Here is a 53,622-nt window from a genome sequence, read left to right as displayed (position 1 = left end):
ATCCACTCAGGCTTACGTTCAACCGGTACCGCAGAATTACGCTGCTCAACGCGCAGCAACTTACGGCCTTCAGGTGCCAAGGTCACTGTAGTGCTCCTTCGGGGGTGGAAACGAGTGCTTCTTCGTGCTTGCGGAATTCTTCCACGAAGCGGTCAACGATGTCGGCCGGGTTGATGGTTCGGCCGGTTTCCAGCGACATGGTGGTGACGCTGGCGTCGGTGATTCCACAGGCGATGATCTGCGCGTAGGGAGCGAGGTCATTGCTGCAGTTGATGGCAACACCATGCATGGTGACGCCGTCCAGGACTCGAATGCCTATGGCGGCAATCTTGCGGTCCGGACCTTTGTCATCAGCCAGGATCCAGACTCCAGCGCGTCCCTTGACCGTCACTGCGTTGATGCCGTAGTCCTTGATGACGGCGATCATGGTTGCTTCAAGACGCTCCACGTAGTCGCGGATGCCCGCGCGGTTCTTGAGCTTGAGAATGGGATAAGCAATCAGCTGTCCAGGGCCGTGCCACGTTAACTTGCCACCGCGGTCCACGGGAACAACGGGCGTGCCGTCAAAGGGGCGCTCGTGGTCTTCAGTGAGCTTACCGGCCGTGTAGACGGCGGCGTGCTCAAGAAGGAGGACGGTGCTGTTGTTCTCGCCCGCAACAACTTTGTTGTGGATCTCGCGCTGCAGATCCCAGCCCTGCACATAGTCAACGAAATCAGGGGCGAGACCCAGTTGTGAAAACTCAAGAGTCATGGGTTCAAGCTTAGACCCAGCAGGAGACTGGCCATCGTTTTGTGGTGAAGCTCTCAGTCGCATCCGGAACTGTCGGGCCTCAGCCCCCGCCGACGGACTGCCTGTGGATAACTTCTGCGGGAAATCCCGGCTTCCGGTAAACCTTGTCTATGGAAACTCTGGATACTACCGCTGCCGTGCTGCCCCTCATTCCGGGCTATGCCACGTCCCGCCAACTGGGTCGGGGCAGCAGTTCTACAGTGTGGCTCGTGACCCGGGACAAGGATGGGGCACGGTTCGCAGTCAAGTGCTTCGGGGCCCGGGAACCGGATGGTCCGGCGTTGCAACGGACGGTGCTTGATGAGGTAACGCGCGAACTTCGACTCCTCTCCGGGCTCAGGCATGAGCATCTTGTCCGTGTTCACGAACTGCTCCAGGTGGGTGGAACGCCTGGGGCATCCTATGGCCTGGTCATGGACTACGCGGCGGGCGGCAGTCTGGCCAACCTCATGTCCGGGCGGGGGAGACTCCCTGTTGGTGAAACCATCACCATATTGACGCCTATTGCCCAAGTGTTGGACTACCTGCATGGCAGCGGAACGGTGCACGGGGACGTATCACCGGCAAACATCTTGTTCACCGCCGAAGGAAAGCCCCTCTTGGCGGACCTCGGCTTTGCCGCCCGGGTGGGCGACCCGCACGGGAATGCGGACGTTGGGACGCAAGGTTTTCTGGACCCTGCAAGCATTGCCTTGGGCGAGGGGAGCGCAGCAGGGCGCGAACTCCTGCCGCAGCGCGACGTGTATTCCCTCGCGGCGGTGGGATGGTATTGCCTGACTGGGGCCGTCCCTGGGGTGGAGCGGCACCGCCCACCGCTGTCCCTGGTAGCGCCCGACGTGCCCAAAGCCCTCACCGCAGCCCTGGAAGCGGCACTGGACCCCGATCCCCAGCGGCGGCCGTCCGCCCGTGAATTCAGTACGGCGGTCTTCAGAAGTGCCGGCCCTGAGGCGTTGGACTTGTCAGGGTCTGTGCACCACTCCGTCATTCCTGAACTCTTGACACGGCGTCAAGCCTTGCGTCGAGCACGGCGCCGGACGCCGCGTTGGGTGGTGGCGTGGCGGATCGCCCTGACTCGCGGGTTTCAGCCCAAGCCCAAGCACATGCCCAGGTCCGCACCCTCACGTGAAGGCCGTGGCCGACCTTTAAAGGGCCGGCCTAAAGCTGTTGGTCTCAGTCTCCGTCTGGGTCTCTCGGTCGCGGCGGCCGTGCTGGTCGGTGCTGGGTCGTGGGCCGTTTGGCAGCAGAACCAACCTCCGGCGCCGGCGTTGAACCTGGCACCACTGGAGGATCCCTTGGCCACGACCCGGAAGGCGCCGGGTGGACCGCCCTCCGTCGAACTTCCGGCGAGGCTCGCCCAAGGGCTTCATTCCGAGGACCCTGAAGTTGCGGTCTCGGCGTTGGCGGCAGTGCGTGACCTTGCATTGGGTGAGGGACGCCTTGAGGTGTTGGCGTTGGTTAACGCGCCAGGGTCGCCGGCCGAGGCTGCTGATAAGGAGGTGGGGGACTACCTCCGCGAGTCCGGCACCGTGTTCGCAGGACTAGTCACCACGCTGTCCGGCGTGACGGTGGACGACTCCCCGCAAACAGACCATGTGCTGGTCAGTCTCAGTGCTGCCACATCCGGATATGAGGAACGCCTTACAACGGGGGCCAAGGTTCGGGCGCAGGAGCCGGTAGCTCCACAGCAACTCCGTTTGCACCTGGTCCGCTCGGCGGGGCGTTGGTGGGTCCTGGAGATTCTCGGGCCCGTCACCGCAGACTGAACGATCGTGCCGCAGGGTTGTTCAGCGGGCCTTGTCCTCAGTCAGCCAAGCCATGGCATCAGACAGCAAGGGGTGCCGCCACTGGAACCCTGCTTCCGACAATCGGGCGGGTTCCATCCTTTGATTCGCCAAAACGAGTTCGTCTGCGAGCTGGCCCAGGACCAAGCGCAGGGCTGGTCGTGGCACGCGGCAAAAAGCGGGCCGGTGGAAGGCCTTCGCGATACCCGCCACAATTGCGTTCACGTCTGCGCTTTCTGGAGCACACACATTCACCGGCCCCTCGAGGTCCGATGTCAGGAGGTAGGCAAGGGCTGCCGCTTCGTCGGCAAGGGTGATCCACGGCCAGTACTGTCGGCCGTTCCCGAACGGGCCACCCAAACCAAGCTTCAGCAGGGGGAGCAGTGGCCCGAGCGCACCACCGGAGGTGCTGAGTACGACGCCCGTCCTGGGATTGACAACCCGCACACTCGCCGGCGCCGTCCGAGCGGCGCGTTCCCAATCTACGCACAGGGGGCCAAGGACACCCCCGCCGTGGCCGGAGTCCTCACGCAGGACACCTTCGCGTGAGGCGCCATAGTAGCCGGAAGCGGATTGGCTGATGAATGATGCGGGCGGTGTGCCGAGCCGTCGCATGGCAGCGGTGAGAGTTTGCGTTGCCTGCAAGCGGGATTCCCGAAGGACCCTGATCCTCCGTCGTGTCCATGGGCGCTCTCCTATTCCGGCGCCTGAGAGGTTGACCACAGCGTCACTGCCGTCCAGCACGCCGGCATCGAGTTCGCCCCTGGCTGGGTCCCAGCTTCGTTCCCCCGTGTTCCTCGGAGGGCGGCGCACCAGTCGGATGACGTCATGGCCTTGGGTGGCCAGTTGATTCGACAAGGCCATCCCGATCATTCCCGACGCACCGGACATCACGATTCGCATGACCCATCTCACCATGCCAAGGGCATGTGGCGGAAACGCCTGTCGGTGCGGCAAACGCTGGGCGCCTCTTGACTATGATCGAACAATGACCTCCTCCAGCTACCTCCGTTTCCCGCATGTGCACGGCGATCTGGTCACTTTCGTGGCCGAAGACGACGTCTGGATCGCGCCCCTCTCCGGCGGCCGCGCCTGGCGGGTCTCCTCGCAGCAACTGCCGGCAAGGAATCCTCGGTTCACTCCGGACGGAAAGGGGCTGGTGTGGACCGCCGTAGTCGGTACGTCTCCTGAAGTGGTGACCGCAGATGTCGACGGCGGTGGGTACAGGCAGTTGACGTACTTTGGCCACAGCACCACGAAAGTAAAGGGATTCACGGCCGCTGGAAACGTGGTGGTCACCAGCGCCTTCCAACAGGCCGAAGGTCGCCACACGTACGCGTACAGCCTGCCGCTCGACGGCGGTGCCGCCGTCGAGCTTCCGTTCGGGCCTGTGGAGTCAGTTGCTTTTGGGCCGGAAATCGGCGACGAAAAGCCCGTGGTGTTGGCGAGCGTCCTTTCCCGCGAGCCCGCTTGGTGGAAGCGCTACCGTGGAGGCACGGCCGGCAAGCTCTGGATTGATGCCGACGGCAACGGAGAGTTCGAGCGCCTCCTCCCGAAGATCGAGGGCAACCTGACCGATCCCCTCTGGGTCCAGGGACGAATCGCTTTCCTTTCGGATCACGAAGGCTATGGAAACCTCTACTCTGTGCTCCCGGATGGTTCGGGTCTGCGCCGCCACACCGACCATGAGGACTTCTATGTCCGGCATGCCAGCACGGACGGCAAACGGGTCATCTTCGAGTCTGCCGGGGAATTGTGGATGCTTCCCTCCCTCGACGCTGACGCCGAGGCAACAAAGCTCGAGATCACGCTGGGATCGGCATCACCAGCCCGCCGCCCGGCGCCGCTGAAGGTGTCCGCGCATCTGGGGGACGTGTATCCGAATGTCGCCGGAACGGCCAGCGCCGTGGAATCCCACGGCACCCTCCACTGGCTACGGCACAAGGACGGTCCGTCCCGTGTGGTGGAGGCGACGCCGGGCGTTCGCGCCCGCCTGCCCCGCCCGCTCACGGACGGCCGACTCGCCTACGTCGCAGACCATGGGGGAGTGGAAGCGCTGTACATCAAGCGCATTGCCTCGCGGGTTTCGGCATCGGTTGAGGTGGCCAAGGTTGTGGTCGATGTGCCGGTTCCCGAAGCCGAATCACTTCCGCTCCCCAAGCCGGTCTCAGTGTCGAACGTGGTGGGACAGGGGACGGCCCCTGCTGCGGCTGGCCAGTCCCCGGGAAACGACGAGGCAGCCTATGCCGAACCGTCCGCTGACACCGTGGGCGGGACGGAAGCAACCGAAGCCCCCGCGCCGGCCGATGATGCCGACCTTCGCGTGGAGTTCCCTGCACCCACCCGCGCATGTGCCTTGGAAGCCAGCCCGGATGGTCGCTGGCTGGCAGTGGGCACGTCCTTCGGTGATGTCTTTGTGGCAGATACGTCAACGGGAACACTGACCCGGCTGGTCAACGTCGGTGACGGCAGCATTGACCAACTGGCCTGGTCCAGCGACTCCCAGTGGCTGGCTTGGTCCGAACCCGTCACGGCCTTCGGCTCGCGCAGCAAACTGCGGATCAGCCGCCCGGCTGAGCGAGAAATCGCCATCATCGATGTCACCGACGGGCGTTTCTGCGATGAATCTCCACGGTTCACCCCCGACGGCAAGTTCCTCGCCTTCCTGTCCAACAGGAGCTTCGATCCCGTCTACGACGGTCATTCGTTCGACCTGTCCTTCCCGAGCCCCATCAAGCCATACATGGTGGCCCTGGCGGCGGACACCCCGTCGCCTTTTGGTCCTTCCGTTGACACCCTCGAGGATGCGCCGCTCACCCCGGCGAAGTCCGACGACGGCGACGCCCCCGCCGTGCGCGTGGATCCGGAAGGACTTGCCCACCGCGTCATCGCGGTACCGGTGCCCCAAGGAAACTACTCGGATCTTGCTGTCGGGGATGGCGCCCTGCTGTGGCTCGATACCGAACTGGCAGGCGTTACCGGTGAAGGAAAAGGCACGCTGCAGGATAAGAAGACCGCCCCGTCACTGGTGCGTTATGACCTGGCGAAGCGCAAGCAAACCACACTGGTGGCCGCAGCGGACAGTTACCGTTTGTCCGGCGACCTCAGCCGCATTGTCTATGTCCTCGACAAACAGATCACGTCCGTGCCGGCTGACAGCAAGGTGGACGAGGACTCCGGCGATCTGGTGAAGGTGGACCTCAACCGTGTCCGCGTGATCCTGAGCCCGGTCTCTGCGTGGGGCCAGGCCTTTGACGAGGCCTGGCGGCTGCAGCGCGACTTCTTCTGGACCGCCGACATGGCTGGTCAGGATTGGGAGTCGGTGCATAAGCGCTACCGTCCGATCGTGGAGCGCCTTGGTTCCCACGATGACCTCGTTGACCTGCTATGGGAAATCCACGGCGAGCTGGGAACATCGCATGCCTATGTGAAGCCTGCCGCCGTCACCGAGCCTGGCCGCAACGGCCAGGGCCGGCTTGGCGCTGAACTGCAGCTCGGCGGCAAGGGCTGGGAAATCACCCGGATCCTGGCCGGGGAGTCCTCAGACCCGCTCGCTACCTCTCCGCTGACGCGTCCTGGTGCGGACGCAAAGGTGGGCGACGTCCTTTTGGCGATTGACGGCGTCGAGCTTTCCGCAGCCCTGACGCCAGCGATGCAACTGGTGGGTGCGGCGGGCCGAACAGTGGAGCTTACGCTGCTCAACGGCGAAGGCCATGGCGACGCGGCCGGTGCCCAGCGGCGTGTAGCTGTGGTTCCCGTCCGTGACGAGGAAAGGCTGCGGTACCAGGATTGGGTCCGCGGTAACCGGCGTACTGTTCGCGAGGCTTCCAACGGCAAGTTCGGTTATTTGCACGTTCCGGACATGATGGCCAACGGCTGGGCGCAGCTCCACCGCGATCTGGACACCGAGACAGCGCTGGACGGTTTGATTGTGGACGTGCGCCGCAACCGCGGAGGACACACCTCCCAACTTGTTGCCGAGCTGATCGGGCGCAAAGTCACCGGCTGGAGCATGCCACGTGGTGAAAAGCCGCGGACGTACCCTGACCACGCGCCCCGTGGACCCGTGATTATCCTGACCGACGAGTTTGCCGGTTCCGATGGAGACATCATCACCCAGGTGTCGAAGCTGAGGGGCATTGGGCCTGTGATCGGAACCCGGACCTGGGGTGGCGTCGTGGGAATCGACAACCGCTTCGCCCTGGCCGACGGTACGGGCGTCACGCAGCCCCGATACGCCACCTGGTTCAGCGGCGGGATCGGGTGGGACGTGGAGAACCGGGGTGTCGAGCCCGACATCGAAGTCCTCTTCCCGCCACATGCCTACGCTGCCGGAACGGATCCCCAGCTTGAGTACGGCATCGGCGCACTCAAGGAAATGATCCAGGAACTGCCTACTGACCGGCCTCCCCTCCGCGAGGGCTACCGGAAAGTGCGGCCGGCGCCGTTGCCCTCGCGGCCACAGAAGACCCAGTAAAGGGCCAGGACGCCGAAGAGCCCCGTTGCTTCCCGTGGAGGGGAGGCAACGGGGCTCTCTTGCGTACAGCAGCTGAACCTGAGGGTTACGACGCCGCCAGCGTTGCGTCCAGGGTGATCTCGATGCTGGCCAGCGCGCCCGAAACGGGGCAGCCAGTCTTTGCGTCCTCCGAGATGCGGCGGAAGTCTTCTTCGGACAGGCCGGGAACCTTGGCGGTCATGGTGAGGTGGCTGCCGGTGATGCCGGTGCCCGGGACGAACGTGACGTCAGCCTTGGTATTGACTTCCTCGGCAGTGAAGCCTTCGCCGGCCAGGGCGTGGCTGAAGGCCATGGAGAAGCAGGCAGAGTGTGCAGCAGCGATCAGCTCTTCGGGGCTGGTCTTACCACCGGACTGCTCGGTACGGGCCTTCCACGTAACGTCGAACGTGCCCAGGCCGGAGCTGTCCAGCGTGGTGTTGCCGGCGCCTTCAATGAGGTTGCCGTTCCAAACCGTGTGTGCGGTGCGTGTTGCTGCCATGTCCACTCCTTAGGGTCGTTGTGAGTCGGCACCCAGCCGTAGGCAGGTGCCACCGGAACCCATCCTAGGGACTTGGCTTACGGACTGCACGGCCATTCCGCTGTCAGTGGATTGTGACCCCTAAACTGGCCACATGGATACCGAAGAACACGCTGACGGTGTGCAACGCCGAGGCCCACGAATCGCGTCGATCATGGTAAATGCCGTGGATGCAGCCCGTCTCTCCGCCTTCTGGTCGGAACTGCTGGACATGCCCGTTGCAGCGGAGCACGAAGGCTTTATCTGGCTGCGTTCGGCCGAACCGGGTCTTCCTCAACTGGCGTTTCAGCAGGTCAACCTACCTACGGAAGGGCGGCGCCGTCTCCACTTGGACCTTCACGACGCCGATGCCGCGGCGCTGAGGCGTAAGGCCGAGTCGCTCGGGGCTACCTTTGTTGAGGGGCACGACATCGAGGATTTCCACTGGGACGTCATGCATGATCCTGAGGGAAACGAGTTCTGCATAGCCCAGGAGTAGCAGCGTATTTAACGGCGGAGGCCGTCCCACCGAGCTGTGCGCACGATGGGACGGCCTCTTGCATCATGTTGCCGCCGGGATGCAGGCGTGGGAGCTAGTTCCAGAGAGTGGCGATTGCGATGTTCACCAAGGCAAGCCCGCCCACACCGTGAGCCAATCCGGTGGACACGGCTTCACCGTTCTTGACCTTGCGCGAGCCGATGACCGCCAGCACGGCCACGGCCACGGCAATGGCGAACTTCACGCCGAGCTTGAAGTAGTTGGGATCGGCGTCCGGCAGGAAGGGGATCACACCCATCATGGCGATGCCGGTCAGGAGCTGAAGGAACGCACCATCGCGCTGGCGCGGGTGGACCGTTGGCTCCTTGAGGGTGGCGATCCAGTAGCCCACAATCATGGCTGCGCCGACGATGTGCAAGAACACCAAAATGTTGAAGAGAATACTCATGGCCCAAGCTTATCCAGTTGCTTCTACGTCACGTAGCAAAGCCACGCGGAGTGGGCAAAACGAAGGGGCAGGTTCCCGGGTTTCCCCGGCAACCTGCCCCTTCTGATCCTGCAGGCAATGCCTACAGGTGCAATGACTTAGAGACCGAGGTCTGCTTCGAAAGCACCTTCTTCAAGGCGGGCCTTGAGCGTCTGCAGGAACCGGCCGGCGTCCGCGCCGTCCACCAAGCGGTGGTCGTACGTCAGCGACAAGTACATCATGGAGCGGATGGCGATGGAGTCATCGCCGTTTTCGTCCGCAACCACTACGGCGCGCTTGACGATCGCACCGGTGCCGAGGATGCCTACCTGCGGCTGGTTGATGATCGGAGTGTCGAACAGAGCGCCGACAGAGCCGATGTTCGTGATGCTGAAGGTGCCACCGGACAATTCGTCCGGGCCGATCTTGCCATCACGGGTACGGCCTGCGACGTCTGCGATCTTGCCGGCCAGGCCAGCAAGGTTCAGGTTCCCGGCATCAGAGATGACGGGTACCAGGAGGCCCTTGTCGGTGTCGACAGCGATCGCGAGGTGCTCGGCGTTGTGGTAGGTGATTTCCTGCTTGGACTCGTCATAGGCAGCGTTCAGCTTGGGGTGCTGCTTCAGGGCCTCGGCCACAGCCTTGGCGATGAACGGCAGGAAGGTGAGCTTGACGCCGTTCTGGGCCTGGAACGAGTTCTTGGCCTTCAGGCGGAGCTTGGCGATCTTGGTCATGTCGACCTCGTGCACCTGGGTCAGCTGGGTTGAGACCTCGAGGGACTCGCGCATGCGGCGGGCGATGACCTGGCGGATGCGCGGGGCCTTCTCAGTGGTGCCACGCAGTGAAGAGGCGACTACCGGAGCGGCAGCCTTGGCGGCGGGAGCTGCCGCCGGAGCCGATGCTGCGGGAGCTGCTGCGGCCTGCTTGGCTTCGGCGGCTGCGAGGACATCCTGCTTGCGGATGCGTCCACCAACGCCCGTGCCGGAAACAGCGGCGATGTCCACGCCGTGCTGGTTTGCAAGCTTGCGGACCAGGGGAGTGACATAGCCGGATTCCGAAGCAGGTGCCTCGGCGGCAGGAGCGGCGGAAGGCGCGGGAGCCGCCGGTGCCGGTGCCGGTGCCGGTGCCGGTGCAGCCGGGGCAGGAGCAGCAGCCGGGGCAGGCGCAGCGGCGGGGGCTGCGGGAGCCTCGGCGGCAGGTGCGGGAGCGGCCGGTGCCGGTGCGGCGGCCGGTGCAGCTGCTCCGGAACCGATGACGGCCAGGACGGAACCTACCTCAGCCGTTTCGTCTTCGTTGACACGGATTTCCTGGAGGGTACCGGCAACGGGGGACGGGATCTCGGTGTCCACCTTGTCAGTGGAAACTTCGAGGAGCGGCTCGTCGATCTCGACGGTGTCGCCAACAGCCTTGAGCCAGCGGGTGACGGTTCCTTCGGTGACACTCTCGCCCAAGGCGGGGAGGGTTACTTCGTGGCCTTCGCCACCGGATGCAGCCGGAGCCTCGGCAGCCGGTGCTTCTTCAGCTGCCGGGGCCGCGGGAGCCTCTTCGGCGGGAGCAACCTGCTCTGCGGGCGCCGCGGGTGCCTCTTCTGCCGGTGCAGCCTCAGCAGCCGGAGCGGCGGAGCCGGAGCCATCGCCGATGCGGACCAAGGGGGCGCCGACTTCAGCCGTCTCGTCTTCAGCGACGAGGATTTCTTCGATGACGCCTGAGATCGGAGAAGGGATTTCGGTGTCTACTTTGTCGGTTGAAACCTCGAGCAACGGCTCGTCGATCTCCACCCGGTCACCAACCTGCTTGAGCCAGCGGGTGACGGTTCCTTCGGTGACACTCTCACCGAGGGCGGGCAAGTTAACGGATTCAGACATGTCGTCCCCGTTCTCCTTATTGATCTTTGTGCGGATGAATTCTGCTGGTCCGGGCCGGGTGCATCCGGCAGATTCCGCCGCATGCACCCGACCCGTTTGTCTTGGGTAAAGACTTAGCCGTGGAGCGGCTTGCCCGCGAGGGCGAGGTGGGCTTCGCCCAAAGCTTCGTTCTGGGTGGGGTGGGCGTGGACCAGCTGGGCCACGTCCTCCGGGTAGGCTTCCCAGTTCACGATCAGCTGGGCTTCGCCCACCTGCTCGCCGATACGGGAGCCGATCATGTGGATGCCCACCACGGGGCCATCCTTCTGGCGGACGAGCTTGACGATGCCACCGGTACCAAGGATGGAACTCTTGCCGTTGCCGGCAAGGTTGTATTCCTGGGTCTGGACCTGATCGTCGCCGAACTTCTCCTTGGCGGCCTTTTCGGTGTAGCCAACCGTGGCGATTTCGGGCTCGCAGTAAGTGACCTTGGGGATGTTGATGTCTTCGACGATGGCCGGGTTCAGGCCGGCGATTTCCTCGGCGACAAAAATGCCCTGCTGGTAGCCACGGTGTGCCAACTGGACGCCGGGGACGATGTCGCCCACTGCGTAGATGTTGCCGACACCGGTGTGGAGGCGCTCGTTGGTGATGACGAAGCCACGGTCGATGGTGATGCCGGCTTCTTCGTAGCCCAGGTTGGCGGTCACGGGACCGCGACCGACGGCTACGAGCAGGAGGTCGGCTTCGAACGTCTGGCCGTCAACCAAGGTGACCTTGACGCCGTCGTCGTTCTGTTCCACGCCCTGGAAGAAGATGCCGGTGGTGAACTTGATGCCGCGCTTCTTGAAGGCGCGCTCAAGGTTCTTGACGATCGAGGCGTCCTCGTTGGGGACCAGGGAGGGGAGGCCTTCGATGATGGTGACGTCCACGCCGAAGGACTTCCACACGGAAGCGAATTCAACGCCGATGACGCCGCCGCCCAGGACGATCGCGCTCTTGGGGATGTAGTCCATGGTGAGGGCCTGGTCCGAGGTGATGACCTTGCCGCCGATTTCCAGCCCGGGGAGTGAACGGGAGTAGGAACCCGTAGCCAGGACGATGTTCTTGCCCGTGTAGGCGGTACCGTTCACGACGACGGTGTTGTTGCCCTGGAGCTTGCCTTCACCTTCGATGACGGTGATGCCCTTGGACTTGATGAGTCCTTGGAGGCCCTTGAACTTGCCGGCGATGATGCCGTCCTTGTAGGCGTTCACGGCCGACATGTCGATGCTGTCGAGCGTGACGTTTACGCCATACTTGGCGGAATCGCGTGCATGGTCGGCCAGTTCAGCCGAGTGCAGGAGTGCCTTGGTGGGGATACAGCCGTTGTGCAGGCAGGTTCCGCCGAGCTTTGCCTTTTCCACAAGGCCAACGGTGAACCCAAGCTGTACGGCCCGCAGGGCAGTGGCGTAGCCGCCGCTGCCGCCACCGAGTACCAGGATGTCGAATTCTTGCGCAGTTGCCTGATCGGCCACTAAAACGCTCCCTCGCGTGAATGATGACACGGGACTGCGTGCCATCTGGTCTTTGGAACTTGTTCTGCCGTGATTATGCCAGCACCTAAGTTCTCTTGCATTTGTGACTATCGAGTTCACCTTAGCGAACCACCTACCCATGCTCCACCCTCTGCGGGCGTTTGTGGAGCGCTTGTGTCGAGACTCACGTTCACTTGTGACACAGCGCTACACGCCGCATAATTCCGGGGCTGCGCGGGCCCCTGAAGAGTGATCTGCAGGGGCCCGCGCACACCGCGGGGGCGGGGGGGTGGCGCCTAGGCGGATGCGGCGAGGAGGTCCTCGGCGTAGGCGACCAGGGTTCGGACGGTGCAGCCGGTTCCCTGCTTGGGGGTGTAGCCGTACGGGCTGCCGTTGTTGAAGGACGGTCCGGCGATGTCCACGTGGGCCCACGGGATCTGCTGGCCGTCGCCGTTCTTGCCGACGAATTCGCGGAGGAAGACGGCGGCGGTCATCATTCCACCATTGCGCTCACCGATGTTGGCGAGGTCTGCGACCTGCGAGTCAAGGCTGGGGCGCAGTTCCTCCGGCAACGGCATGGGCCACACCAGCTCGCCTGCCCTGTCGGCTGCCGACTTCAGTGCCGCCGTGACGGAATCCGAGCCCATGACGCCGGCTGTTCGCAATCCCAGTGCGATCAGTTGCGCGCCGGTCAGTGTGGCCACGTCAATGATGGCGTCCGGGTTCTCCAGGCTGGCTGCGACCAACCCGTCGGCCATCACCAGGCGCCCCTCGGCGTCGGTGTTGAGGACCTCCACGGTCTTGCCGCCGTAGATGGTGAAGACGTCGGCGGGACGCGCCGCGGCGCCCGACGGCATGTTCTCTGCGATGCAGAGCCACGCGGTCGCCTTGATGGGCAGGCCCAGCGAAGCGAGGGCCAAGACGGTGTTAAGTACGACGGCGGCGCCCGCCATGTCGCTCTTCATGTCACCCATGCCGAGGGCCGGCTTGATGGAAATGCCGCCGGTGTCAAAGGTGATGCCCTTGCCGACGAGCGCGATCTTCTTGGTGGCCTTTGCGGGCGAATATTCGACCTTGACCAGGCGAGGCTGGCGGGTGGAGCCCTTGCCAACGCCGAGGATGCCGCCAAAGCCTTCCTTGTCCAGGCGCTTTTCATCCCAGACCGTCACCTTGACCGGGAGGCCCTTGGAAAGTTCCTTGGCGGATTCGGCAAAGGACTCGGGGTACAGGTGGCTGGGCGGCTGGTTGACGAGGGTTCGGGTAGCGTTCACTGCCCGCGCAAGCACGATGGCCCGGTCCAGTGCGGGCTGCGCGGACTTGGGGTCGACATCCGTGAACACCAAGGCCTTCGCCACCGGGGCCTTCAAGCCATCGGTGCTGGAGCGGTGTTCCGTGTAGGAATAGGCGCCAAGTGCCGCGCCTTCGGCGACCGCCGCGACGTCAGCCAAGGTAGGCGTCGGGAAGGCGAGAGTCACCGAAGGGACACCGGCGAGCTGCCGCACGGCGGATCCGGATGCCCGGCGAAGCGCCTCTGCGGTGAGGCTGCCGTCGTCGGACAACTTGCCGACGCCCGCCAGGGCCAGGATTCCCGAGCCCGTTTCCGGCAGGCCCGGGAGGCGGTGCGCCTGATCGGCGGCGCCGGTGATCCCCAGGAGCTTGAGGGAAGCCGCGATGGACTCGGCGGCCTTGGCGCTCAATGGGTTAGGGAGCAGCACCGGCCCGTCAGTTCCTTGCGCAACTCCAATCACAAGTGCGTCGCTGGGGGACTTTTTCAGGTCCTTGGCGATGATGCCCAGGATGATGTCAGTAGTCTTGACCACGAGGATGTTTCCTCACTTCTCTCTGCATTGCATGGCGGGGCCGCATGTTTGGCGGCCTGCCCCGGTACGCGCCCGACGTCCTCTTGCGACGGCGGCCTTGGTCTTAGGGGCCGCCGGGGCGGCCCGTTTCGATCGTAGTCTCTAGAGCACTGCGGACAGCAATTAAATGAGAGCTGCGGCACACCATGGGCAGGAATGCCCGTCGGACGTGCAGCGTTGTACAGATACATAGGATCCGCCGCCACCCCTTGGTGTGCTTTTGACGCCATGATGACGGCGTGCGGAAACCACCCCGAACTTTGCCACTGTGAAAGGAACACGCCGTGTTTGAACGGATATCCGGCTACCTCCTGGACCCCGAGTCGCTCTACGCAAGCAACATCGAGACCTTCCATAGCCCCGAACTCCGTGGGCTGAACATGGTCATGGGGTTCACGGGCTTTGCTGATGCCGGTCATGTGGTCCGGCAGATCAACGCGGAAATGTTGGAGGAACTCGACGCCGAAGTGATCGCCATGTTCGACGCCGACCAGCTCATCGACTACCGTTCGCGACGTCCCCACATCAGCTTCGTGGAGGACCACTTGCAGGATTACCACGCTCCCAAACTCGGCCTGTACAAGTTGCACGATGGCCTCGGGCAGCCATTTCTGCTGCTTGCCGGTTTTGAGCCGGATCTGCAGTGGGAGCGGTTCTCCCGCGCGGTTGTCGGAATCGTCGAAAAGCTCGACGTCAACCTGGTGACGTGGATCCACTCCATCCCCATGCCGGTGCCCCACACCCGGCCAGTAGGTGTGACCGTCCACGGCAACCGCCCGGATCTGATCGAAGGCATCTCCAGCTGGAAGCCCACGGTGGATGTACCGGCGGCCATTGGTCATGTCCTCGAACTCAGGCTGACGGAAGCCGAACGCAATGTTGCCGGCTATGTTATCCATGTCCCGCACTACCTGTCCGAGGCCGAGTACCCTCCGGCCGCCGTAGCGGGTTTGGAGTATCTGGGGGCAGCAACGTCACTGATGTTGCCCACCGACCGGCTCCGCGAAGCGGGCCGTGAGGTGGGGCGTCAGATCGCAGAGCAGATCGAGTCTTCCGAAGAAGTACAAGCGGTGGTTTCCAATCTTGAGACGCGGTACGACGAGAAATCCGAAGGCGTCGTCCGCCGCTCGCTACTGGCGGACGAGAATGATGAACTGCCCAATGCCGAGGACATTGGTGCGGCGGTCGAGGCTTACCTGGCACGTAAAGACTCGCCCCAATAAATCATCTTTGAGGCGCCGACAGGCATAATTGAGGAGTGAATGCTCCCCGCGCCTGGCTTATCTGGACGATCGGCGTGTTCGCCTACTTGGTGGCCGTGGCGCAAAGGACCTCATTCGGTGTCGCAGGACTGGAAGCTACCGAACGTTTCCATGCCAGCGCTGCAGCCATATCCTTCTTCACCGTCCTTCAACTCCTGGTCTACGCCGGGCTGCAGATACCCGTCGGTGTCCTGGTGGACAGGTTCGGTTCGCGGGCCATGGTGGCCGGGGGCGCCGTATTGATGGGGCTGGGGCAGTTGCAGCTGGCGTTTGCGGACAGCATCCCCGCGGGTGTCCTGGGCCGTGTCCTGGTGGGTGCCGGCGATGCGATGACCTTTATCTCCGTGATTCGGCTGGTTCCGCTTTGGTTCGCTCCGGCCAGAGTTCCGCTGATTACCCAGCTCACAGGGATGTGCGGTCAGCTCGGCCAGCTTTTCAGCGTGGTTCCGTTTGCGCTTCTTCTTCACACGGCTGGCTGGACACCAGCGTTCCTGACACTCGCGGCCATGTCCGTGCTTGCCGTCATCCTGGTCCTTGCGGTGCTTCGGGACGCTCCTCCAGGGCACCCACCCAGGGAATCGGGCCAGGGGCTGCGTGCCACCGGCGTCTCACTGTCCCGGGCATGGAAACAGCCTGGAACCCGCCTTGGGCTATGGAGCCACTTCACCGTGCAGTTCAGCGGAAACCTGTTCGCCATGACCTGGGGTTACCCGTTTCTCTTATCAGCACAGGGCCTCGACGCCGGGACCGTGTCGGCCTTGATGGCATTGTTCGTGGGAACGGCCATTGTGGCTGGTCCTGGCTTTGGCCGCTTTGTGTCGAAGCATCCCATGCGCAGATCTGCGATGGTCCTCCTGATCACCATGGCCACTGCCATGGCTTGGGCCGCAGTGCTCGTTCTTCCGGAACGTGCCCCGTTGTGGCTTCTGGTGATCCTGGTGGTAGTGCTGGCCGTCGGTGGGCCGGGCTCCATGATTGGCTTCGATTTCGCCCGGACCTTCAACCCCTCGCACCGGATCGGCACGGCAACGGGCATCGTCAACGTGGGAGGCTTCATTGCCGCGCTCGTTGCGATCTACCTCATTGGACTGGTACTTGACCTCCTGTACGCCAGCGGTTTCTCGGGCGGCGATCTATACGGCCTTGCCCCGTTCCGGATTGCCCTCAGCGTCCAGTTTGTGCTGCTGGGGATTGGCACAGTGCTCATCCTGGTGACCAGGCGCAAGGTTCGCCGGCAAATGGCGACCCAAGGGATCCACGTTCCTCCTCTGGTGACCACTCTCGCCAAGCAGCGCCGCGAACGGATCGAGCGGCGACGCGCAGGCCGTTCCAATCCTGCGGGCGGTCAGCAGGACAGCCGGTAGCTCGAAACGCGGCGGCTGCTTCCAACCTCCGTAGCTTTTCCACATAGGCGGAATGCGCCCTGTCACTACTGGTGCGAGTTGCGCAGGCTTGAGCCATGACCACGAAGAGAACGCTCAGCATCCACCAGCCCGAAGACATCCTTGGCTACATACCCCATATGTTGGGCTACTGGCCGGAAGACAGCCTTGTGGCCATCACGATGCAGGGGAAGGTCCTTGGTGCCACGCTGCGGGTAGACCTGCCGTCCGGCACATCACGGCGGGCCGTCGCCGCCTTCGCCGAACAGGTCCGGAGTTATCTCGTCGCCGACGAAGACGCCAACGGCGTCGTTCTTGCGCTTTATACCGATGATGGCTGGACTGAAGGCGCCGTGCTTGAGAAGAACATGCCCCTGCTTGAGGCCCTCCGGGAGTGCCTTGACCAGGTTGACCTTTCGGTTCTGGATGCGTGGCTGGTCGGTTCGTTGTACTGGCGAAGCGCATACTGCTCGGATACGACGTGCTGTCCCTTTCCCGGGCTCCCCGTTCAACGTATTAAGGACAGCCGACTGAGTGCGGAACTGGTGTTCCGGGGGAGTACCATCGGGCCGTCCCCCAAGAACGGGCTCGGAAAACCACTGCCAGCCATGTCCGGCGCACTCAATCCCAAGGTGCTTGAGTCTGAGGCCCGCTTCGGGGAGCGCATTCTGGGAAGGTGGCGCAGCGAGCTTTGTTTGGATGCCGTTCTCGCAGTGTGGCAGCACGTGCTGACGAGGGCCGTGAACGGTGATCTGTTGCAGCAGGGGAATGACGCCGGGCTCATGGGATTCCTCAGAACCACGCTGAAGGTCCCGGCGTGGCGTGATGCGGTACTGGTGATGGCGGCGGCCGGCATTGAGTCGGCGAAGTCGGGTGCTGAAGCCTTCGGGCTGTTTGTCGAGGACGGCGTGGATATCCTGCCTTTCGATCCAACAGAGCTAGGCATTGCTGCACCTCTTGCTCAGCCTGAGTCCACACAGCCCAGCGGGTCGGACTGGATGACTGACATTCATACCTATGGCGATGTCCTGTTGGGAATGCAGCCCCCGGTGCCCAGTTGGGCCCATCTTGATGCTTTGCAGCAAGTTCTCGCTGGCTTGAGCATTGAGGGCGAGTCGGGTGTCGTCGCCGCCGCGGCACTGACGCTCCAAGGATGGATCTCCTGGGGCAAGGGAAGCGGCTCCATCGCCCACGCCTTCCTGAGTCGTGCGGAGGCTGCCCACCCAGGCTACCGATTGGCCGAATTGATGATGGACATTCTGGGGCAGGGAAATGTCTGCGAATGGGCACGCCGTCCTTCGTCCGCTTGGCGAGGGCCGAAGGACGCGGTCCTATAGGGGATGCTGCTTTATCCGGCGTACGTTTCGCAAAACCGTGAGACAATGGATGCCGAGACCCGGTTGGGTCCGCGTTCGAATGCCTGAGTTGGCCCGAATTTCGGGAACAATTCAGCGCCGTCGGGAGTTCTACCTAAAGACTCTGCAGACGGCGATCGCATTTGAAATTGATCGCGGACTTGACAGGGTCATAGTGGTGTTGCCCGTATGGTGATTCCACAGACCGCCGCTAGAAAGGTTTTCTGTGACTCCGTCTTCCGTCGAGAAGGAACCCGCCGCCCAGGCCGAATTGACCGCTGAGGAAAAGAAGGCGGCCACGTCGGCAAAGCGCGCGGCCACACGTGCCGCCAACAAGGCCTCAGAGGGTGACTCTGACAAGCCGGCACCCAAGAAGCGTGGACCCAAGCCCGGCGCGAAGGCCGCCGCTGAAGCCGCGAACAAGTCCTCAGGCTCCGACGCCGAGGATGCCAACGCCGAGGACGAGGACTTTGACCCCGCAGCTGCGGAGGAAGTCGAAGTCGGAGACGACGACGCCGAGGACAGCGCAGCGACCACCAAGGACAAAGCTGCTCCCTCCGGTTCGGGCTTCGTCTACTCGGATGCCGATGACGATGACGCGCCTGTCCAGCAGGTCATGTCGGCCGGTGCTACCGCCGACCCCGTCAAGGACTACCTGAAGCAGATTGGCAAGGTTGCCCTGCTGAATGCCGAGCAGGAAGTCGATCTTGCGCTTCGCATCGAGGCAGGACTCTTCGCCGAGGAAAAGATCAACGCTGACGACGGATCCATGGATCCCAAGCTCAAGCGCGAGCTTGAATTCGTCATCCATGACGGCAAGCGTGCCAAGAACCACCTCCTCGAAGCGAACCTTCGCCTGGTCGTTTCATTGGCCAAGCGCTACACGGGCCGTGGCATGCTCTTCCTGGACCTGATCCAGGAAGGCAACCTGGGCCTTATCCGCGCAGTGGAAAAGTTCGACTACACCAAGGGCTTCAAGTTCTCCACCTACGCCACGTGGTGGATCCGCCAGGCCATCACCCGGGCCATGGCAGACCAGGCCCGCACCATCCGTATCCCGGTGCACATGGTGGAAGTCATCAACAAGCTGGCCCGTGTACAGCGCCAGATGCTTCAGGACCTGGGTCGCGAACCTACACCGGAAGAATTGGCGCTCGAACTGGACATGACGCCCGAAAAGGTCGTCGAGGTCCAGAAGTACGGACGCGAGCCGATCTCGCTGCACACCCCCTTGGGCGAGGATGGTGACTCCGAGTTCGGTGACCTCATCGAAGACTCGGAAGCAGTGGTTCCCGCTGACGCGGTCAGCTTCACACTCCTGCAGGAGCAGCTGCATTCCGTCCTGGACACCCTGTCCGAGCGCGAGGCGGGAGTGGTGGCAATGCGCTTCGGCCTGACCGATGGCCAGCCGAAGACTTTAGACGAAATCGGAAAGGTCTACGGAGTCACGCGTGAGCGCATCCGCCAGATCGAATCCAAGACCATGTCCAAGCTGCGGCACCCGTCCCGCTCGCAGGTCCTCCGGGACTACCTGGACTAAACAGTCCCAGCATCGGCGCAGCGGCCCAGTCGGACTCCCGGCTGGGCCGCTTCGTTGTATCGCTGGTCATGATGCAGGCCGCGGCTGGCAACAGCAAAGACTGCACGCGCCCATTGATGAAGCACGCACGCGACGACGAAGCAGCACGCACGCGAGGACAAAGCAACAGCACGCGACGACAAAGCAACAGGGCCCCTCCCAATCGGGAGGAGCCCTGTACGCTCAAAGTGGTTCCGGACGTGCCGGACTGCCCTGTCTAGTCGACGGGGACGGGAGCCTTCTCGTTGAGGCGCTCGGTCTCATCGTGCCAGTCGGAAGTCATGGGCCGAAGCGTAGCTTCAACTGCACGTGCGTGGTGGCCGCAGAACAGCAGCTCACCGCCGGAGGACTCGAGTACAACGCGGACGTACGCCTGGGCTCCGCAACGGTCACAGCGGTCAGCTGCGTTCAGCGTGCGGTCTGCAACTGCTGTTGTCATGTCGGCCTCCTTAGTAGTTCTGTACATCCATATAACCAGCATTCGACGCAGAACCATGGCAAGGATGGGTCACTTTCGCTGTCCGCGTATCACATGTGCGTAACGTAACTATGCAGCTTGGGCCGGGCCGGGAGTGGCAACCGGCGCCTGTCGGTGCCCGCGGCTAGCCTAGTATGAGCAGTGTTTGCCCTGAATTACCAGCAATAACAAGGCTGGGAAACACCCTGAAGATGTACCCCAAGATATTCCCCGAAGGAGCACACCCCGAGTGGCACCGAGTTCTGAATACAACGCCCGGCACCTGTCTGTCCTTGAGGGCTTGGAAGCCGTCCGCAAACGCCCGGGCATGTACATCGGCTCCACGGACTCCCGCGGACTCATGCATTGCTTGTGGGAAATTATCGACAACGCCGTCGACGAAGCCCTGGCTGGTTTCGGCCATGACATCAAGGTGATCCTGCACGCCGACAACTCGGTGGAAATCCATGACGACGGCCGCGGTATTCCGGTTGACGTAGAGCCCAAGACCGGCCTGTCCGGCGTCGAAGTCGTGTTCACGAAGCTGCATGCCGGCGGTAAGTTCGGCGGCGGTTCGTATACAGCCTCCGGCGGCCTCCACGGTGTGGGCGCATCTGTGGTAAACGCTTTGTCCAGTCGTCTGGATGTCCAAGTGGATCGCGGAAGCAAGACCTACCAAATGTCCTTCCGTCGCGGCGAACCCGGAAGGTTCGTCGATTCGGGGTCCAAGCCAGGCCCGAATGCGCCGTTTGAACCCTTCGTTGAGGACTCGGTGCTGGACGTCGTAGGCAAAGCGAAGCGTGGTGTGACGGGAACCCGGGTGCGCTACTGGGCGGACCGGCAGATCTTTACGCCTGATGCCAAATTCTCGTACGACGATCTTGCGTCGCGCGCGCGCCAGACATCCTTCCTTGTGCCGGGCTTGAAGATCACCGTCCGTGATGAGCGCAAGCTGGCGGGAACCCCCGGCGAGAATGGTGTCCACGAGGAAGTTTTCCACCACGACGGCGGTATCAGTGAGTTCGTTGAGTTCCTCGCGGCCGACTCGGGGGTGACGGATGTCTGGCGTCTGCATGGTTCCGGAAAGTTCAAGGAAACCGTCCCAGTCCTCGACGAGAATGGCCACAGCAAGATCGCTGAAGTCGAACGTGATTGCGAGGTTGACATCGCCCTTCGTTGGGGAATTGGCTACGAAACCACCATGCGCAGCTTCGTCAATATCATCGCCACGCCGAAGGGCGGAACGCACCAATCCGGCTTTGAAGCTGCCCTGCTGAAGACCTTCCGCAAAGCTGTGGAAACGAACGCCCGCAAACTCAAAGCCGGCAACGACAAAATTGAGAAGGACGACATCCTCGCAGGACTGACGGCCGTGCTGACTGTCCGCTTGGCAGAGCCGCAATTCGAGGGTCAGACCAAGGAGATCCTGGGTACGTCTGCGGTTCGTGCCATCGTGGCCAAGGTGGTTGAAAAGGAAATCACCACACGCTTGAACTCGGCCAACCGCAACGACAAAGCCCAGTCTGCGCTTCTCTTGGAGAAGATGGTCAGCGAAATGAAGTCGCGCATCTCGGCCCGCGTGCACAAGGAAACGCAGCGTCGCAAGAACGCTCTGGAAACCTCCTCGATGCCCACCAAGCTAGCTGACTGCCGCACCGACGACGTCGCTCGTTCGGAGTTGTTCATTGTGGAAGGCGACTCCGCGCTGGGTACCGCCAAGCTTGCGCGCTCCTCGGATTTCCAGGCTCTGCTGCCCATCCGCGGCAAGATCCTCAACGTCCAGAAGGCTTCTGTGGGGGACATGCTCTCCAACGCAGAGTGTGCGGCACTGATCCAAGTGGTTGGTGCAGGCTCCGGCCGCAGCTTCGACATCGACGCAGCCCGGTACGGCAAAGTCATCCTCATGACGGACGCCGACGTTGATGGCGCCCACATCCGCACACTTCTGCTGACGCTCTTCTTCCGTTATATGCGGCCCATGGTCGAGGCGGGACGAGTTTTTGCCGCCGTCCCTCCTCTGCACCGCGTGGAGGTCATCAACCCGGGCCAGAAAGCCAACGAGATGATCTACACCTACTCGGAGGCTGAACTCCACGTCCTTCTGGCCAACCTTGCCAAGGAGGGGAAGCGCTACAAGGAGCCCATTCAGCGTTACAAGGGCCTGGGCGAAATGGACGCACAGCAACTCGCTGAAACCACCATGGATCCGCGCCACCGGACACTTCGAAAAGTGGGCATTGAAAGCGCACAGCGTGCTGAAGAAGTCTTCGACCTTTTGATGGGTTCGGATGTGGCGCCGCGCAAGGAGTTCATCATCGCCGGTGCCGCCACCCTGGATCGGGAGCGCATCGACGCCTAGCCTGATGTTGGCGGAATTGGTGAGTCCTTTCGGGCAGTGGAGCCGGGGGATCTGGTACCGGGAGCAGCGAATGTCGTGAGGCCCACCACCAACGCCAAGGCGCCCAAGCCCCAGGGGAGCCCGCTCGCGACGGCTATACCGCCCACCAGCAAGGGACCGCCGGCGTCGCCAAGTTCCCGGCCGAGCTCGGCTGAGCCCATGGTTCTACCCAGCCTCTCAGCGGGGGTTGAATCGGCCAGATGCGCGAATGCCAGCGGTGTGGCAACTCCGATTCCAGCCCCGATCAGGACGGCTGCAAGATAGATCCACGCCGCTCCCGGCAACAGCCCGGCTGTCAGTGTGCCCGCCGCGACGGCGAGCAGGCCGGCCACCATGCCTGGCTTGTCGGCGAGTACGCCCCGGTCGCGCAACCTGCCGATGAGTGGTTGTATCAACGACGACGTGATGGCCAACGCGGTCACCACGGCAACGCTCCCGGCAGTGTCCAGTCCTTCGCGTGCCGCCAAAGCAGGAAGGAATCCGACTGCGGCGCCCAGCGCCCCTGTTGCAGCGGCAAGGACCAACGTGGGGCCAAGGAATGATCTCTCGGTGCTTTGGCGCCACACGTCCACGATGGTGTAACGCGGCCGGGGAAGAGGGTGCAGGCGAGGCACTGAAGCCATGGCCCACACTGCAACGATGAGGCCCAGCGCGGCCAGGATCCCGAACAGGAGCGTGAATCCGCCGCTGATGATGGCCACGGCGCCCAGCAGCGGTCCTATGGCGTAGCCGAGACCTTTCCAGGAGCCATACCGTCCAAAATAGCGCCCGGCGTTCCTTTTTCCTGCGAGGCGGGCAACTGTCGCTGACGAAGCGGGCGAGAAGGCCGACGCCGCCATTCCCTGCCCGAGCCGCGCGGCGGCGAGCATGGTGGGCTGGTCAGCCCATAAACCGATCAAGGATGCGGCCGAGAATGCCAACAGCCCACCCACGATGACTGGCTTCGGCCCGATGCGGTCGCTCAGGGAACCGAAGACCGGTTTCAGGAAAACCTCGGCAATGTCGTACAGGGCCAATAAGAAGCCCAATGCCAGCAGGTTCAAACCAATGTCTGCGCTTTCGGCTCCCAGCCCGGCAGCGACAGCGTGGGCGCCGAAAGCGGTGGTGAACCCGGCGGCGTAGAGCGGCCAACGCTGGCTAGCTTGAGCTGGCATTGGCGGGGCGTCGGTTGCTTTCACGCCTCACAATGTAACAGCTGCTACATTCATGACTGTGATTGATGAACGGTGGTTGCTGATCCTCGTCCACATGCCGTCGCAACCATCCAGGCATCGTGTTGCTGTCTGGAGGGAATTGCGCCGTATCGGCGCCGTGCCATTGTCGCCCGGAACGTGGGTGCTGCCTGCGCATCCCGTCTTCAATGATGGTTTGGGCCGGGCAGAGGGACTCGTGGCCAAAGGCGGGGGCTCCTGGACTTTGGTGGACGCCTCACCGCGCGATCAAGGGGCAAAGGCTTTCAGGAATGCCTTCCAGGCTGCCCGCTTGGAGGAATGGGCCGAGTTCACTTCGGACTGCGGCAAGTTCGAACGGGAGATCGCCAAAGAGATTTCACAGCGGAAGTTCACGTTTGCCGAGCTTGAGGAAGAGGAGCAGAGCCTGGAACGCCTGCGACGCTGGTACAGGGACCTGAAATCGCGCGATGTCCTTCTCCTTCCCCAGGCCGTGGACGCCGCTGAGCAACTTGCGTGTTGCGCGGAAGCGTTGGAGGAGTATGCGTCCATGGTGTACGACGCCACGCTGCCGCAATAGGGGCCGCAGCTACCCCAACAACCCCGGCACGATCAAAAGTGCCGTTGGCACAGCGAGCAGCAGCGCCGAAGCCGCCAGGACCAGTACTCGCAGACCCTTGGTGAGCGGCGGCTGAGGCGAGAGAAGGCGGCTGACGCGAGACGCCGTCGTACGTGGTGAATCGGCACCGCCGGTGGCGCTGACGCCGTTACCTTCGACGACGGCCCCGCCTGCGTTGAGTGCCGGCGCGCCGATGGCCGGCTGGGAGTTTCCGCTGGCGACGATCGCTATGGCCTTGATGAGTGTCCCCTTGCTCTCGGTCCGGAGGGCGACGTCGTCGGCCAACATCTCAATCAGGGAATTCACGGCCGTCTGGGCCAGTCGTGTGGTGGGGAACCAGGGCAGGGCCTGCCGCCAGGCCGCGAAGGCCCAGAGCAGCAGATCGTGGCGCTGGGACAGGTGAGCGTTTTCGTGAATGAGAACGGCCCTGAGCTCGGCAGGTTCAAGAGCTGCCATGAGGCCGTCGGACAGCACTGTTACGGAGCGGGCGCCGCCGGGCAGGCAGTAGGCCACGGGGGAGTCGTGGTTGATGACCACAGTTCCCGGGCCGTCGTCGGACGGTGACGCCAGCAGGGCCAGCAGTTCGCGGTGGCGTCGCCGCTGGCGTTCAATTTTGTAGTACGTCAGCAGGAGGGTGAACACCAGGTGCGCAGTGAGGAGCGCAGCCGCGGACAACGCAAACAAGTGCCAGAAGCCCAGTGCCGTGGTGGGCTCGTTGTTGAAGACCATTCCGGCCAGGCCCTTGAGTCCCGCAATGAGGTTGTCCCCAATGGGCTCCAGGCCGTAGACAAGCATTGCCCCGATCATGGACAGGCCTCCGGCGAGGGCTATCGCCTGCCACAGGACCATGGCCGTGAAGGGTGAACGCGCCGGCCACTGTGCACGCGAGAGGAGAACGGGCACCGGCCACGCCAGAATCAATGCCAGGACCGCAAGCAGGTATGAGGTCCAGAACATAGTGGCTAATTGTAGCCGAGCAGTTTGCGCAGGGTAGCGGCTTCGCTTTCGGTGACGGAACCAATGAAGCGGGCCAGGACGGCCTCGCGATCCGGGGCAGAGCCCAGTACTTCGTGCATCAGCTCAGCGGTGTGGTCCGCGCGGCTCGAAACAGCCTGGTAGCGGTGCGGACGCGTTCCACGTTCACGCTCCACCAAGCCTTTCTTCTCCAGGCGCGAGAGCACGGTAAGAACCGTGGTCACAGCCAGGTCCTTGCCTTGGTGGCCCGCAGTGCCGTCGCCGGCCTCGGAATCCTGCGCGAGGAGATCGCGCAGCGTGTTGGCAGTTGCAGCCTCCTGGCCTGCCCAGAGCAGATCCATCACTGCCCGTTCCAGTTCCCCAAGACTTGCCATCAATTCGTCCCTACCTTCCGCTTCCCGATGCAGAGCAACTGCTGTTGGGAGCGACGATCCAATATTCCACCATAAATCTACCGCTTTTCCGGCCGGCTTTCTACGTGAGGTAGAACTATCGGCGCGCCGCGGCGCTGCGGGGGCCCTTGCGCGTGTGTAAGGCCACTTGAAGAATGGATTTCGTCGGCCGGCATTTGTTCTACACTGTGTAGAAGAGAAGTTTTCTACGTGACGTAGAAGTATGGTCATCGCACTTCGGTCCACCGCACAAAGGACAGCCATGGACGCCTTGGAAATCGCACGCTGGCAATTCGGTATCACTACCGTCTACCACTTCATGATGGTGCCGCTCACTATTGGCCTCGGCCTGGTGGTAGCAATCATCCAGACCATTTGGTACCGAACGGGCAAACCCGAGTACCTGCGCATGACCAAGTTCTGGGGAAAGCTCTTCCTTATCAACTTCATCATGGGTGTAGCGACGGGCATCGTGCAGGAATTCCAGTTCGGCATGGCGTGGAGTGAATACAGCCGGTTCGTCGGAGACGTCTTCGGTGCCCCACTTGCCCTCGAAGCGCTTCTGGCGTTCTTCGTAGAGTCGACGTTCCTCGGCCTGTGGATTTTCGGCTGGAAGCAGCTCAAACGCGGTGTGCACCTGGCCTGCTTATGGATCGCCGTGATCGGTTCCGTCTTCTCCGCCTACTTCATCATCGTGGCGAACTCCTGGATGCAGCACCCTGTGGGCGTTGAAATGGTGGACGGACGCCCCGTCATGACCGACGCTTGGGCCGTGTTCACCAACAACACTGCCCTCGTAGCGGTGCCCCACACCTTGTTCGGCGCGTTGGCGGTTGCCGGTGCCTTCCTTCTCGGCATCGCCTGGTACCACTTGTGGCGCCGCCGGCACGACGGGATCGACACCGTAGGCAAGGACGGCCGCATCATTCCCGGTGACGCTCCGCACATCCCCGGACGGGACAAGGCCGACTACACAGTTTGGATGAAATCCCTGCGCATCGGCGCCGTCGTGGCCATGATCTCCTTCGCAGGAACGGCCTTCACCGGTGACCTCCAAGGCAAACTCATGTTCGAACAGCAGCCCATGAAGATGGCTGCAGCCGAAGCGGCCTGCCATGACGGAACAGGATTCTCGATACTCAGCGTCGGAAACGTGGGCTCTTCCAACTGTGAAGATGTCGTGGCCGTAATTGAAGTGCCCGGCATCCTCTCCTTCCTGGCGAAAGGCGACTTCACCACGGAAGTGAAGGGCGTGAACAGCCTGTTGGGTGAGTACAAGGAAAAGTACGGCACCCACTTGCCGGACAACCCCCTCTACGGTGAACGCGCAGGACAGGAAATCCAGTACGTGCCCGTGATGGAAGTGACCTACTGGGGCTTCCGGATGATGATCGGTTTCGGCGGAATTGCGGCATTCGCCGCGTTGTTGGCCCTCTGGGTGACCCGCAAGGGCGCCGTGCCCCAGTCCAAGTGGCTCATGCGCCTGGCTGTCTTCGGGATCCTTGCACCGTTTGGTGCCAATGCAGCCGGCTGGATCTTCACCGAAATGGGCCGGCAACCGTTCGTGGTGGCGCCCAACCCGGATATGAACGGTATTGACCAGGTGTTCATGTTTACTGCCGCAGCGGTGTCTCCCGGCGTGAGTGCCGGTGAACTTATGACGTCGCTGGTGGTCCTGACAGCCATCTATGCCGTGCTGCTGGTGGTGGAAGTGAAGCTTCTGGTCAAATACATCCGCGGTGGCGTGGCCTCGGCGATGCCTGAACTGGCCAGCGAGAAGCACGGAACGGACTCCAAGGACCAGAGCGACAAAAACGACGGCGACGCCGGTCCGGGCAAGTCCGGCGACGACGTCCTGGCATTCGCCTACTAGAGCCAAGGGAAACTGACAATGGAACTATTGCCAACTATCTGGTTTGTGGCCATCGCCGTCCTATGGACCGGCTACCTCTTCCTTGAGGGCTTTGACCTCGGCGTGGGCATGCTGATGAAACTGTTCGCCCGCAACAACACTGACCGGCGCGTCCTGCTGAACACCATTGGACCCGTGTGGGATGGCAACGAGGTCTGGTTGCTCACCGCGGCCGGGGCCACCTTTGCGGCCTTTCCCCTCTGGTACGCCTCCTTGTTCTCGGCGCTCTACCTCCCTCTCCTCTGCGTCCTGGCAGCACTGATCTTCCGTGCTGTCGCCTTCGAATACCGCGGGAAGGTGGACTCCGTGCGGTGGCGCAACCGCTGGGACTGGGCGATCGCCATCGGCTCGTTCGTGGCTGCCTTCGGTATCGGCGCCGCCCTCGCCCTCACCACCACCGGGCTGCCCTTGAACGCCAACGGCGACCGCAGCGGCGGCCCGATGTCCTGGTTCAGTGGCTACGCGCTCCTGGGCGGTTTCGGTGTGGTGGCGTTCGCGCTGGTCCACGCCCTCGCGTTCCTGGCTTTGAAGACCGACGGCGACGTGCGGCACCGGGCCCGTCGCTGGTTTGTGCGGTTGGTTCCGGTGGCCGTACTGCCCATGTTCGGCTGGATGGTCGCGGTCCAGTTCCTCAGTGGTAAACCCTGGACCTGGGCACTGGTGGCCGCCGCTGTCGTGGCCGTGGTCGTGGCGTGGATGCTTGCCCGGGCAGGCTCCGAGGGGCGCGCGTTCAGCGCCCTCGGTGCATTCATCGTCTGCGCCACTGCCTCGATCTTCGGGGCGGCCTTCCCCGTGGTCATCCCATCCACCCTTGACCCGGCGTTCAACCTGACAGTCTCCAATGCCTCTTCCTCGGACTACACCCTGGGGCTGATGAGCATCGTGGCCGCCGTGGGACTGCCCTTGGTGATTGCCTACCAGTCCTGGACCTACTGGGTGTTCCGGCGACGCGTGAGCGCAGCCCACATTCCGGAGGCCCACGGCTTCCTGCCCGCGATTGCCGCCAAGGTGCTGGTCTCCAAGGAAACCGGCCCGTCCAGCAATCAGTCGAACGACGGGTCCGGCGACCCTTCCCGCCCAGGAGCGTAAGCACCCCATGAAGCCAGTGTTCCCGTCCGGCCCGGCAACCCGTTCAGCCCTTTATGCACTTGGCCTGATGTCAGCCCTGAAGGCCTTGTCGCTGGTGCTCATGGCACAAGCAGTGGCGGGAATGCTGGCCGGTCTGGCCTCCGGGTCGGGGGACTGGAGGGACAGCCTCGTCTGGGGTGCGGTGGGCGCGGTCCTTCGGTCTTTGACTGTATGGGGGCAGGGTATCGCCTCGCGTCGTGCGGCCCTGGGCGTGAAGGAAGAGCTGCGGGCGCGGCTGTTGAGGCGCTCACTGGCCGACGGTGGCTCCGCTCCAGTCGACGGAATGAACGACGGCGGCCTGGCCATCCTGGCGACGCGAGGCCTGGACGCGCTGGACGACTACTACACCCAGTATCTGCCCGCCTTGGTGAACTGCGCAGCCGTCCCGCTGTTGATCGGTGCCAGGATCCTCTTTGCTGACTGGGTCAGTGCTGTGGTGATTGTCCTGACCGTTCCGTTGGTGCCACTGTTCATGGTCCTGATAGGCCGGCACACCGAGGACAGCGTTCGGGACGCGCAAACCACGCTCCGGAAACTGTCCGGCCACATCCTGGAACTCGCCAAGGGGTTGCCTGTCCTGGTGGGCTTGGGCCGTGCCACTGAGCAGCGTGCAGCCCTGGAGGACATTTCCGAGCAGTACCGGAGCCGGACCATGGGCACCCTTCGCACCGCTTTCCTCTCCGCGCTGGCCCTTGAACTCATTGCCACCATCTCAGTTGCCGTTGTGGCGGTCTTCATCGGGGTCCGGCTGGTAGCGGGAGATATGGCCTTGGAAGCCGGACTCCTGGCCCTCATCCTTGCCCCGGACTGCTACCTGCCCCTCCGGGAGCTCGGTACCGCGCACCACGCCAGCGACGACGGCAGGGCGGCCCTCGAAACAACCACTGCCGTGCTGGAAGCCCCCAAGCACCAGCCCCTGCGTGGCAGCGCGGCAGGCGCAGGTCCCAGCGACGTCGTGGTCACCCAATTGTCGGTGACGTACCACGGCAGGTCCGCGGCCGCCGTCGGACCTCTTGACTTCACCGCCCCACGCGGCAGCATCACAGCCCTGGACGGCGACAGCGGCGCCGGCAAAAGCACTGTCCTGGGCGTCCTTGCCGGACTTGTCGGGCAAGGGCCGGGCGCCGAAGTGACGGGAACAGTGTCGGGAGTTGCGCCGGGAACCATGGCATGGGTGCCGCAACACCCTGTGATGGCAGCCGACACGGTGCAGCAGGAGATCGAGCTCTACTTGGACGGCTTCAAAGGCGACACCGCCGAGGCCGTGGCCCGAGTCCTCCGCGGGGCTTCCGCAGAGCACCTGGTTTCAAAGCATCCCGCCGAACTGAGCCCTGGCGAGTTGCGCCGCGTTGCCCTTGCCCGTGGCCTCGCCCGGTTGGAAGCGGGGGCGACACTGTTGCTGCTTGACGAACCCACTGCGCACTTGGACCAGCACACCGCGAGCGTGGTACGCCGGGCGATCGAGTCGCTCCGCGGTACCGTCACGGTGATCCTGGTGGCCCATGACGCCCACACCCGTGCGCTCGCCGACCACGTGGTGCAGGTCGGAGAAAAACGTCACCGTGACGCCTCCACAGTCCCGGGAGCGAGCGCCCTACGCGTGCCGGCCATGGCGCCCACAGAACCGGCGGCGGTGGTCCCCGCGGACAGTGCCCCCAACGCAGGTGTCGGTCACGGCAGCCTGACGCGCTTACTGGGAATACTGAAACCCGTTCGAGGCAAGTTCGCCGCCGCCGGGGTGGTTGCCGTCCTGGCGGCACTCTTTGCGGTGGCACTGTCCGGGTTGTCCGGCTGGCTCATCATCAGGGCCAGTGAACAGCCGCCCATCCTCTATCTGCTGGGCGCAATAGTCGGCGTCAGGTTTTTCGGCATTGGCCGGGCCGTGTTGCGCTACTGCGAGCGGTTGCTGACCCACGACGCCGTCTTTGCCGCCATGACACGACTCCGCGGCTCGCTCTGGGCAACTCTCAGCCGCCGCGCACTGTCCCTCCGTCGCCTGCTCCAAGGCGGCAATGTCCTCGGGTCGATCGTGGACGATGTCGACACCCTCCGAGACCTCCTGCCCAGGGTGGCCCTGCCGCCCGTCACCGCAGTGGGAGTGGGCGGTGCGGCAATCGTCGCCACGGCCATCGTGCTGCCGGCCGCGCTGCCTGCCGTGGTGATCGCAGCCGTGGTGGGGCTGGGCGTTGCTCCGCTTCTGGCCGTCCTGGCCGACCGCAACGCCGCAAGGGCCGAACAACTGATGCGCTCCGTGGTGCTGAGAGCAGTAGCTGCGGCGCTGGACGCCCGTGCGGAGCTGAGCGCCAACGGAGTAGGGGAACCAGTCCTTGAATCGCTGCGCGCCAAAGACCGCGCGGCCACTGACTCTGCCCAGCGCTCGGCGTGGGCCGAAGGCCTCGGCCAGGCAGTGACCGTCTTGGGCTGCTCATTGGCGGCACTGTGGGCCGGTGCCCTCAGTGCACCCTCCGTATTCAACGGGACCGCCGCACCGGAACTCGTTGCTGTCATCGTCCTGATGCAACTCGCACTGGTGGAACCGTTCGGCGGCATCGTGTCCGCGGTGCGCCAGGCTCCGGCGCTCGCCGCCGTCCTGGGACGGGTGGCAGCGTCCGGTGCTTTGGACGCCCCGGCGCCGGGCAATCACCAAGGGAACCTCGACGGCGGCACACGGCCGCTGCCTGACCGCCCCGGAAAAGCGGGGCTGGAGTTGCGCGGTGCCGCAGCAGCGTGGCCCGGCGGCTCCAACGTTTTCGCGGGGCTGACCGCAGTTGCCGAACCTGGCCGCTGGCTTGCCGTGACCGGACCATCGGGAGCCGGAAAGTCCACGCTTCTTTCCGTCCTCCTTGGTTTTCTGCCGCTCACGGAAGGAACGGCCAAGCTGACCGGCACGGCTGCTTGGTGCCCCCAAGAGGCACACCTGTTCGACTCAACCATTCGGGGTAACCTCCTGCTGAGCCGGCCCGCGGGGGAGAAACCCAGCGAGGGCGACATGCACAAGGCCCTGGCCGACGTCGGCCTTGATGCCTTGGTGGAGTCTTTGCCTGGTGGTCTCGACGCGCGGATCGGAGCCGGAGGCTCCTTCCTCAGCGGTGGAGAGCGGCAGCGGCTCGCGATGGCCCGGACGCTCCTGACGGGCGCTTCAGTGTTGTTGCTGGATGAGCCAACCGCCCACCTGGATGCGGGTTCGGCACAGGAAATGATGGCCATCCTGCGCAAGGGGCTCAAAGATGTCACTGTTGTTTTGGTTACCCACAATTCCGAGGACATCGATCCTTCAGACGCGCGGCTTGAGCTTGCCAGCACCCCCAGAACCGTGAAGCAAAGCGTGGGCGCGGCGGAGCTGGTGGGGAGGCCTACTCCTCAGTAGCCTGTTGGCATGCCCTTCGAAGCCGCAAGCCAAGCGATGCCCGACAACACCGTGACCGGCCTTCAGTGGCGGTGTGCCACCATGGGCGACCTCGATAACTGGGCCGGCCTGATTGCCCGTACTGCCGCCGTTGAACATCCCGTCTGGTATGAGAAACGCGGTGACCTGATCCATATCCTGGAATCCACCAAGAACCCTGCGGCGACCAGCACGCTTCTGGGCCTGGATGCCAAAGGCGTGGCGCGTGCCTATGGGCGAATCACCAAGAACCCTGAAGGCGATAAAGCCACTGGCCTGGCTTGCGTCGACCCGGAGTGGCAGCTCCGCGGCATAGGTTCCGCTGTCCTGGTCTGGCAGGAAGCCCAGGTTCGGCACCGTTTCCAGTCGGATCAAGACGCCGGGCACACCAAAGCTCCGCCCCGGCTCCGAATCCAAACCGAAGAACAGCATGAGCACCAGGCTGCTCTGCTGATGGGCCACGGCTACAAGGCGGTGCGCTGGTTCAACGAGATGCATCGGCCCCTGTCCACGGAGCTGCCCCACGCTCCGCTCGGTGCCGGGTTTGAACTCAGGACCTTGGAGCCTTCACTGTTCGAGCCGATGCGCTTGGCGCACAACGATGCCTTCAGGGACCACTGGGGGAGCGAACCGAGGGACGAGGAGGCGTGGCGCTTCACCATGGAGGAACCTACAGGGCGGCACGATCTCAGCGCAGTGGTCATTGACACCGCCACAGGTGAAATCGCCGGGTACCAACTGACCAGTTTTGATTCCGACTCGGCCGCGGACCGCGGTTTCAAGGAGGGCTATACCGAGCTCCTGGGAGTTCGGCGAGCCTACCGGGGCCGGGGCATCGCCCAAGCGCTGCTGGCGGACGCCATGCGCCGGTACACCGACGCCGGAATGGACGTGGCTTCCCTTGACGTGGATTCCGCCAACCCCTCAGGTGCGCTGGAACTCTACCTTGGCATGGGCTACACGCCGGTGAACCGCAGCATGACGTGGGAGAAGATGCTCTAGGGCATGTTTCCTAGCCGTCCACGTCGTGCAGGTGGTGCACAACGTCGTGCAGGAAGTACTGCGAGAACGTCAGCACCGTGAACGAGGAACCGTTGCTGCGCGTTCCGGTGCGCTGCCAGTCGTCCTCCACCACCCGGGCAAACGACTCCGCAATTTCCTTGCCTTCGGCTTCCACTTCATCAGCCACGGTTCGTGGATCCGCCGATGCGTAGTCGCCATCGATGGCGGCTTGGTCCTGGTCCCAGTTGGCGAACGTGGCGTTATCCTCAGCCAGCATCAAATTCAGGCGCTGGTCGAAGAGGCTGAAGACATCGCGGACGTGGCACGCGTACTCCAGGTTGGACCACGTGTGGTCATTGGGCCGTTTGGAAACGTCCTCCCGGCGCAGGACGGCCCGCCACCGGGGAAGCATGTTCAGGACGGTGCCCGGCACCGTTGAAGGTGTCACCGTGGCGGCGTCGAAACCGCACTCGGGGCAGGGCTCTGAGAGGACCCACGTCCAGTCTTTTTCATCGGGGATGATCGGCATGCGGCCAGTCTAAGCCGATCCGCCCCGCGTCCATTGCAGGCGATGAAATATGGTGTCGTTTTCCAATGACTTAGCTGCCCGCCCAAGAGTAAAGTTCGTTCCGGGGGGAGAGCCGGAAAGAGAAAATCATGCTCAAGGATCAGCAGGTTGGTGCCGTCCTACCGGCACAGGACATAGCCCGGGCCCGTGCGTACTACAGCGAAAAGCTCGGACTGGAACCCGAAAATCCGGACGACGACGACAACCTCCAATACAAGTGTGGCGATGGAACCGGATTCTTCCTGTATCAAACACCCAATGCGGGCACTGCCAGGAACACGCAGATGGGTTGGATGGTGAGCGATGTCGCTGCCACGGTAGCGGAGCTGCGGGATAAAGGAGTCACGTTCGAAGACTACGATTTCCCCGGGCTGAAGACAGAGAACGGCATCGCCACGATGCCCGACGGAAGCGCCGCGGCGTGGTTCCTTGATACTGAAGGAAACATTCTGAGCCTCACCCAAACCGGCTAGCCCAGGTGGTGTGGCTCCCACACCACCACAACAGCAAGGGCCGGCGGTTGTGATCGCCGGCCCCTGCTGTGGCACGTCATTACTCTGCGGGCTCAGCCCATGCCATGCTCGGGCCGATGGCTTCCACGGGCTGGGACAACGGCACGCCCGAGCCATCTCTGCGGCCATGCTCGTGTGGGAGGGCCCTGGCCACCCCGGCAGCGGATGACGCCTTGGCGGGGCCATGTCCGGCCCACGCCATCAGCAAGGTGTCTTCACCCTTCAGGAAGCGGTGGACTCGCACGCCACCGGTGGCACGGCCCTTGGCCGGATACTCGTCGAAGGCCGTGACCTTCGCAGTTCCAGGGGCGGTCCCAGGCAGGGCGCCGTTGGTGCCGGCAATGGTCACCACGACGGCGGCAGGATCGTTGGCACGAACGGTGCCGAAGTGGATCACGTCGTCACCGGCGGCCAGTTTGATGCCGGCCATGCCGCCCGCCGTGCGTCCTTGCGGACGGACGTTGGACGCACTGAACCGCAGCAATTGGGCTTGCCTCGTCACGAAGACAAGATCGACGTCGTCATCCTGCGCCGGTTCCACGGCGAGGACCGAATCCTTGTCCTTCAGGGCAATAATCTCCCAATCCTCGCGGTTCAGCGGGTAGTCCGGCTGCACCCGCTTGACGACGCCCTGGACCGTGCCAATGGCCAGAATGGCATCCAGCGGAACGAACGCCACCAAGGTTTCGCCCTTGACCAAAGTGATGAAGTCCTTCGCCGGCACACCGCCGGCCAGGTTCGGAAGGCCCGAGACGGGAGGCAGGACAGGCATGTCCATGACCTGCAGCCGCAACATGCGGCCTTGTGAGGTCACTGCGCCGATTTCTCCACGAGCCGTGGTCTTCACTACCGAGCGGAAGACATCGTGCTTGGTACGTGGCCCGGACTCGGCCAGCGGCTCCTGGTTTGATGTCCTGGCGATCTGGCCGGAAACGCTGAGCAACGCCCAACAGGGGTCGTCTGGAATCTCCAGCGGCAGCGCGGCGGCCTTGCCTTTGGGACCGGGGACGGCAGCCGCGAGGGCGGCAGCGACGGTCGGTGAGACGGCTTCGGACTCCAGCAAGACCGTGCGGCGGGGCGTGCCGTATTTTTCGGAGATCTCGGCAAGTTCACCCGACACGAGGTCGCGAAGAAGTTCGTCGGACGCCAGGATGGCCTCAAGTGCCTCGATTTCGCGGCGGAGTTCGTCCTGCTCCTTCTCCAGTTCAAGGCGGGAATACTTGGTCAACTGCCGCAGGCGCAGTTCCAGGATGTAATTGGCCTGGATCTCGGTGAGGTCGTAGATGGACATCAACCGCTCGCGCGCAGCCGAGGCTTCATCGGACGAGCGGATGATCTGGATGACCTCGTCGATGTCAACGATCGCGATCAACAAACCTTCCACCAAGTGGAGGCGGTCCTTCTTTTTGCCTAAGCGGAACGACGTGCGTCGGCGCACCACGTTCAGCCGGTGCGCAACATAGACCTGAAGCAGCTGCAACAAGCCAAGGGTTTGCGGCTGGCCATCCACCAGCGTGACGTTGTTGATGCCGAAGGAGTCTTCCATGGGGGAGTATCGGTACAACTGCTGGAGCACGGCGTTGGGGTTGAAGCCGTTCTTCAGCTCAATGACCAGGCGAAGTCCATGGTTGCGGTCGGTCAGGTCCACGACGTCGCTGATGCCGGTCAACTTCTTGGCGTTGACGGCGTCCTTGATCTTTTCTATGACCTTTTCGGGACCCACCATGTAGGGGAGCTCAGTGACCACCAGTCCGGTGCGGCGGGCAGAAAGCTGTTCCACCTCAACCTTGGCCCGGGTCTTGAACGAACCGCGGCCAGTAGCGTACGCGTCGCGGATGCCGTCCAGGCCCACGATCCGTCCACCGGTGGGGAGGTCCGGCCCCGGGATGAACCGCATGATCTCTTCCAGGGTGGCATCGGGGTTGGCGATCAGGTGCCGTGCTGCGGCGATGACTTCCACCAGGTTGTGCGGAGCCATGTTGGTGGCCATGCCCACAGCGATGCCCGTGGTGCCGTTGACCAGCAGGTTGGGGAAGGCGGCGGGGAGGACGTCCGGCTGCGTCAGCTGGTTGTCGTAGTTGGGGACGAAGTCCACCACGTCTTCGTCGAGGTGGTCCGTCATGGTCAAAGCAGCGGCAGCGAGGCGCGCTTCGGTGTAACGCGGTGCTGCCGGGCCGTCGTCGAGCGAACCAAAGTTGCCGTGGCCGTCAATCAGCGGCAGGCGCAGGGAGAAGTCCTGTGCCATGCGCACCATGGCATCGTAGATCGCCGCGTCTCCGTGCGGGTGGAGCTTACCCATGACTTCGCCCACCACGCGGGCGCTCTTGACGTGTCCGCGGTCCGGGCGCAGGCCCATGTCGGACATCATGTAGAGAATGCGCCGTTGGACAGGCTTCAGGCCGTCTCGAGCGTCCGGGAGGGCGCGCGAATAGATCACGGAGTACGCATACTCCAGAAAGGAGCCTTCCATCTCGGAAGTGACGTCGATATCGACGATGTTCTCGGTGAAATCGCCGAGGGGCTCGCCTTTGCGTGCGGGAGTTTGGCTGCGGGCCATGGGGTCGGTGAATCCTTGAAAGTTGTACTGCGGATGTTTTAGCTAGGCTAAGCCTATGGTGGATCAGCCCGGCGTCGGCATTTATCCGGAATATTGGGAGGCCGATGTCGTCCTGCGCGACGGCGGAACAGCCCACCTTCGTCCTATCCGGCCACAGGACGCGGAGGCTTTGCAGGCGTTCCACGCGGGCCAGTCGCAGGCCTCCATCTATATGAGGTTCTTTTCCTTCAAGCCCAAGCTCTCCGGCAAGGAAGTGCGGCGCTTCACGGAAGTTGACCACATCAACCGGGTGGCTTTCGTTATCACCATTGGCGGCGAAATCATGGGCATCGGACGCTATGACAGGCTGGACGATCCCACCGAGGCAGAGGTGGCCTTCAACATCTCCGACGCCCACCAGGGCCGCGGAATTGGCTCGATCCTCTTGGAACATCTGGCCGTGGCTGCCCGCGAGAACGGCATTCGGCGATTCACAGCCGAGGTTCTGCCGGACAACCGGAAGATGCTGATGGTCTTTGCCGACGCCGGATACGACCTCAAACGCCAGTTCGATGACGGCGTGGTGAGCGTCGAATTTAATATCGACCCCACGGAGAAATCCCGGGCCGTCATGGAGTCCCGTGAGCACCGCGCAGAGGCGCGCAGCGTGCGTGACCTGTTGTCGCCGTCGTCGGTGGCTGTCATCGGCGCCAGCCGCAAGTGGGGCACCGTGGGATACCAGCTGCTGGAGCACATCATCGAGGGAGGCTTCAAGGGGCCGGTCTACGCCGTCAACCCCGAGGCCTTCGAACTGGCCGGCATGATCTCCTTCGCCAAGTTGTCCGAAATCCCTGGGCCAGTGCAGTTGGCCATCATCGCTGTTCCCTACGGCGAAGTGCCCAAGGTGGTGGACGACTGTGCTGCCGCGGGCGTCAAGGGCATTGTGGTGGCCACCGCCGGATTTGCCGACGACGGGGAGCGGGGACTGGCCCGCCAGCACGAACTGGTGCGGCGCGCCAGGGCGAACGGCATGCGGGTGATCGGGCCCGAATCCTTGGGAATTCTGAACACCCACCCGGCCGTTTCCTTGAACGCGTCGATGGCTCCCAGCATGCCGCCGAGGGGCAGCCTGGGCCTGTTCAGCCAGTCGGCCGCCGTCGGGGTGGCGGTCTACGCGGCAGCCAGCCGGCGCCAACTCGGCCTGTCGTCCTTCCTTTCCGCCGGCAACCGCGCCGACGTTTCGGGCAACGACGCCATGCAGTATTGGGAGGACGACGCCGATACCTCCGCCGTCGGCCTGTACCTGGAGTCCATCGGCAATCCGCGAAAGTTCTCCCGCCTGGCCCGGCGGTTGTCGCGGAGCAAGCCAGTCATCGTGGCCAAGTCCGATGTCACGGGTCTCACCCTGCCGCCCGGGCACGAGGTCCGCACCACCCAGGCGCCGCCCGCGGCCGTGGATGCCATGATGCGCCAATCCGGCGTCATCCGTGTGGAGACCATCGAACAATTAATGGACATCGCCCAAATCGTGTCCTCCCAGGCTTTGCCCAAAGGGCCAGGTTTGGCTGTCTATTCCAATTCCGTCGCCTTGGGGAAAGTGGTGGCTGACAGCGCTGTCCCACTCGGACTGGATGTGAACCGCCTCGTGACGGAGGTGGACCTCGACGCCGGTCAGTCGCTCGCGCTTCCGGCCTTGCGGGCCAGCCTCCAGGAAAGCCTCGCGGATGACTCCGTCCACGCGGTGGTGGCGGCACTGCTGCCTGCCCGTGGTCTCACCCAGGAGTCGTTGGCCGGCGTCCTCGCAGAATGTGCTGCGGAAGCCGGTAAGCCGGTTGTTGCGGCCTTCACGGGAATTTTGGATCCTTCCATCCACGTGGAGGGCATGGTGGGTTCCCCGGGCAAGCCCGTGCTGCCGTGCTACTCCAACGCCGGTGCCGCCGTGGCCGCCCTTGCCGCAATCGTTCGATACGCCCAGTGGCGTGATCGCGACCAGGGTTTGTTCATCGAGCCTGACGGCTGCGACGTGGATGGCACCCGCGAGACCTTGGCTGCCTTGCTCGCCGGGGTAACGGGGGAGAAGCTGAGGAAGCTCGACGCCGGTGCTGCCGCCGCGCTGCTGGCCGGTTACGGCATAGAGGTGGTGCCAACGTTCGGATTTGGTACGCCGGAGGAAGCAGTCCGGGCCGCGGACACTGTGGGATGGCCAGTGGTCCTGAAGACCACTGATCCTGCACTGCGGCACCGCCTGGACCTCGGCGGCGTCCGGCTCGACATCCAGGATGCCGAATCGCTGCGCCAGAACATCGCACAGATGCGCCGTGCCCTTGAACCGTACGGGTCGCCGTCCCTTGAGGTGCAGGCGATGGCTCCTGTCGGGCAGGCCTGCACCTTCCGCGCGATGGAGGACCCCCTGTTGGGGCCGGTGTTGTCGTTCGGTTTGGCAGGCGACGCCGTAAACCTCCTTGACGATTGGGCCCACCGGGTCCCGCCGCTCTCAGCTGCTGACCTGCATGATGTGATCCGTTCGCCCAGAGCGTCCAGGAAGCTCTTTGGCTATCAAGGGCTTCCGGCAGTGAACGTGGCAGCGCTGGAGGACGTCGCGGCCAGGCTCGCCAAGCTCAAAGACGACCACCCCGGAATTGCGCTGGTGGAATTCAACCCTGTCCTTGCCGGTCCCTCGGGCGCCACCATCCTGGGTGCGGATGTGTGGATCGGCAACGCAGCACAGCGGACGGACAGCGCCCGCCGGGCGATGCGCGGTTAGCCACAGAGGCGAAGCGCACGGTTAGGAAGTCACCAAGCGATCTGTGAAAATGGGGGGATGAGCACCCAGTCTCCGACGCCTCAATCCCGCCCGTCCAACACCGGGCACCACACCGCGCATCATCACAGCTCGCAGGGACAGAGTCTGGACCAGGCACTGCAGCAAGCAGGTTTCTACCCGCGGTTGGTTGCCGACGTCGTGGACGACGCCTTGGACGGCCGCGAGTGCTTGTCACACCTGGTGCATCTGGAGACGCACTTCGACCGTGCCGAAGTTCGCCGGCACATTACCGTGCTGGTCCTGACGGAGGACATGCTGGTGATCACCCACGTGGACGACCAGCAGTTGGACGAAGCCGGTGAGCAAATCGTTGCCCAGATTTCCACCGAGTCCGTCCCGGTGGCCCAAATCCGTTCGGTGGTCCTGAGCTACATGTACTCCCAGCCCCAGGACTACAAACCGTCCGATCCCGTCCGCGAGCTGACCGTGTCCATTGCATGGTCCGGCGGGCAACGGATGGACATGGGACCGGCGAGCTGCGGGGATCCGCAGTGCGAGGCCGATCACGGCTACAGCGGAACCATCGCCCAGGAAGACATCGTACTGCGCATCAGCGCCGAGGCCGATGGCCTCCAGGCCGTCCAGGACGCCAAGCTCTTTGCCCGTGCACTGCGCGCGGTCAACACGGGTAACCCGAGCCCTGTCCAGCATGCCAGTATCCCTGCGCCCAGGCCGCGTTCGGGCGTCTTCAGCAACCGCCTCAGCCGCGGACATCAGCGTTGAGGGAAACTGCACAGAACCACGTGGACACAGCTCCCGGGGCAGCCTCTCACGACCACCTCCCCTCGGCCCCGCTCTTCGGGAGCAAGTCGATCGCTGAGGTCTTCACGAGTTCCGCTGCCGCGCTCGGCGTGCCCGGCTTCACCAACCAGCTGCAGTTGCCTTCAGCTCAGCGTGTCTGCGTTGTTCTGGCCGATGGACTGGGGCGGAACCTGCTCAAGCAGAAGTCCTCCCACACGCCCTTCCTCCGTTCAGTCCTTGCTGGCGGACAGCGAAACGTCCCGCAGTGGATCGACTCCGCCTTCCCCAGCACCACGGCGGCTTCCCTCGCGAGCCTCGGTACCGGGCTGCCGGCAGGGCAGCATGGCATGGTGGGCTACGACGTCCTCGATCCCGCACAGGACAAGGTAGTGAACCTCTTGGGCAACTGGGATCCGCTGGTGGACCCGGCCAAGTGGCAACCTCACGCTACCGTTTTTGAACGCGTGGCCTCGGAGCTGGACGTCGTGACGGTCAGCCTGCCGCAATTTGGCAATTCCCCGATGACCCAGGCGGCGCTCCGGGGAAGTCGATTCGTTGGCGGCACCACGCTCCACGCGCGGACGGCCGCAGCTGCGGAAGCCATGTCCGGCGGCGAAAAATCACTGATGTACTTCTACGTCAACGAGCTCGACAAAGCCGGGCACCGTTACGGCTGCCAATCGGATCGGTGGGAGCACCAGCTTGAAGAGCTCGACTCCACGGTCAAGAGGCTTTCCGCCACGTTGCCGGCGGGGACCACCATCCTGCTCACCGGAGACCACGGCATGCTGGACGTCCCCGAATCCCAACGCCTGGACTACTCCGCTGACGAATCGTTGGTTGCCGGTGTCCGGCACACAGCGGGAGAACCTCGCATGGTGCACCTCTACCTTGAACCGGATGCCACCGAGGCCCACCGGGACTCACTGATTGCCGCCTGGCGTCGGCGCTTCGGCGAACGGATCTGGGTTTTCACCCGCGGCCAGGCTTCCGAGGCCGGCTTGTTTGGCACAGTCCGCCCTGAGGTGGCACCCCGCATCGGCGACGTCATGATCGCAGCCCGCGATACCCTGGCGCTGTATGACACCCGCCGGGCCAGGCCGGCATCACTGGAGGTGGTGGGTCAGCACGGTTCGCTGACCAAGGCCGAACGCGAAGTACCCCTGCTGTGCTTTACTGCTGCCGGCCGAAAGGGCAAGCGTGGCTGAGCTGGTCTTCTTCTCAGGGACCATGGACTGCGGCAAGTCCACGCTGGCCCTCCAAATGGACTACAACCACCGAGCACGAGGCCGCGGAGGCGTCCGCTTCAGCTGTAACGACCGCGCGGGGGATTCGACGATCTCCAGCAGGCTGGGCCTGCAGACCGACGCCGTGGAAGTTGGTGGCGACACTGATTTCTGGGACGAGGTTGTTGCCCGACGCACCAGCGGCCTTCGCGTTGACTACCTGATCTGTGATGAAGCGCAGTTCTACTCGGCGTCCCAGGTGGAGCAGTTGGCACGGGTGGTGGACGAAATGGACGTGGATGTCTTTGCCTTCGGGATTACGTCCGACTTCCGCACCAGGTTGTTCCCCGGCTCGCAGCGCCTCATTGAGCTCGCCGACAAGGTTCAGGTGCTGCAGGTGGAAGCCCTGTGCTGGTGCGGCCGCCGGGCAACGCAGAATGCCCGGACGGTGAACGGCATCATGGTGGTGGAAGGCGAGCAAGTGATGGTGGGCGACGTCGCCCCCGCTACAGGCGACGACATCTCCGATGCGGACGCCGTGGGATATGAGACGCTCTGCCGCCGCCATTACATGAGGCGTGTCACCGCACACGGCGCCAACGTGATGGCAGGGGCCGACCAGCCGCTGCCATTCGACGTTGATGCTTGTCTTTGGCCCGGTGCAGGAGCACTTCGGCAGGGGTGACTGCCGGGGCCTGCGGCTAGTCTCCGCGAGCCCCGAAAACGATCTCATCCCAGCTGGGAATGCTGGACCTCTTCGGTCGGGACGGCTGACGTTCTGCGGGGGCGTCAGGGTCTTTTGCGACCTCGGGGTCCTTTGTAACATCAGCGGCAGATTCGCCACGGGGGTTCTCCTGCGGTGACTCCGCGCGCGGAGTCTCGCCTCCCACCTGGGGCTGGGCATTCACGCTGCCGCCGAGCAGTTCGTCGAGCCCGGCGGGCTTGCGTGGCGTTAGCGATGTGACGGGTCGCAGCGGGCTGGCCACCACCGTAATTTCGCGGGTATCCGTGCTGACGCCATTGTGAAGTTTGAGCGAATCGTCGTCATCATCATGGGTGTCAAAGTGCCGGGGAGCCAGGCTCAGCCGGGAAAGCATCGATGGCCGCCCGTCCTTCCGCGCCGGTTCCTCGGCCACCGGTGCAGCTGGTTCGGCGTCCGCAATGACGAATTCTTCGGAGATCTCGTCAGCGTCGTCACCGGGGCGCGGGTGGGCTGCCGGAACGTTACTTAGCAGGACGGCCAAGGCGTCGTCGCCGTCCTCGTCTACCCCCAGGCGTTGGCCGCGGCGTGATCGGAGCATTTCCAGGAGGCTGTCCGATTCCTTCGCGGACGTGCGTGCAGCTGCCTCGGCGTCGCTCTCGAAATCGAATGGCCTGTCAGAGACAGCAGCAAGCCTTCGTGCGGGTACAGGACCGTCCAGAGGCTCGAGTTCACTGAGTTGCTGGGCCCACCGGTTGGCATTCTGCAGCGACTTGCGCTGGGGGCTGAAAGTCCACATGGCGGGAGGTTCCTCGCCGATGCTCCCGTGGGCGCCCGGTACTGTCTCGAACCGTGCAACCACCGTCCAGGAACCATCGGGGCGGCGCCAGGAGTCCCATTCGACCGTCGCGGTATCAATACCGTGGGCAGCAAGACGGTGATCCACCATGTCGCCGAGAGTGGCCGGGGTGTCACCGAAAGCCGAGCGATAGATGTCATGGCCGGGGGCAGGGGAAGCGACCTCGATGTTGCGGGCCTGCCGCACCACGTACTCACGCTCTGCCAGCACAGGGCCTTCGTAGCGCTGGACGTTGGCCAACGGAAGGCCGGAAAGCTCGGCAACTTCAGCCGCAGTGGCTCCGCTTCGAATTCTGGACTGGATGTCCCGCGGGGACATGGCAATCGGAGTATTGGAGGCACGCGCAGCCACTTGGGCGGGGGTCCGGCTCGCTGCAGCCCGGAGGGCCTCGTCGATCGGAAGCTGGAACATCGCACCACCGGGACCGCTGAGGAGCAGATGCCCGCCGTCGTCGTGGACGCCTACCAGTCGTAGATCCTGCATAACACCCTCCACCACATGGCATAACTGACATTCGAAACTCTGCCACCCGCCGGGGCCTTTTCCTACTAGGACAGAGGGCGTGCCGTGATTTTCCGGTGAAACCTTCCGAATATCGGGGTTTCCGGTCCAGGACAGTGTCTATGGACTTTCGTGGACGGGGGGAGGACAATCTGCCCGATATCGGGCACAAAACCGGTGCGTCCGGCGTTGCACCCATACACCGGCGGCGGGAGGTCCCGCCACGGCCGGCATTCCACCCGCAACAGGTACGGAGGACAAGGAAGGACCATGGCCACCGATTACGATGCCCCTCGGAAGACCGAGGAAGATGTCAGCGAGGATTCCCTGGAGGAGCTCAAGACGCGCCAGTCGGGGAAGCAATCCTCCGCGGTGGACGTCGATGAAACCGAGCTCGCCGATGGCTTCGAATTGCCGGGAGCCGACCTCTCAGGAGAGGAACTCCTGATTCAGGTCATGCCGCCCCAGGCGGACGAATTCACGTGTTTCAACTGCTTCCTGGTCAAACACAGGTCCCAGATCGCTGCCGAGAGGGGTGGGCACCTGTACTGCACCGAGTGCGAGAGCTAAAAGACAGGACAAGCCGTGTGGCTGGTAGCTGTCATTTTCGCGGTGCCGTCAGCGCCGAAACGAGCTCATCCGGCCTCCGGGACGACGCCAGCCAGTAAGGTGTCCGGTCCGCCGGGTCCGTGATCTCGATCTTGACCACAGGGTCGATCCAACCCCGGAAGCACATATATGCCAGCCCATTGAGGCGGGGGCCTCGTTCTGCCGTGGCTTCCGCTTTCTTGAATGCCTGGACCGAACCCACAAACTTGCGGTCGATACTCGCCCGGCCCACACGAACGGTGTCAGGTGTGACGGTGATGGTGGGAGTGGAAAGCACCAACATGATGGTCATGATTGCCAGCAAGACGAGGGCGGCGATGATGCCAGTGGCGGCGCTGATGGGACCAAACATGAGGACGCCGGCGCCCGACAGGCCAACAACCACAATCCATATCCACACGGACGGCCACAGTTTCTCCGTGTACAGGACCTCCGAGGACGAGGGGGAGTTCCGGGCAGGCACAGGGACGGACTGGTCAGGCGTAGGCATGGGTCCAGCTTATCCGGCGATGGACTGCCGCTGCGTCCATGTCCGGTGATCACGTGGGCTGGGAGGTAGGGCACAGGAGATGCCACTCACCGTAGAATGGTCCACTGTGAGCAACGAGACCGCAGTATTCAGTACAGACGAAGCCCCCGCGAAAGCGGACAGCAGCACCCCCGCGGACAGCAGCACCCCCGCAGGATACGGAGCCCCCACATTGGACGTGCAGTTGAAAATGCTCGACGCCGGGTTGGAAGCACCCTCGTATGCGCACCCTGGCGATGCCGGCGCCGACCTCCGTGCCCGTGAGGATGTCTACCTCGCCCCGGGCGAGCGGAAGCTTGTTCCCACTGGTGTTTCCATTGCGCTGCCCCACGGATTCGTGGCCCTCATCCACCCGCGCTCGGGCCTGGCCACCAAGCACGGGCTGACCGTCGTGAACGCCCCCGGGACGGTGGATGCCGGTTACCGCGGCGAAATCGCGGTCACGCTGCTCAACACTGACCAAAACCATGCCATCGACCTCAAGCGCGGCGATAGAATTGCACAGATGGTGATTCAGCGCGTTGAATACGCGCGGTTCGTGCCGGTAGACCAATTGACTGATTCCGTCCGAGGAACCGGCGGCTTCGGTTCCACCGGCGGCTTCAACGCACCGAAGGCCTGAGCAGACCACTCAATCGGCGTGCGTTGCAGACCGGGACTTGGCTCATTGGTTTGGTTTACGTGGTTGAACGTGGTTGCGGTTTACTTGGGGATAGACCACTACTAAGGAGAAAACCCAATGCTTTTTGGGCGCGGCAAGAAGTCCAAGGACGAGCGGTCGGAGACCGCCGGTACCGTCGACGAATCCGGTACCGAGGCGCAGAGCCCTGAACCGGACGGGGTGGGCACGCGAGGCGACTTCCGGCTGGGTAAAGGCCCCCTGGACGTAGATGAGATTGAAAGCCACGATGGCTACGTTGATCTTGGCGCGCTGCTGATCGCGCCGGCAGAAGGTCTTCAGCTAAGGCTCGAGGTGGAAGAAGCCACCCAGCGCGTGGTCGCTGTGACATTGGACCTTGCCGGATCCAGCCTCCAGCTCCAAGCCTTCGCGGCTCCCCGTTCCGAGGGGCTGTGGGAGGAGATTCGGGAACAGATCAACCAGTCTGTGGCCAGCCAGGGTGGTGAAACCGAGGAAATTACCGGAACGTTCGGCACGGAGCTCGTGGCCAAACTCCCCGCAGAAGCCGCTGATGGCAGCCGCGGATTCCGGGCAGCCCGCTTCATGGGCGTGGACGGACCCCGCTGGTTCCTCCGTGGCGTCCTCGGCGGGGAAGCGGCGTTGGACCGCGACGCCGCAGCCGGGTTGGAAGAGCTCTTCCGCCGAGTGGTGGTGGTTCGCGGTGACAACCCGATGCCGCCGCGCGAGTTGCTGCAGCTCCGCCTGCCCAAGGACGCAGCTGTGCCAGGACAGGCCGGTACTCCCCAGAATGCTCCCGAGTTGCAGCAGCCGGAGCGGGGCCCGGAGATCACCCAGATTGGCTGATTCCCCGGGTCTTGGCGGATTCGCCGACCAGCAGCCCCACAGGCAGGGAGTGCGCGACCTTCCTGCCCGGGGTAGGGCCGTGTGCACCGGATTCATTGAATCGGTGACGCACCAACCACCCAGCGAACAGCCTTTCTTTTCAGCTGTGGTGGTGGACGCCCTGCGGCCCGGAGCCCGCTCGGCCGTGTCCCCTGGAGGGACTGGAAAGCCCAACGACCGCCTCCGGGTGATCTGGTTGGGCCGAACCCGTGTTCCGGGAATTGAAGCCGGAGTGCGGCTTCGACTCAAGGGCATGGTGACACGGGTGGACGGTCTCCCGGCCATGTTCAATCCACGCTACGAAATACTTTCCCGTCAGGAGCATCTATGACCCCGGCCAACGGTTCGGAACCGAAGGACACCGTGCGGCCGACGCCGCACGATGACGAGGCACCGTTGTCGGATGCCGCCAAAGCCGGCGTGGAAGGGCCCAGCATGTCGGATCTCGCTGCCGGATACGCCGAAAAGGCCGGGCTTCACCGGAACAGCGCGGGCCACGTCGACATGCTGAAATCCGCGGGTGGAGTTCAGGGCATCGCCGAGAGCATCATCCCCGGCCTGGTCTTCCTGGTGGCGTTCACCATCACCCGTGACCTGACGCCGTCGCTGATCGCGGCCTTGGCTGCCGCAGCCGTGTTCACGGTTGTTCGCCTGATCCAGCGACGTCCCCTGACGCAGGCGCTTGCCGGTGTGGTCGGCGTCGGAATTTCCGCCTGGTTGGCCAATACCACCGGAAAGGCGGAGGACTTCTACGTCCTGGGCTTCTTCACCAACATCGCCTACATCGCAGCCATGGTCCTCTCCATCGCGCTCAAATGGCCGGTGGCAGGCCTGCTCTTTGGTTTCGTTCGTAACGAGGGACTGGAGTGGCGAAAGGATCCCGAACGCCTGAAGGCCTACAAACTCGGTACCTGGATCGTCGTGGCTGTCCTGGCGCTCCGGTTGGTGGTGCAGGTGCCGCTGTACTTCATGGGGGAGGGCGGCCTGACAGCGTTGGCCACCACCAGGCTTCTCATGGGTGCCCCGCTCTACATCCTTGGCCTGTGGGTGGCTTGGCTGGTCACCAAGCCCGCGCCTCAGCCGTCGAAGCCGTCGTCCGCGGTCTGATCGGTTACTTCGGGGCCGCCTTCCCGGGGTTCCTGCCCGTCAGCGGATCCCGGTGACAGCAGCGCTCGCAGACCGTCCTCTGCGGCTATGGTGGTGACGAAGAACAGCTCGTCGCCGCCGTCCAGGACGTCGTCTCGGGTGGGTGTGATGGGGGCTTGGTCGCGAAGAATGGCCACCAGTGTTGCATCCTCCGGCCATTCGATCCCTCCCACCGTGCTGCCAATGATGTGCGAGTCGTGCGGGACGGTGAATTCGACGATCGAGGCCACACCGGTCTGAAGGGTCAGCAAACGGACAATGTCGCCGATCTCCACGGCCTCTTCCACCAGGGCTGTCATGAGCTGCGGCGTGTTGACCGCGACGTCGACGCCCCAGGAATCGTTGAACATCCAGTCATTCTTGGGGTTATTGACACGGCCAACGGTTCGCCCCACGCCGAATTCAGTCTTGGCGAGCAGCGACACGACAAGATTGACTTTGTCGTCGCCCGTGGCGGAAACCACGACGTCGGCATCCTCAAGTTTGGCGTCCTGCAGGGTGCTCAGTTCGCAGGCATCGCCCACCAGCCAGCGGGCACCACGCAGTCCACTGCGACCGATGACCTCAGGTTTGAGGTCTATCAGCAGGATCTGGTGGTTGTGGGCGAGGAGCTCACGGGCAATGGACGAGCCGACGCTTCCTGCGCCAACGATGACAACTTTCACTAAGACTCCTTGGCGGGTGCTTTGGCGAGGATCCGGCTGGTTTCGGATGCCCTGTCCAGGCTCACCATCGCGTGGACGGTGTCGCCTTCCTGGTAGGCCGTGCCTGTCTGGGGCAGCAGGCCCTCGCCGAACCGGGTGAGGAAGGCGATGCGGATTCCCGAGGCGGCCTCGATGGAGTTGAGGCTGTGTCCAATCCAGTCCGGGTGCAGATCCACTTCAGCCAGGACCAGGCGTCCTGAGGGCTCGCGGTAATCCCCGGCCAGGTGTTGCTCGGGAAGAATACGGCGTAGAACCTGGTCGGCGCTCCATCGCACGGCCGCAACCGTGGGGATACCGAGGCGCTGGTAGATTTCGGCGCGGCCGGGATCGTAGATGCGGGCAACGACGTGGGCAACGTGGAACGTCTCGCGGGCCACTCGGGTAGCCAGGATATTCGAATTGTCTCCACTGGAAACGGCGGCAAAAGCGTAGGCCTCTTCGACACCGGCCTGCTTCAAGGTGTCCCGGTCGAAGCCGACGCCGGTGACCTTGCGCCCGGTGAACGTGTTGCGGAGCCGGCGGAAAGCCCGCTCATCCTGGTCGATGATGGCCACCGAATGGCCTGCATCCTCCAGAGTGTGTGCAAGGGTCGCGCCGACGCGGCCGCAACCCATGATCACGAAGTGAGCCACCATGTCTCCTAATGTGTGTTGTCCCTGCCGCTCGGTATGACTTTACCGTTGCGTCGTGCGTAAGCCCGCGACCGCCGTCATGACATCGCTGGTGATTCAGAGTAGCTTTGCGGAGTGCTGACAATTCTGAATGCCGCAAAGCGGGTGTTGGTGGGCCGGCCTGTCCGGAATGACCGCCTGTCCCACACCTTGTTGCCCAAACGCATCGCTTTGCCGATCTTCGCCTCGGATGCCTTGTCCTCGGTGGCATATGCCCCCGATGAAATCCTCCTGACGCTGGCCCTGGCAGGCGTCAGCGCCGTGGCGTTTTCACCGCTGGTTGGGCTGGCGGTCATGGTGGTTTTGCTCACAGTCGTGGCGTCCTACCGCCAAAACGTCCATGCGTATCCGTCCGGGGGCGGCGACTATGAAATTGCGAACGTCAACCTCGGCAAGTACGCCGGACTCACCGTCGCTTCCGCCCTGCTGGTGGATTATGTGCTGACCGTGGCGGTGTCCATGTCGTCGGCGGCTACCTACCTGACCACCGCCATCCCGTCGCTTCATGGACAACAGGCGCTGATCGCCACGATTGGTGTCGTCATCCTCGCGTTGGTGAACCTCCGTGGTGTCAAGGAAGCCGGGACACTCTTCGCCGTCCCCACCTACATCTTCATGGCTTCCATCCTCGGCATGACCGCGGTAGGTATTTTCCAGGCCATCACGGGCCAGCTGGGGGAAGCGCCCTCGGCGAACTTCACCATTGTTCCCGAACCCGGCTTCGATGAAGGACTGGTGGGCTTGGCTGGCGCATTCCTGCTGTTGCGGGCGTTCTCCTCTGGCGCCGCAGCCCTGACAGGGGTGGAAGCCATCAGTAACGGCGTGCCGAATTTCCGGAAACCGAAAAGCAAGAATGCCGCTACCACGCTTTTGCTCCTGGGTGTCATTGCGGCATCCATGCTTGCCGGAATCCTGTACCTGGCCAACGCCACCAAGGTGCACATTGTCCTGGATCCCGCCAGGGAGTTCCTGGTGGATGGCAAACCGCTTCCTGAGGGCTACATCCAGACCCCTGCGATCAGCCAGATAGCCGACACCATTTTCGGCTCCGGCTCCATCCTCTTCTATGTCGTCGTCGCAGCAACGGGCGTCATCCTGGTTTTTGCCTCCAACACGGCCTTCAATGGTTTCCCGGTGCTGGGTTCCATCCTCGCCCAGGACGGCTACCTTCCACGCCAGCTCCGCACGCGGGGTGACAGGCTGGCGTTCAGTAACGGCGTCCTCGCCCTTGCGGCCGGCGCGCTGGTCTTGATCCTGGCGTTCAACGCCGACGTCACCAAACTGATCCAGCTGTACATTGTGGGCGTCTTCATTTCGTTTACGGCCAGCCAACTCGGCATGATCCGGCATTGGGGCCGGGAACTGAAGCTGGCCAAGGACAAAGCTGTCCGCCGCCGGATCTTCAAGTCGCGCACCATCAACATGCTGGGGTTCGGCATGACGGCCTTGGTGCTTGTCATTGTCCTGATCACCAAGTTTGAGCAAGGTGCCTGGATTGCACTCCTCGCCATGTTCGTCTTGTTCCTGATCATGTGGAGCATCCGCGCACACTATGACAACGTGGCGAAGGAACTTGCCGTGGATGAAGACTCGTCACCGCGTGCCCTCCCCACACGGGTCCACGCTGTGCTCCTCGTCTCCCACGTCCGCAAGCCGGTCCTTCGGGCCCTGGCTTATGCACGGGCTTCGCGGCCATCGCGCCTGGATGCTGTGACCGTGGACATTAACACCGAAGAGACTGAACACACTGTCAGGGACTGGGAGAAACTGGAGATTCCCGTCCCACTGACCGTGTTGGCCAGCCCCTACCGTGAGACCGTGACCCCCATCATGGACTACATCAAGAACATGCGCCGTGACTCACCGCGGGACTTGATAGTGGTGTACATCCCCGAATACGTGGTGGGCAAGTGGTGGGAACAATTGGTCCATAACCAGACCGCACTCCGAATCAAGACCCGGCTCCATTTCGAGCCCGGCGTCATGGTTGCCAGCGTTCCGTGGCAGCTGAAGTCGTCCGAAGAAGCAAAGGCACTGCAGGATACCCAATGACCTCCCACAGCAATTCCTCCCCAACCGAACACAGCGAAGGTCAGGGCATCAATGGCACTGAAATCGTCGTGGACGTGGGGCCCATCGCCCACGGTGGGCACTTCGTCGCCCGCCACGAAGGCCGCGTCATCTTCGTCCGCCATGCCATCCCGGGCGAGAAGGTTCGTGTCCGACTGACCGACTCAGGCGACTCATCGCGCTTCTGGCGCGCCGACGTCGTCGAGGTCCTGGAAGCTTCTCCGGACCGCGTGGCGCACTTCTGGAAGCTGGCGGACTCGCTGGGCTCCTGGAAGCGGGGCGGTCCGCCGGTGGGCGGCGCCGAACTGGGCCACATATCACTTCAGCGGCAGCGGGCCCTGAAGGCCGACGTCCTGGCCGAACAGCTCAAGCGGCTGGCCGGATTGGACCTCGCCACTGAGGTGGAAGCCGTGGGTGACAACCACGACGGCGGACTGGGCTGGCGTACTCGCGCCAGTTTCGCGGTCACCACCAAAGGGCGGTTGGGCATGCATGCCCACCGCTCGGACGTAGTGGTTCCTGTCAAGGAAATGCCCTTGGCGGTCCAGGGGATCAACGAGCTCCGGCTGTGGGACCTTGACCTGTCGGGCATCGCCCGCGTGGAAGTCGCTGTTCCCTCCAACGGTTCCCGGCCCTTGGTGCTGCTGGCGCCGGAGGAAGGCACCAGCCCCAAGCGGCTGCACAGCATCCTGGCGCAACTGCCGCATGACATTTCGGTGGCGAGCTTCGACCCCAGCAAGGGCGAGGTCCTGCAGTTGCGGGGGAGGACCTGGGTGCAGGAGACGGCCGCAGGCCATGAATACCGCGTCACGGGGGAAGGCTTCTGGCAAATCCATAAGGATGCGCCCAACACGCTGGTAGGCGCCGTAACGGACTTCCTTTCCGGAGGTGGGTACTTGCAGCCGGGCGCCGCAGTTGCCGACCTGTACGCCGGTGCAGGCCTCTTTACGGCCCCCTTGGCCGATGCGGTGGGAGTCACAGGGTCGGTGCTTTCCGTTGAAGGCGCACCCGGAACCAGCCGCGACGCCCGAAAGAACCTCCATGGCGAACCACAGGTGGAAATCGTCCAAGGACGCGTCGAACGCGTGCTGCATCAGCGAGCCCGCAGCTTCGATTCAGTGGTCTTGGACCCACCTCGTGCCGGCGCAGGCAAGGCTGTGGTCAAGCAGTTGATGGCAACCGGGCCCCGCGCAATTGCGTATGTGTCCTGCGACCCCGCCTCGTTCGCGCGTGATCTGGGTTACTTCCATCAGGGCGGGTGGCGCTTGGAGTCGCTGCGGGCTTTTGATCTGTATCCCAATACCCATCACTTGGAAACCGTGGGCCTCATCGTCCCGGCAGCATAACCGCGACCTCGCCCGCCCGCCGCGGTGCAGCGGGTGGGACCGCGGGTTTCGGAGCTTACGCCACGGCAGTGCCGCAATGGAGATGTATGCCACTACGATGGCTGTAGTAGTCCCGCCCCGCGCAGTTCCGCGCCGCGGACAGGGGTGACCAAGAGAGATGTGCCGCCCGGCTAAGTAAGGTGCGCCTAACTGGCTAGCGGCCAACCACGCGACAAAGATGAAACTGTTGCGAGAGGAGTCCTGCCATGAGCACTGTGGACAGCTTCGGTTCCAAAGGCGTACTGAATGTAGCCGGCACCGATTATGAAATTTTCCGGTTGAACTCCGTAGAAGGCGCAGACAGCCTTCCGTTCAGCCTTAAGGTATTGCTTGAAAACCTCCTGCGGACTGAGGATGGCGCCAATATTACGGCGGACCATGTCCGCGCCCTGGCCGGTTGGGATCCCAATGCGGAGCCCGACACGGAAATCCAGTTCACCCCGGCACGAGTCATCATGCAGGACTTCACTGGCGTGCCCTGCGTCGTTGACCTCGCCACCATGCGCGAAGCCGTTAAGGAACTCGGCGGTGACCCCAAGCGCGTCAACCCGTTGGCGCCTGCAGAAATGGTCATTGACCACTCCGTCCAGATTGACGCCTTCGGTAACTCCGGCGCACTGGAGCGCAACATGGAGATCGAGTACCAGCGCAATGGTGAGCGCTACCAGTTCCTTCGCTGGGGCCAGACGGCCTTCGACGACTTCAAGGTTGTTCCCCCGGGAACCGGCATCGTCCACCAGGTCAACATTGAGTACCTGGCACGGACCGTCATGACCCGCGAAATCGACGGCGTTCTGCGTGCCTACCCCGACACCTGCGTTGGCACCGACTCCCACACCACCATGGTCAACGGCCTGGGCATCCTGGGCTGGGGCGTTGGCGGTATCGAAGCTGAGGCAGCAATGCTCGGCCAGCCCGTCTCCATGCTGATTCCCCGCGTTGTTGGCTTCAAGCTCAACGGCAGCATCCCGGCCGGAGCCACCGCTACCGACGTCGTTCTGACCATCACCGAAATGCTGCGCAAGCACGGTGTCGTTGGCAAGTTCGTTGAGTTCTACGGCGAAGGCGTTGCAGCCGTGCCGCTGGCCAACCGCGCCACCATTGGCAACATGAGCCCGGAATTCGGTTCCACGGCTGCCATGTTCCCGATCGACGATGTCACCTTGGACTACCTGCGCCTCACCGGCCGCTCCGAAGCAAATGTCGCCCTCGTGGAGGCATACACCAAGGAACAGGGCCTCTGGCACGATCCCTCCCGCGAACTGCGCTTCTCCGAGTTCCTGGAATTGGACCTGTCCACGGTCGTTCCGTCCATCTCGGGCCCGAAGCGTCCGCAGGACCGCATCGAGCTCACGGACGCCAAGGAACAGTTCCGCAAGGACATCCACAACTACGTCTCCATTGAAGACGGCAGTGTGGACGAGGCCCTGGATGAATCCTTCCCGGCATCCGATTCGCCGTCGTTCACGCACGCCGATTCGCACACCACGGAGACGGCACGCGTTGCATCCGCTGCGAACGGTGCGCACGGCCGCCCGTCCGCGCCTGTGCACGTCAAGACTGCCGATGGCCGCGAATTCGAACTGGACCACGGCGCTGTGTCGATCGCCTCGATCACCTCTTGCACCAACACGTCCAACCCGTCGGTCATGCTGGCTGCTGCCCTCCTGGCACGCAACGCCGTGGACAAGGGCCTGACGTCCAAGCCGTGGGTCAAGACCTCCGTGGCTCCTGGC

At 63.5% G+C, this 53,622-nt stretch carries 43 protein-coding genes (1 of these 43 running past the window's edge); 26 read left to right on the top strand and 17 right to left on the bottom strand.

Going from position 1 to position 53,622, the window contains the following annotated elements:
• Positions 1–82: 82 nt before the first annotated feature.
• The gene (lipB, locus tag FQP90_RS18155) at positions 83–751 is read right to left on the bottom strand and encodes a lipoyl(octanoyl) transferase LipB (RefSeq protein WP_144652463.1); all 669 of its coding nucleotides are present in this window, start codon (positions 749–751) and stop codon (positions 83–85) included.
• Between the two features lie 149 nt (positions 752–900).
• On the opposite strand from lipB, the gene FQP90_RS18150 reads away from it, so the two are divergent.
• Entirely contained in the window at positions 901–2,553 is a 1,653-nt protein-coding gene (locus tag FQP90_RS18150) for a serine/threonine protein kinase (protein ID WP_144652462.1), read from the top strand.
• A 21-nt stretch (positions 2,554–2,574) separates the two neighbouring features.
• On the opposite strand, the gene FQP90_RS18145 is transcribed toward FQP90_RS18150, so the two are convergent.
• Positions 2,575–3,474 carry a TIGR01777 family oxidoreductase gene (locus tag FQP90_RS18145; RefSeq protein ID WP_144652461.1) on the bottom strand — a complete coding sequence of 300 codons (900 nt, stop codon included), beginning with the start codon at positions 3,472–3,474 and terminating at the stop codon, positions 2,575–2,577.
• An 85-nt stretch (positions 3,475–3,559) separates the two neighbouring features.
• Here FQP90_RS18145 and FQP90_RS18140 point away from each other — a divergent pair, with 85 nt between their 5' ends.
• Positions 3,560–7,048, top strand: a complete 3,489-nt coding sequence (locus FQP90_RS18140; protein ID WP_144652460.1) for a S41 family peptidase — start codon at positions 3,560–3,562, stop codon at positions 7,046–7,048.
• 85 nt (positions 7,049–7,133) lie between these two features.
• Here the strand turns inward: FQP90_RS18140 and FQP90_RS18135 are convergent, their stop codons facing one another.
• Positions 7,134–7,565: an OsmC family protein gene (locus FQP90_RS18135; protein WP_144652459.1), complete on the bottom strand. Its 432-nt coding sequence runs from the start codon at positions 7,563–7,565 to the stop codon at positions 7,134–7,136.
• A 133-nt stretch (positions 7,566–7,698) separates the two neighbouring features.
• On the opposite strand from FQP90_RS18135, the gene FQP90_RS18130 reads away from it, so the two are divergent.
• Positions 7,699–8,082: a VOC family protein gene (locus FQP90_RS18130; protein WP_144652458.1), complete on the top strand. Its 384-nt coding sequence runs from the start codon at positions 7,699–7,701 to the stop codon at positions 8,080–8,082.
• Between the two features lie 94 nt (positions 8,083–8,176).
• Here FQP90_RS18130 and FQP90_RS18125 read toward each other — a convergent pair whose 3' ends face one another.
• The 4 genes from FQP90_RS18125 to FQP90_RS18110 form a co-directional block, all read right to left on the bottom strand.
• Positions 8,177–8,530: a hypothetical protein gene (locus FQP90_RS18125; protein WP_144652457.1), complete on the bottom strand. Its 354-nt coding sequence runs from the start codon at positions 8,528–8,530 to the stop codon at positions 8,177–8,179.
• A 137-nt stretch (positions 8,531–8,667) separates the two neighbouring features.
• Complete coding sequence (gene sucB / locus FQP90_RS18120; RefSeq protein WP_144652456.1) at positions 8,668–10,413, bottom strand: 2-oxoglutarate dehydrogenase, E2 component, dihydrolipoamide succinyltransferase; 1,746 nt, start codon at positions 10,411–10,413, stop codon at positions 8,668–8,670.
• Positions 10,414–10,526: 113 nt separating this feature from the next.
• The gene (gene lpdA / locus FQP90_RS18115) at positions 10,527–11,909 is read right to left on the bottom strand and encodes a dihydrolipoyl dehydrogenase (protein ID WP_144652455.1); all 1,383 of its coding nucleotides are present in this window, start codon (positions 11,907–11,909) and stop codon (positions 10,527–10,529) included.
• Between the two features lie 296 nt (positions 11,910–12,205).
• Complete coding sequence (locus tag FQP90_RS18110) at positions 12,206–13,729, bottom strand: leucyl aminopeptidase (protein WP_144652454.1); 1,524 nt, start codon at positions 13,727–13,729, stop codon at positions 12,206–12,208.
• Positions 13,730–14,052: 323 nt separating this feature from the next.
• On the opposite strand from FQP90_RS18110, the gene FQP90_RS18105 reads away from it, so the two are divergent.
• From FQP90_RS18105 to FQP90_RS18090, 4 genes are all read left to right on the top strand, one after another.
• Entirely contained in the window at positions 14,053–14,991 is a 939-nt protein-coding gene (locus FQP90_RS18105; RefSeq protein WP_144652453.1) for a proteasome assembly chaperone family protein, read from the top strand.
• A 35-nt stretch (positions 14,992–15,026) separates the two neighbouring features.
• Positions 15,027–16,394, top strand: a complete 1,368-nt coding sequence (locus tag FQP90_RS18100; protein WP_144652452.1) for an MFS transporter — start codon at positions 15,027–15,029, stop codon at positions 16,392–16,394.
• A gap of 95 nt (positions 16,395–16,489) precedes the next feature.
• Positions 16,490–17,749, top strand: coding sequence for a DUF4192 domain-containing protein (locus tag FQP90_RS18095; protein ID WP_144652451.1), 1,260 nt, complete (start codon positions 16,490–16,492; stop codon positions 17,747–17,749).
• A gap of 244 nt (positions 17,750–17,993) precedes the next feature.
• The gene (locus FQP90_RS18090) at positions 17,994–19,307 is read left to right on the top strand and encodes an RNA polymerase sigma factor (protein ID WP_144652450.1); all 1,314 of its coding nucleotides are present in this window, start codon (positions 17,994–17,996) and stop codon (positions 19,305–19,307) included.
• Positions 19,308–19,563: 256 nt separating this feature from the next.
• On the opposite strand, the gene FQP90_RS18085 is transcribed toward FQP90_RS18090, so the two are convergent.
• Positions 19,564–19,785, bottom strand: coding sequence for a DUF7455 domain-containing protein (locus tag FQP90_RS18085; RefSeq protein WP_018778705.1), 222 nt, complete (start codon positions 19,783–19,785; stop codon positions 19,564–19,566).
• Between the two features lie 268 nt (positions 19,786–20,053).
• Between FQP90_RS18085 and FQP90_RS18080 the strand changes: the two genes are divergently transcribed.
• Complete coding sequence (locus tag FQP90_RS18080) at positions 20,054–22,162, top strand: DNA gyrase/topoisomerase IV subunit B (protein ID WP_144652449.1); 2,109 nt, start codon at positions 20,054–20,056, stop codon at positions 22,160–22,162.
• Here the strand turns inward: FQP90_RS18080 and FQP90_RS18075 are convergent.
• Positions 22,159–23,355, bottom strand: a complete 1,197-nt coding sequence (locus FQP90_RS18075) for an MFS transporter (protein WP_208760037.1) — start codon at positions 23,353–23,355, stop codon at positions 22,159–22,161. The two genes, FQP90_RS18080 and FQP90_RS18075, sit on opposite strands and share 4 nt — an antisense overlap.
• Positions 23,356–23,407: 52 nt before the next feature.
• Here FQP90_RS18075 and FQP90_RS18070 point away from each other — a divergent pair, with 52 nt between their 5' ends.
• Positions 23,408–23,950: a Chromate resistance protein ChrB gene (locus tag FQP90_RS18070; protein WP_244296836.1), complete on the top strand. Its 543-nt coding sequence runs from the start codon at positions 23,408–23,410 to the stop codon at positions 23,948–23,950.
• A 9-nt stretch (positions 23,951–23,959) separates the two neighbouring features.
• Here the strand turns inward: FQP90_RS18070 and FQP90_RS18065 are convergent, their stop codons facing one another.
• Both FQP90_RS18065 and FQP90_RS18060 read right to left on the bottom strand, forming a co-directional pair.
• Positions 23,960–24,946 (bottom strand): M56 family metallopeptidase, encoded by a 987-nt coding sequence (locus FQP90_RS18065; protein WP_144652447.1) that lies wholly within the window; start codon positions 24,944–24,946, stop codon positions 23,960–23,962.
• 5 nt (positions 24,947–24,951) lie between these two features.
• The gene (locus tag FQP90_RS18060; RefSeq protein ID WP_011774471.1) at positions 24,952–25,338 is read right to left on the bottom strand and encodes a BlaI/MecI/CopY family transcriptional regulator; all 387 of its coding nucleotides are present in this window, start codon (positions 25,336–25,338) and stop codon (positions 24,952–24,954) included.
• A 280-nt stretch (positions 25,339–25,618) separates the two neighbouring features.
• Between FQP90_RS18060 and FQP90_RS18055 the strand changes: the two genes are divergently transcribed.
• Genes FQP90_RS18055 through FQP90_RS18040 form a run of 4 tightly spaced genes read left to right on the top strand, consistent with a single transcriptional unit; the run spans position 25,619 to position 32,783 of the window.
• Positions 25,619–27,229 (top strand): cytochrome ubiquinol oxidase subunit I, encoded by a 1,611-nt coding sequence (locus tag FQP90_RS18055; protein WP_144652469.1) that lies wholly within the window; start codon positions 25,619–25,621, stop codon positions 27,227–27,229.
• Positions 27,230–27,247: 18 nt separating this feature from the next.
• Positions 27,248–28,357, top strand: coding sequence for a cytochrome d ubiquinol oxidase subunit II (gene cydB / locus FQP90_RS18050; RefSeq protein WP_144652446.1), 1,110 nt, complete (start codon positions 27,248–27,250; stop codon positions 28,355–28,357).
• A 7-nt stretch (positions 28,358–28,364) separates the two neighbouring features.
• Positions 28,365–31,763 carry a thiol reductant ABC exporter subunit CydD gene (cydD, locus tag FQP90_RS18045; RefSeq protein WP_144652445.1) on the top strand — a complete coding sequence of 1,133 codons (3,399 nt, stop codon included), beginning with the start codon at positions 28,365–28,367 and terminating at the stop codon, positions 31,761–31,763.
• 9 nt (positions 31,764–31,772) lie between these two features.
• A complete protein-coding gene (locus tag FQP90_RS18040; protein ID WP_144652444.1) occupies positions 31,773–32,783 on the top strand; it encodes a GNAT family N-acetyltransferase in 1,011 nt (336 codons plus the stop codon).
• A 10-nt stretch (positions 32,784–32,793) separates the two neighbouring features.
• On the opposite strand, the gene FQP90_RS18035 is transcribed toward FQP90_RS18040, so the two are convergent.
• Positions 32,794–33,312 (bottom strand): DinB family protein, encoded by a 519-nt coding sequence (locus tag FQP90_RS18035; protein WP_144652443.1) that lies wholly within the window; start codon positions 33,310–33,312, stop codon positions 32,794–32,796.
• A 128-nt stretch (positions 33,313–33,440) separates the two neighbouring features.
• On the opposite strand from FQP90_RS18035, the gene FQP90_RS18030 reads away from it, so the two are divergent.
• Complete coding sequence (locus FQP90_RS18030) at positions 33,441–33,824, top strand: VOC family protein (protein WP_144652442.1); 384 nt, start codon at positions 33,441–33,443, stop codon at positions 33,822–33,824.
• 79 nt (positions 33,825–33,903) lie between these two features.
• Here the strand turns inward: FQP90_RS18030 and FQP90_RS18025 are convergent, their stop codons facing one another.
• On the bottom strand, positions 33,904–36,420 hold the full coding sequence (locus FQP90_RS18025) for a DNA gyrase/topoisomerase IV subunit A (RefSeq protein ID WP_144652441.1): 2,517 nt from the start codon (positions 36,418–36,420) through the stop codon (positions 33,904–33,906).
• Between the two features lie 55 nt (positions 36,421–36,475).
• On the opposite strand from FQP90_RS18025, the gene FQP90_RS18020 reads away from it, so the two are divergent.
• From FQP90_RS18020 to FQP90_RS18005, 4 genes are read left to right on the top strand one after another with little or no spacing between them, the layout of a single operon-like run.
• Entirely contained in the window at positions 36,476–39,163 is a 2,688-nt protein-coding gene (locus FQP90_RS18020; protein WP_144652440.1) for a bifunctional acetate--CoA ligase family protein/GNAT family N-acetyltransferase, read from the top strand.
• Positions 39,164–39,220: 57 nt separating this feature from the next.
• Positions 39,221–39,946, top strand: coding sequence for a DUF5998 family protein (locus FQP90_RS18015; protein ID WP_144652439.1), 726 nt, complete (start codon positions 39,221–39,223; stop codon positions 39,944–39,946).
• The gene (locus FQP90_RS18010; protein ID WP_144652438.1) at positions 39,943–41,172 is read left to right on the top strand and encodes an alkaline phosphatase family protein; all 1,230 of its coding nucleotides are present in this window, start codon (positions 39,943–39,945) and stop codon (positions 41,170–41,172) included. The genes FQP90_RS18015 and FQP90_RS18010 overlap by 4 nt, the downstream gene beginning before the upstream one ends.
• Positions 41,165–41,875, top strand: coding sequence for a thymidine kinase (locus FQP90_RS18005; protein WP_144652437.1), 711 nt, complete (start codon positions 41,165–41,167; stop codon positions 41,873–41,875). The genes FQP90_RS18010 and FQP90_RS18005 overlap by 8 nt, the downstream gene beginning before the upstream one ends.
• Positions 41,876–41,891: 16 nt before the next feature.
• On the opposite strand, the gene sepH is transcribed toward FQP90_RS18005, so the two are convergent.
• On the bottom strand, positions 41,892–43,232 hold the full coding sequence (gene sepH / locus FQP90_RS18000) for a septation protein SepH (protein ID WP_144652436.1): 1,341 nt from the start codon (positions 43,230–43,232) through the stop codon (positions 41,892–41,894).
• A gap of 288 nt (positions 43,233–43,520) precedes the next feature.
• On the opposite strand from sepH, the gene FQP90_RS17995 reads away from it, so the two are divergent.
• A complete protein-coding gene (locus tag FQP90_RS17995) occupies positions 43,521–43,820 on the top strand; it encodes a DUF4193 domain-containing protein (protein ID WP_144652435.1) in 300 nt (99 codons plus the stop codon).
• A gap of 31 nt (positions 43,821–43,851) precedes the next feature.
• Here FQP90_RS17995 and FQP90_RS17990 read toward each other — a convergent pair whose 3' ends face one another.
• Positions 43,852–44,349, bottom strand: coding sequence for a DUF3093 domain-containing protein (locus FQP90_RS17990; RefSeq protein WP_167510517.1), 498 nt, complete (start codon positions 44,347–44,349; stop codon positions 43,852–43,854).
• A 79-nt stretch (positions 44,350–44,428) separates the two neighbouring features.
• Between FQP90_RS17990 and dut the strand changes: the two genes are divergently transcribed.
• From dut to FQP90_RS17970, 4 genes are all read left to right on the top strand, one after another.
• Positions 44,429–45,010, top strand: coding sequence for a dUTP diphosphatase (gene dut, locus FQP90_RS17985; RefSeq protein WP_144652434.1), 582 nt, complete (start codon positions 44,429–44,431; stop codon positions 45,008–45,010).
• Positions 45,011–45,127: 117 nt separating this feature from the next.
• Entirely contained in the window at positions 45,128–45,871 is a 744-nt protein-coding gene (locus FQP90_RS17980; RefSeq protein WP_144652433.1) for a DUF3710 domain-containing protein, read from the top strand.
• A 79-nt stretch (positions 45,872–45,950) separates the two neighbouring features.
• Positions 45,951–46,241 (top strand): hypothetical protein, encoded by a 291-nt coding sequence (locus FQP90_RS17975; protein WP_244296834.1) that lies wholly within the window; start codon positions 45,951–45,953, stop codon positions 46,239–46,241.
• Positions 46,238–47,017 (top strand): DUF3159 domain-containing protein, encoded by a 780-nt coding sequence (locus tag FQP90_RS17970; protein WP_144652432.1) that lies wholly within the window; start codon positions 46,238–46,240, stop codon positions 47,015–47,017. Before FQP90_RS17975 ends, FQP90_RS17970 begins: the two co-directional genes overlap by 4 nt.
• On the opposite strand, the gene FQP90_RS17965 is transcribed toward FQP90_RS17970, so the two are convergent.
• Together FQP90_RS17965 and FQP90_RS17960 are read right to left on the bottom strand one after the other, a co-directional pair.
• A complete protein-coding gene (locus FQP90_RS17965) occupies positions 46,987–47,721 on the bottom strand; it encodes a potassium channel family protein (RefSeq protein ID WP_144652431.1) in 735 nt (244 codons plus the stop codon). The two genes, FQP90_RS17970 and FQP90_RS17965, sit on opposite strands and share 31 nt — an antisense overlap.
• Positions 47,721–48,392 carry a potassium channel family protein gene (locus FQP90_RS17960; RefSeq protein ID WP_144652466.1) on the bottom strand — a complete coding sequence of 224 codons (672 nt, stop codon included), beginning with the start codon at positions 48,390–48,392 and terminating at the stop codon, positions 47,721–47,723. Before FQP90_RS17960 ends, FQP90_RS17965 begins: the two co-directional genes overlap by 1 nt.
• A 114-nt stretch (positions 48,393–48,506) precedes the next feature.
• Between FQP90_RS17960 and FQP90_RS17955 the strand changes: the two genes are divergently transcribed.
• The 3 genes from FQP90_RS17955 to acnA form a co-directional block, all read left to right on the top strand.
• Positions 48,507–50,483 carry an APC family permease gene (locus FQP90_RS17955; RefSeq protein ID WP_144652430.1) on the top strand — a complete coding sequence of 659 codons (1,977 nt, stop codon included), beginning with the start codon at positions 48,507–48,509 and terminating at the stop codon, positions 50,481–50,483.
• Positions 50,480–51,847: a class I SAM-dependent RNA methyltransferase gene (locus FQP90_RS17950; RefSeq protein WP_144652429.1), complete on the top strand. Its 1,368-nt coding sequence runs from the start codon at positions 50,480–50,482 to the stop codon at positions 51,845–51,847. Before FQP90_RS17955 ends, FQP90_RS17950 begins: the two co-directional genes overlap by 4 nt.
• Before the next feature lie 245 nt (positions 51,848–52,092).
• A protein-coding gene (acnA, locus tag FQP90_RS17945) for an aconitate hydratase AcnA (protein WP_144652428.1) crosses the window boundary here: on the top strand, positions 52,093–53,622 show its 5' portion. 1,278 nt of this gene lie beyond the right edge of the window; 1,530 of the gene's 2,808 nt are visible here — the first part of the coding sequence; the start codon lies at positions 52,093–52,095; its stop codon lies off the right edge, out of view.

The organism is Paenarthrobacter nitroguajacolicus, assembly GCF_007786235.1.
Classification (GTDB): Bacteria; Actinomycetota; Actinomycetes; order Actinomycetales; family Micrococcaceae; genus Arthrobacter; species Arthrobacter nitroguajacolicus_A.
This window is presented reverse-complemented; position numbering and strand designations above follow the sequence as displayed.

Excerpts from the sequence above, each read along its gene's own strand:
- lipB (WP_144652463.1), bottom strand. The coding sequence starts at position 751 with ATGACTCTTGAGTTTTCACAACTGGGTCTCGCCCCTGATTTCGTTGAC.
- FQP90_RS18150 (WP_144652462.1), top strand. The coding sequence starts at position 901 with ATGGAAACTCTGGATACTACCGCTGCCGTGCTGCCCCTCATTCCGGGC.
- FQP90_RS18145 (WP_144652461.1), bottom strand. The coding sequence starts at position 3,474 with ATGCGAATCGTGATGTCCGGTGCGTCGGGAATGATCGGGATGGCCTTG.
- FQP90_RS18140 (WP_144652460.1), top strand. The coding sequence starts at position 3,560 with ATGACCTCCTCCAGCTACCTCCGTTTCCCGCATGTGCACGGCGATCTG.
- FQP90_RS18135 (WP_144652459.1), bottom strand. The coding sequence starts at position 7,565 with ATGGCAGCAACACGCACCGCACACACGGTTTGGAACGGCAACCTCATT.
- FQP90_RS18130 (WP_144652458.1), top strand. The coding sequence starts at position 7,699 with ATGGATACCGAAGAACACGCTGACGGTGTGCAACGCCGAGGCCCACGA.
- FQP90_RS18125 (WP_144652457.1), bottom strand. The coding sequence starts at position 8,530 with ATGAGTATTCTCTTCAACATTTTGGTGTTCTTGCACATCGTCGGCGCA.
- sucB (WP_144652456.1), bottom strand. The coding sequence starts at position 10,413 with ATGTCTGAATCCGTTAACTTGCCCGCCCTCGGTGAGAGTGTCACCGAA.
- FQP90_RS18095 (WP_144652451.1), top strand. The coding sequence starts at position 16,490 with ATGACCACGAAGAGAACGCTCAGCATCCACCAGCCCGAAGACATCCTT.
- FQP90_RS18085 (WP_018778705.1), bottom strand. The coding sequence starts at position 19,785 with ATGACAACAGCAGTTGCAGACCGCACGCTGAACGCAGCTGACCGCTGT.
- FQP90_RS18075 (WP_208760037.1), bottom strand. The coding sequence starts at position 23,355 with ATGCCAGCTCAAGCTAGCCAGCGTTGGCCGCTCTACGCCGCCGGGTTC.
- FQP90_RS18070 (WP_244296836.1), top strand. The coding sequence starts at position 23,408 with ATGACTGTGATTGATGAACGGTGGTTGCTGATCCTCGTCCACATGCCG.
- FQP90_RS18065 (WP_144652447.1), bottom strand. The coding sequence starts at position 24,946 with ATGTTCTGGACCTCATACCTGCTTGCGGTCCTGGCATTGATTCTGGCG.
- FQP90_RS18060 (WP_011774471.1), bottom strand. The coding sequence starts at position 25,338 with ATGGCAAGTCTTGGGGAACTGGAACGGGCAGTGATGGATCTGCTCTGG.
- FQP90_RS18055 (WP_144652469.1), top strand. The coding sequence starts at position 25,619 with ATGGACGCCTTGGAAATCGCACGCTGGCAATTCGGTATCACTACCGTC.
- cydB (WP_144652446.1), top strand. The coding sequence starts at position 27,248 with ATGGAACTATTGCCAACTATCTGGTTTGTGGCCATCGCCGTCCTATGG.
- cydD (WP_144652445.1), top strand. The coding sequence starts at position 28,365 with ATGAAGCCAGTGTTCCCGTCCGGCCCGGCAACCCGTTCAGCCCTTTAT.
- FQP90_RS18040 (WP_144652444.1), top strand. The coding sequence starts at position 31,773 with ATGCCCTTCGAAGCCGCAAGCCAAGCGATGCCCGACAACACCGTGACC.
- FQP90_RS18035 (WP_144652443.1), bottom strand. The coding sequence starts at position 33,312 with ATGCCGATCATCCCCGATGAAAAAGACTGGACGTGGGTCCTCTCAGAG.
- FQP90_RS18030 (WP_144652442.1), top strand. The coding sequence starts at position 33,441 with ATGCTCAAGGATCAGCAGGTTGGTGCCGTCCTACCGGCACAGGACATA.
- FQP90_RS18025 (WP_144652441.1), bottom strand. The coding sequence starts at position 36,420 with ATGGCCCGCAGCCAAACTCCCGCACGCAAAGGCGAGCCCCTCGGCGAT.
- FQP90_RS18020 (WP_144652440.1), top strand. The coding sequence starts at position 36,476 with ATGGTGGATCAGCCCGGCGTCGGCATTTATCCGGAATATTGGGAGGCC.
- FQP90_RS18015 (WP_144652439.1), top strand. The coding sequence starts at position 39,221 with ATGAGCACCCAGTCTCCGACGCCTCAATCCCGCCCGTCCAACACCGGG.
- sepH (WP_144652436.1), bottom strand. The coding sequence starts at position 43,232 with ATGCAGGATCTACGACTGGTAGGCGTCCACGACGACGGCGGGCATCTG.
- FQP90_RS17995 (WP_144652435.1), top strand. The coding sequence starts at position 43,521 with ATGGCCACCGATTACGATGCCCCTCGGAAGACCGAGGAAGATGTCAGC.
- FQP90_RS17990 (WP_167510517.1), bottom strand. The coding sequence starts at position 44,349 with ATGCCTACGCCTGACCAGTCCGTCCCTGTGCCTGCCCGGAACTCCCCC.
- dut (WP_144652434.1), top strand. The coding sequence starts at position 44,429 with ATGCCACTCACCGTAGAATGGTCCACTGTGAGCAACGAGACCGCAGTA.
- FQP90_RS17980 (WP_144652433.1), top strand. The coding sequence starts at position 45,128 with ATGCTTTTTGGGCGCGGCAAGAAGTCCAAGGACGAGCGGTCGGAGACC.
- FQP90_RS17970 (WP_144652432.1), top strand. The coding sequence starts at position 46,238 with ATGACCCCGGCCAACGGTTCGGAACCGAAGGACACCGTGCGGCCGACG.
- FQP90_RS17950 (WP_144652429.1), top strand. The coding sequence starts at position 50,480 with ATGACCTCCCACAGCAATTCCTCCCCAACCGAACACAGCGAAGGTCAG.